At 61.9% G+C, this 57,671-nt stretch carries 54 protein-coding genes and 1 tRNA gene (1 of these 55 running past the window's edge); 37 read left to right on the top strand and 18 right to left on the bottom strand.

What is annotated here, in order from left to right:
- Positions 1-761 carry the 3' portion of a hypothetical protein gene (locus VFO29_07545; GenBank protein ID HET9393353.1) on the top strand. Its footprint begins 13 nt before the window's first position, so the window shows 761 of its 774 coding nt (coding positions 14-774); its start codon lies off the left edge, out of view; the stop codon is at positions 759-761.
- On the opposite strand, the gene VFO29_07540 is transcribed toward VFO29_07545, so the two are convergent.
- From VFO29_07540 to VFO29_07515, 6 genes are read right to left on the bottom strand one after another with little or no spacing between them, the layout of a single operon-like run.
- On the bottom strand, positions 758-2,338 hold the full coding sequence (locus VFO29_07540) for a hydantoinase B/oxoprolinase family protein (protein ID HET9393352.1): 1,581 nt from the start codon (positions 2,336-2,338) through the stop codon (positions 758-760). The genes VFO29_07545 and VFO29_07540 overlap by 4 nt on opposite strands.
- Positions 2,335-3,165 carry a CHAD domain-containing protein gene (locus VFO29_07535; protein HET9393351.1) on the bottom strand — a complete coding sequence of 277 codons (831 nt, stop codon included), beginning with the start codon at positions 3,163-3,165 and terminating at the stop codon, positions 2,335-2,337. Before VFO29_07535 ends, VFO29_07540 begins: the two co-directional genes overlap by 4 nt.
- Positions 3,158-5,302, bottom strand: coding sequence for a hydantoinase/oxoprolinase family protein (locus VFO29_07530; GenBank protein HET9393350.1), 2,145 nt, complete (start codon positions 5,300-5,302; stop codon positions 3,158-3,160). Before VFO29_07530 ends, VFO29_07535 begins: the two co-directional genes overlap by 8 nt.
- Before the next feature lie 51 nt (positions 5,303-5,353).
- A complete protein-coding gene (locus VFO29_07525; GenBank protein HET9393349.1) occupies positions 5,354-5,938 on the bottom strand; it encodes a hypothetical protein in 585 nt (194 codons plus the stop codon).
- A gap of 12 nt (positions 5,939-5,950) precedes the next feature.
- Positions 5,951-6,562 (bottom strand): hypothetical protein, encoded by a 612-nt coding sequence (locus VFO29_07520; protein HET9393348.1) that lies wholly within the window; start codon positions 6,560-6,562, stop codon positions 5,951-5,953.
- 7 nt (positions 6,563-6,569) lie between these two features.
- The gene (locus tag VFO29_07515) at positions 6,570-6,941 is read right to left on the bottom strand and encodes a hypothetical protein (protein HET9393347.1); all 372 of its coding nucleotides are present in this window, start codon (positions 6,939-6,941) and stop codon (positions 6,570-6,572) included.
- Between the two features lie 184 nt (positions 6,942-7,125).
- Here VFO29_07515 and VFO29_07510 point away from each other — a divergent pair, with 184 nt between their 5' ends.
- Genes VFO29_07510 through VFO29_07500 form a run of 3 tightly spaced genes read left to right on the top strand, consistent with a single transcriptional unit; the run spans position 7,126 to position 12,367 of the window.
- Positions 7,126-7,794, top strand: a complete 669-nt coding sequence (locus VFO29_07510; GenBank protein HET9393346.1) for a hypothetical protein — start codon at positions 7,126-7,128, stop codon at positions 7,792-7,794.
- Positions 7,794-9,251, top strand: coding sequence for a DNA polymerase Y family protein (locus VFO29_07505; GenBank protein ID HET9393345.1), 1,458 nt, complete (start codon positions 7,794-7,796; stop codon positions 9,249-9,251). Before VFO29_07510 ends, VFO29_07505 begins: the two co-directional genes overlap by 1 nt.
- Complete coding sequence (locus VFO29_07500; GenBank protein ID HET9393344.1) at positions 9,251-12,367, top strand: error-prone DNA polymerase; 3,117 nt, start codon at positions 9,251-9,253, stop codon at positions 12,365-12,367. The genes VFO29_07505 and VFO29_07500 overlap by 1 nt, the downstream gene beginning before the upstream one ends.
- Here the strand turns inward: VFO29_07500 and VFO29_07495 are convergent, their stop codons facing one another.
- Positions 12,368-13,093 (bottom strand): hypothetical protein, encoded by a 726-nt coding sequence (locus VFO29_07495; GenBank protein HET9393343.1) that lies wholly within the window; start codon positions 13,091-13,093, stop codon positions 12,368-12,370.
- 101 nt (positions 13,094-13,194) lie between these two features.
- Positions 13,195-14,004: a substrate-binding domain-containing protein gene (locus VFO29_07490; GenBank protein ID HET9393342.1), complete on the bottom strand. Its 810-nt coding sequence runs from the start codon at positions 14,002-14,004 to the stop codon at positions 13,195-13,197.
- 77 nt (positions 14,005-14,081) lie between these two features.
- Here VFO29_07490 and VFO29_07485 point away from each other — a divergent pair, with 77 nt between their 5' ends.
- From VFO29_07485 to tyrS, 8 genes are read left to right on the top strand one after another with little or no spacing between them, the layout of a single operon-like run.
- Positions 14,082-14,324: a hypothetical protein gene (locus tag VFO29_07485; GenBank protein HET9393341.1), complete on the top strand. Its 243-nt coding sequence runs from the start codon at positions 14,082-14,084 to the stop codon at positions 14,322-14,324.
- Positions 14,308-15,648, top strand: coding sequence for a 23S rRNA (uracil(1939)-C(5))-methyltransferase RlmD (gene rlmD / locus VFO29_07480; protein HET9393340.1), 1,341 nt, complete (start codon positions 14,308-14,310; stop codon positions 15,646-15,648). The genes VFO29_07485 and rlmD overlap by 17 nt, the downstream gene beginning before the upstream one ends.
- 2 nt (positions 15,649-15,650) lie before the next feature.
- A complete protein-coding gene (gene gatC, locus VFO29_07475) occupies positions 15,651-15,941 on the top strand; it encodes an Asp-tRNA(Asn)/Glu-tRNA(Gln) amidotransferase subunit GatC (GenBank protein HET9393339.1) in 291 nt (96 codons plus the stop codon).
- Entirely contained in the window at positions 15,938-17,398 is a 1,461-nt protein-coding gene (gene gatA, locus VFO29_07470) for an Asp-tRNA(Asn)/Glu-tRNA(Gln) amidotransferase subunit GatA (GenBank protein ID HET9393338.1), read from the top strand. The genes gatC and gatA overlap by 4 nt, the downstream gene beginning before the upstream one ends.
- Entirely contained in the window at positions 17,395-18,855 is a 1,461-nt protein-coding gene (gatB, locus tag VFO29_07465; GenBank protein ID HET9393337.1) for an Asp-tRNA(Asn)/Glu-tRNA(Gln) amidotransferase subunit GatB, read from the top strand. Before gatA ends, gatB begins: the two co-directional genes overlap by 4 nt.
- Before the next feature lie 9 nt (positions 18,856-18,864).
- On the top strand, positions 18,865-19,218 hold the full coding sequence (locus tag VFO29_07460) for a VOC family protein (GenBank protein HET9393336.1): 354 nt from the start codon (positions 18,865-18,867) through the stop codon (positions 19,216-19,218).
- The gene (locus VFO29_07455; GenBank protein HET9393335.1) at positions 19,152-21,569 is read left to right on the top strand and encodes an endonuclease MutS2; all 2,418 of its coding nucleotides are present in this window, start codon (positions 19,152-19,154) and stop codon (positions 21,567-21,569) included. The genes VFO29_07460 and VFO29_07455 overlap by 67 nt, the downstream gene beginning before the upstream one ends.
- 2 nt (positions 21,570-21,571) lie before the next feature.
- Positions 21,572-22,762, top strand: a complete 1,191-nt coding sequence (gene tyrS, locus VFO29_07450; GenBank protein ID HET9393334.1) for a tyrosine--tRNA ligase — start codon at positions 21,572-21,574, stop codon at positions 22,760-22,762.
- A 161-nt stretch (positions 22,763-22,923) separates the two neighbouring features.
- Here tyrS and hslO read toward each other — a convergent pair whose 3' ends face one another.
- The gene (hslO, locus tag VFO29_07445; GenBank protein ID HET9393333.1) at positions 22,924-23,814 is read right to left on the bottom strand and encodes an Hsp33 family molecular chaperone HslO; all 891 of its coding nucleotides are present in this window, start codon (positions 23,812-23,814) and stop codon (positions 22,924-22,926) included.
- A gap of 55 nt (positions 23,815-23,869) precedes the next feature.
- Between hslO and aroQ the strand changes: the two genes are divergently transcribed.
- From aroQ to VFO29_07415, 6 genes are all read left to right on the top strand, one after another.
- Positions 23,870-24,292 carry a type II 3-dehydroquinate dehydratase gene (aroQ, locus tag VFO29_07440; GenBank protein ID HET9393332.1) on the top strand — a complete coding sequence of 141 codons (423 nt, stop codon included), beginning with the start codon at positions 23,870-23,872 and terminating at the stop codon, positions 24,290-24,292.
- 109 nt (positions 24,293-24,401) lie between these two features.
- Positions 24,402-24,725 carry an HU family DNA-binding protein gene (locus VFO29_07435; GenBank protein HET9393331.1) on the top strand — a complete coding sequence of 108 codons (324 nt, stop codon included), beginning with the start codon at positions 24,402-24,404 and terminating at the stop codon, positions 24,723-24,725.
- Between the two features lie 88 nt (positions 24,726-24,813).
- Positions 24,814-24,888 (top strand) — tRNA-Pro (locus VFO29_07430).
- Between the two features lie 9 nt (positions 24,889-24,897).
- The gene (locus tag VFO29_07425; GenBank protein ID HET9393330.1) at positions 24,898-25,341 is read left to right on the top strand and encodes a ribonuclease HI family protein; all 444 of its coding nucleotides are present in this window, start codon (positions 24,898-24,900) and stop codon (positions 25,339-25,341) included.
- Between the two features lie 8 nt (positions 25,342-25,349).
- Positions 25,350-26,000, top strand: a complete 651-nt coding sequence (locus VFO29_07420; protein HET9393329.1) for a hypothetical protein — start codon at positions 25,350-25,352, stop codon at positions 25,998-26,000.
- A complete protein-coding gene (locus VFO29_07415; GenBank protein ID HET9393328.1) occupies positions 25,997-26,776 on the top strand; it encodes a polysaccharide deacetylase family protein in 780 nt (259 codons plus the stop codon). The genes VFO29_07420 and VFO29_07415 overlap by 4 nt, the downstream gene beginning before the upstream one ends.
- Here the strand turns inward: VFO29_07415 and VFO29_07410 are convergent.
- Positions 26,745-27,038: a DUF3465 domain-containing protein gene (locus VFO29_07410; GenBank protein ID HET9393327.1), complete on the bottom strand. Its 294-nt coding sequence runs from the start codon at positions 27,036-27,038 to the stop codon at positions 26,745-26,747. The two genes, VFO29_07415 and VFO29_07410, sit on opposite strands and share 32 nt — an antisense overlap.
- A 71-nt stretch (positions 27,039-27,109) precedes the next feature.
- On the opposite strand from VFO29_07410, the gene VFO29_07405 reads away from it, so the two are divergent.
- Positions 27,110-27,691 (top strand): GNAT family N-acetyltransferase, encoded by a 582-nt coding sequence (locus VFO29_07405; protein ID HET9393326.1) that lies wholly within the window; start codon positions 27,110-27,112, stop codon positions 27,689-27,691.
- Here the strand turns inward: VFO29_07405 and VFO29_07400 are convergent.
- Positions 27,643-28,161, bottom strand: a complete 519-nt coding sequence (locus tag VFO29_07400; protein HET9393325.1) for an NUDIX hydrolase — start codon at positions 28,159-28,161, stop codon at positions 27,643-27,645. The two genes, VFO29_07405 and VFO29_07400, sit on opposite strands and share 49 nt — an antisense overlap.
- The gene (locus VFO29_07395) at positions 28,158-29,156 is read right to left on the bottom strand and encodes a glycosyltransferase family 1 protein (GenBank protein HET9393324.1); all 999 of its coding nucleotides are present in this window, start codon (positions 29,154-29,156) and stop codon (positions 28,158-28,160) included. Before VFO29_07395 ends, VFO29_07400 begins: the two co-directional genes overlap by 4 nt.
- A 56-nt stretch (positions 29,157-29,212) precedes the next feature.
- Between VFO29_07395 and VFO29_07390 the strand changes: the two genes are divergently transcribed.
- Together VFO29_07390 and VFO29_07385 are read left to right on the top strand one after the other, a co-directional pair.
- A complete protein-coding gene (locus VFO29_07390; GenBank protein ID HET9393323.1) occupies positions 29,213-30,226 on the top strand; it encodes a glycosyltransferase family 1 protein in 1,014 nt (337 codons plus the stop codon).
- A complete protein-coding gene (locus VFO29_07385) occupies positions 30,223-31,113 on the top strand; it encodes a hypothetical protein (GenBank protein ID HET9393322.1) in 891 nt (296 codons plus the stop codon). Before VFO29_07390 ends, VFO29_07385 begins: the two co-directional genes overlap by 4 nt.
- Here VFO29_07385 and VFO29_07380 read toward each other — a convergent pair.
- The 3 genes from VFO29_07380 to VFO29_07370 are packed head-to-tail and all read right to left on the bottom strand — an operon-like array spanning position 31,106 to position 35,431.
- Positions 31,106-32,137: an aminotransferase class V-fold PLP-dependent enzyme gene (locus VFO29_07380; protein HET9393321.1), complete on the bottom strand. Its 1,032-nt coding sequence runs from the start codon at positions 32,135-32,137 to the stop codon at positions 31,106-31,108. The two genes, VFO29_07385 and VFO29_07380, sit on opposite strands and share 8 nt — an antisense overlap.
- A 9-nt stretch (positions 32,138-32,146) precedes the next feature.
- Positions 32,147-33,916 (bottom strand): GAF domain-containing protein, encoded by a 1,770-nt coding sequence (locus tag VFO29_07375; protein HET9393320.1) that lies wholly within the window; start codon positions 33,914-33,916, stop codon positions 32,147-32,149.
- Between the two features lie 15 nt (positions 33,917-33,931).
- On the bottom strand, positions 33,932-35,431 hold the full coding sequence (locus VFO29_07370; protein HET9393319.1) for a DHA2 family efflux MFS transporter permease subunit: 1,500 nt from the start codon (positions 35,429-35,431) through the stop codon (positions 33,932-33,934).
- A gap of 36 nt (positions 35,432-35,467) precedes the next feature.
- Here VFO29_07370 and VFO29_07365 point away from each other — a divergent pair, with 36 nt between their 5' ends.
- The 4 genes from VFO29_07365 to VFO29_07350 are packed head-to-tail and all read left to right on the top strand — an operon-like array spanning position 35,468 to position 38,765.
- Complete coding sequence (locus VFO29_07365) at positions 35,468-35,656, top strand: hypothetical protein (protein ID HET9393318.1); 189 nt, start codon at positions 35,468-35,470, stop codon at positions 35,654-35,656.
- Positions 35,657-35,709: 53 nt separating this feature from the next.
- Positions 35,710-37,593: a multicopper oxidase domain-containing protein gene (locus VFO29_07360; protein ID HET9393317.1), complete on the top strand. Its 1,884-nt coding sequence runs from the start codon at positions 35,710-35,712 to the stop codon at positions 37,591-37,593.
- Between the two features lie 4 nt (positions 37,594-37,597).
- Positions 37,598-38,524: a glutathione S-transferase family protein gene (locus tag VFO29_07355; protein ID HET9393316.1), complete on the top strand. Its 927-nt coding sequence runs from the start codon at positions 37,598-37,600 to the stop codon at positions 38,522-38,524.
- Between the two features lie 40 nt (positions 38,525-38,564).
- Positions 38,565-38,765, top strand: coding sequence for a hypothetical protein (locus VFO29_07350; protein HET9393315.1), 201 nt, complete (start codon positions 38,565-38,567; stop codon positions 38,763-38,765).
- Here VFO29_07350 and VFO29_07345 read toward each other — a convergent pair.
- From VFO29_07345 to VFO29_07335, 3 genes are read right to left on the bottom strand one after another with little or no spacing between them, the layout of a single operon-like run.
- On the bottom strand, positions 38,762-39,457 hold the full coding sequence (locus VFO29_07345; GenBank protein ID HET9393314.1) for a hypothetical protein: 696 nt from the start codon (positions 39,455-39,457) through the stop codon (positions 38,762-38,764). The genes VFO29_07350 and VFO29_07345 overlap by 4 nt on opposite strands.
- Before the next feature lies 1 nt (position 39,458).
- Positions 39,459-40,823: a TIGR00366 family protein gene (locus VFO29_07340; protein ID HET9393313.1), complete on the bottom strand. Its 1,365-nt coding sequence runs from the start codon at positions 40,821-40,823 to the stop codon at positions 39,459-39,461.
- A gap of 6 nt (positions 40,824-40,829) precedes the next feature.
- Complete coding sequence (locus VFO29_07335; GenBank protein ID HET9393312.1) at positions 40,830-41,261, bottom strand: hypothetical protein; 432 nt, start codon at positions 41,259-41,261, stop codon at positions 40,830-40,832.
- 597 nt (positions 41,262-41,858) lie between these two features.
- Between VFO29_07335 and rpoB the strand changes: the two genes are divergently transcribed.
- The 12 genes from rpoB to VFO29_07275 form a co-directional block, all read left to right on the top strand.
- Complete coding sequence (gene rpoB, locus VFO29_07330) at positions 41,859-45,629, top strand: DNA-directed RNA polymerase subunit beta (protein ID HET9393311.1); 3,771 nt, start codon at positions 41,859-41,861, stop codon at positions 45,627-45,629.
- 303 nt (positions 45,630-45,932) lie between these two features.
- The gene (locus VFO29_07325) at positions 45,933-46,466 is read left to right on the top strand and encodes a spore coat U domain-containing protein (GenBank protein HET9393310.1); all 534 of its coding nucleotides are present in this window, start codon (positions 45,933-45,935) and stop codon (positions 46,464-46,466) included.
- Positions 46,467-46,563: 97 nt separating this feature from the next.
- Entirely contained in the window at positions 46,564-47,031 is a 468-nt protein-coding gene (locus tag VFO29_07320; protein ID HET9393309.1) for a spore coat U domain-containing protein, read from the top strand.
- Complete coding sequence (locus VFO29_07315) at positions 47,031-47,540, top strand: spore coat U domain-containing protein (protein ID HET9393308.1); 510 nt, start codon at positions 47,031-47,033, stop codon at positions 47,538-47,540. Before VFO29_07320 ends, VFO29_07315 begins: the two co-directional genes overlap by 1 nt.
- Before the next feature lie 58 nt (positions 47,541-47,598).
- A complete protein-coding gene (locus VFO29_07310; GenBank protein ID HET9393307.1) occupies positions 47,599-48,015 on the top strand; it encodes a spore coat protein U domain-containing protein in 417 nt (138 codons plus the stop codon).
- Positions 48,015-48,503 carry a spore coat U domain-containing protein gene (locus tag VFO29_07305; GenBank protein HET9393306.1) on the top strand — a complete coding sequence of 163 codons (489 nt, stop codon included), beginning with the start codon at positions 48,015-48,017 and terminating at the stop codon, positions 48,501-48,503. Before VFO29_07310 ends, VFO29_07305 begins: the two co-directional genes overlap by 1 nt.
- Positions 48,503-48,907: a hypothetical protein gene (locus VFO29_07300; protein HET9393305.1), complete on the top strand. Its 405-nt coding sequence runs from the start codon at positions 48,503-48,505 to the stop codon at positions 48,905-48,907. The genes VFO29_07305 and VFO29_07300 overlap by 1 nt, the downstream gene beginning before the upstream one ends.
- A gap of 52 nt (positions 48,908-48,959) precedes the next feature.
- Positions 48,960-49,673, top strand: a complete 714-nt coding sequence (locus VFO29_07295) for a fimbria/pilus periplasmic chaperone (protein HET9393304.1) — start codon at positions 48,960-48,962, stop codon at positions 49,671-49,673.
- Between the two features lie 68 nt (positions 49,674-49,741).
- The gene (locus tag VFO29_07290; protein HET9393303.1) at positions 49,742-51,931 is read left to right on the top strand and encodes a fimbria/pilus outer membrane usher protein; all 2,190 of its coding nucleotides are present in this window, start codon (positions 49,742-49,744) and stop codon (positions 51,929-51,931) included.
- Positions 51,932-52,109: 178 nt separating this feature from the next.
- Positions 52,110-53,924: a hypothetical protein gene (locus tag VFO29_07285; GenBank protein ID HET9393302.1), complete on the top strand. Its 1,815-nt coding sequence runs from the start codon at positions 52,110-52,112 to the stop codon at positions 53,922-53,924.
- A 4-nt stretch (positions 53,925-53,928) separates the two neighbouring features.
- Positions 53,929-54,459 (top strand): spore coat protein U domain-containing protein, encoded by a 531-nt coding sequence (locus VFO29_07280; GenBank protein ID HET9393301.1) that lies wholly within the window; start codon positions 53,929-53,931, stop codon positions 54,457-54,459.
- Positions 54,460-54,626: 167 nt separating this feature from the next.
- Positions 54,627-57,671, top strand: a 3,045-nt coding sequence (locus VFO29_07275; GenBank protein HET9393300.1) for a carboxypeptidase-like regulatory domain-containing protein, incomplete at its 3' end; no start/stop codon positions are given.

Here is a 57,671-nt window from a genome sequence, read left to right as displayed (position 1 = left end):
TCGCGATGACGGTGGCCCTGGCCACTCCGGCACCGGCTGCTACGCCCCCCAAGACAATCATTCAAATACATGTTTCGCCGCTCTGCACAGGCTTGCGGCAGAACATCGGTCCGGCGATCGGCAAAGTCTTGCAAAACGACAAGACGATCGCCGACAGCCGTCCGCTGCTGCGCGGATATACGAAAGCCGTCGCGGCCGGCAGTATCTCGAAAGACTTGCAGATCTCACGGCTCGAGCGCTCGATAACGCCGCTGGTAAAGAACACCGCGGCGATTGAGAAATTGCTGAACGATCCGTTCATCTTTCCAAAAGTAGCGGTGACGGACGCCGACAGACAACTCTTGCAGATCCGCGCGAATCTCCAACAGGTCGTGGCGCAGCAGAAGGCGGCGCTGGACGTGTTGAGCGGATTCATCGACACCGAGCAACTCGGACAGCTGCAGCTCGCGGGCAAAGAATACCAAAATCTTACGGCCAGCCACGAAATGACGAACGTGCAGGGTTCCGCCGGCGCGCAAAACGCGCGACAGATCGCGCCGACGCCGCCGCCTTCGGGCATCCTGAACGCCGGCGTACAAAACACGCCGGGCCAGACGGCCGATCCGCGTCTTGCCGAGACGGGCAATTCCGTTGGCCACAACCCGCTGGACGTCTTCGACCAAGCCATCGCGCAGTATCAGGCGCAACTGCAAGTCAGCGAAGGACAAGCCGCCGATCTTGTGGTGAAAGCGCTACCGCTCTGCGGCGCGCACGTTCCCTAGCGCTGCTCGCCTAGTCCGCCGCCGCCGGGCGTCTGCACTTCCAGCGTTTCTCCGGGTGCAAAGTCAAAGGTCGTCTTGGCCGGCAGAGTGCTTTCCGCGCCATCGGTACCTTTGAGCCGGTGACGTCCCGGCTTTCCGTCCGATCCACCGAGCCTGCCGCGCGGCGCAACCGCGTGGCGTTCGGCCAAGAGCGAAACTTGCGCGCGGCCGCCCGTCAGCTGCAATGCGCGAATTAATCCGTCGCCGCCGCGAAAGCGGCCGGCGCCGCCGGTTTCTTCGGCGATTTCATAGCGCGTAACGCGCAGCGGATAATCTCGCTCGATGGCTTCGATCGGCGTGTTGAGCGTGTTGGTCATGTGGCACTGGATTGCGTCGATGCCGTCCAAACCGGGCCGCGCGCCCATGCCGCAGCCGTTGGTTTCATAGAAGGCCCACGTCGAGCCGTCTTCGCGTGTGCCGCCGATCATCACGTTGCTCATCGTGCCGCCGCTCTGCGCGGGTACGCGTTCCGGCGCGGCTTGGTAAAGCGCCGCTAAAACGACGTCCGCGTTGCGCGTGCTCGTCTCCACGTTTCCGCCGCCGACCGGCGCCGGACGGATGGGATTGAGCAGCGTTCCTTGCGGCACGTCCACAGTTACCGGGCGGAAGCAGCCTTCGTTCATCGGTATCGTCGGATCGGTGACCGCGCGCAACGCGTAGTACACGCCCGAGAGCGTGACGCCGAACACCGCGTTCATCGGGAACGGCAGCTGTGGCGCCGTTCCGGCGTAATCGAAATGCGCCGTTCCGTTTTGCAGCGTCAGCTGTAAGGCGATGAGGATCGAGGGTTTGCCGTCACGGTCCTCGAGCACATCTGCAACTTGAAACGTTCCGTCGCCGAGGCCACGCAGCGCCGCGCGCATGCGCACCTCACTTTGTTCGAGGATCTGCTCGATGGCGGCGTCGAGGGTTTCCCGGCCGTAGCGCTCGCACAGTTCGATGAAGCGCCGCTCGCCGGTATAGTTTCCGGCCGTCTGCGCGCGTAAGTCTCCGCTGCGCGCCTCGGGCGTTCGCGAGTTGGCGCGAAAGAGTGCGATCGTTGCCTCGACGTTGCGCTCGTCTTCAACCAGCCGCAGCGGCGGCACAACCAGCCCTTCGGCAAAAAGGTCGCGCGCGTCGGCCGACATTGAACCCGGCACCATGCCGCCGACGTCGGTGTGATGGGCTTTATTGGCAGCATAGCCCGCGAGCTTGCCGGATGAGAAGATTGGCCGGATAACGGTGACGTCGTTGAGATGCGTACCCGAGATATACGGATCGTTGACGACCCACATCTCGCCTTCGCGCATCGAGCCGTATTCGCGCTCGATCGTTTCCAGCGTGCGGCGCAGTCCCCAGGGAAGTGAACCCAAATGCACGGGAATGTGTTCGGCTTGCGCGATCAGGCGCGCGCGGCTGTCAAAGAGCGCGCAGGAATGATCCAGCCGTTCTTTGATGTTGGGCGAGTAGGCGCTGTTGCGCACGGCGATGCCCATCTCTTCGCTCGCGTAAATCAGCGAGCTCTTGATGACTTCAACCGTAATCGGATCGATTTTCATACGGCGGCAAATCCGGCGTAGCGGCTCAGCGTTTCGAGCGGCCCACCGTCCTTCATCATTGCTTGCCACATCCGGCGTGCGCTGTCTATCTGCTGTCGTCGTTCGCGCCGGCTCAGCTCGGCGATGGGCGTTGCGCTGCACTCGATTGCACGCCGGGTTAGGACGCTGGAGTCGTGTGCCGCTCCTAGCGTCTTGGCGAATGTATCGAGCGCACGATCCGTTTCCGACAGATGGAGCCGCTCGGCGCCCAAGCGCTGCAACGCATACCGCAGCCGTTTGGCGGTAAGCCGCAGGGCGTGCAGCGCCGTACCGTCCTCGCCGCGCAGCGCCGAAGACGCTGCAAGCAGCTCGGCAAAACGGATCCGCACGATAGTCCGGTTGGCTTCAGCGACGCTCATCGAGTCTGCCAGCGGTACCGCGCGTACCGTGCCGGCAACCGGTTCCTCAGGCTTAAAGCTCGCCGCCGGCTCGCGCAGTATTTTGCAAAACTTCTGCTTGCCGCGCTTGCGCCGGCGCCGCAACGACTTGCGCAGCGTCGCCGCCGGTAAGCCGAAATCGTTGAGCCGCTTGCATAAGACGTCGGCGTCACGAACTTTACCCGCGCGCCGGCGCAGGGCGTGCACGCGGGCTTGCAGCTTGCAGGCGTCAGCCGTGATCGTGCTCAAATCGGCCAGCGCCGCCTCGAGACGAGCCATCGATCGTCGCGCGCGGTGAACGCGCTTGGCCGAGCGCGGCTTACGGCGTACCGCGGCCAACTCGCCGTCCATATCGTGTATCAAAGCGGTGATGACGCCGTGAGCCCACCGGCGTAAGACTCCGTCATTCACCGCGGCGCTCCAAGTGCAGCGTAGTGCCGCGGACGCGCGCATTCCATTCCGGCGCCACAAAAACGCACGAATCATATTGCTCCACGATTGCCGGACCGTCGAAAGCTCGGCCACCGGTAAGCGAACTCCGCGAGTAAACGGGCACGGAAACAAAATCGCCGTTCACCCACATCGGCCGTTGCTCGGGCGCGGAGCGGCCATTACCCGGCGGCGCGGCGCTTGTGGGGAATCGCGGAAGCGTCTTGGTCGCAGTCACGCGCGCGTTCACCAGCTCGACCGGCTCGGTTTCGACCGAGTAGCCATAACGCCGCCGGTGTTCGTCGTGAAAGGCGCCGCTCGCATTATCGCCCGCGGCAATCGAGAGTTCGAAACTCTGACCCGGATATCTCGCGTCAAAGTGCCGCCGCATTGCAATCTCGCCGTCACGAGCGCCTTGCTCGCGAAGCGCGAGACCCGCTTCGCTTTCGAGCTCGGCGAAAAGTGCATCGAGCTCCCACGGTTCGACGCGATCCGCGAGTTGCAGCAGCGGCCGCACGTAGCCGGCCTGGAGCGGCGCTACCAGCAGCCCGTGTGCCGAGAAGACGCCGGGATTCTCAGGGATGATGATGCTCGATATTCCCAGTTCGGCGGCCAACGCGCAGGCGTGCAGCGGACCGTTTCCGCCAAAAGCGACCAAGGAAAACTCGCGCGGGTCGAGTCCGCGCTCGACCGTCACGATGCGCAAGACGCGCGCCATTTGCGAGTCGACGATGCGCACGATTCCAGCGGCTGTTTCCGGAGTTGAGAGGCCGATCTGCTCCGCGAGCGCCGCGATCGCGGCGTGCGACCGCTGCGCGTCGATAGGAAAGGTTCCGCCGACGAGTGCGGTTTGATTCAAGCGTCCGAGCACGACGTTGGCGTCGGTAACGGTAGCGTTATCACTGCGGCCGTAACAGGCCGGGCCGGGATCCGCACCCGCCGAGATCGGACCGACTCGCAGCGCGCGCGCTTCATCGATCCACGCGATCGTGCCGCCGCCCGCGCTGATTTCGGCCAGATCGACAAACGGAAACCGGACCGGATAACCGCTGCCTTTGACGGAGCGGCCGCTGTGTGTCGATCCCGCAGCTTCGAATTCGGCCGCCACGTGCACGACGCCGCCGGCGATCGTGCCCGCCTTGGCGCTCGTGCCGCCCATGTCAAAGGAAAGCACGCGTTCGATCTGCGCGCCGCGCGCGAGCTCGGCCGCCGCGATCACGCCGCTGGCGGGGCCGCTCTCGATGATCGCGGCCGGCATCCTGGCGATGCGATCGGCTGCGGCGATGCCGCCGTTGCTCTGCATGACGTAGAGCGGCGCTGAGATCCCGAGCTCTTTTAAAGCCTGCGCCAGCCGTTCGAGGTAGCCGTGCACGATCGGCATGAGCGCCGCGTTTACGACCGCCGTCGAGAAACGTTCGTACTCACGGTATTCCGGATCGATCTCGCTCGACAGCGTCACCGGTATGCCGGGCAGCGCGGCCGCGATCGCGGATCCGAGCATGCGTTCGTGCACGCTGTTTGCGTACGAGTGAAGAAGCCCGATCGCAATCGACTGAATGGGCCGCTCCGTGTCATCCTGAGGTATCCGGTTGTCATCCTGAGGTATCGAAGGGGCGCGAGCAGATGCGAGCGGCCCTGAGCGAATGCGAAGGGTTTCAATTACCCGATCGATTTCGCTTTGTTCGAGCGGCACGAGAACCTCGCCGCGATAATCGAGCCGCTCGTGAACGGGAATACGATCGTGGCGCGCGACCAGCGGTTTCGGTCGTGTGACGAAGAGATTGTAGACTTCGCTGCGGTTCTGCCGCCCGATTTCTATGACGTCGCGAAAACCTTCCGTCGTTAAGAACGCGACACGCGGCAATTCGAGGTGAATCTGTCCCAGCAGCGCGTTGGTGGCGATCGTCGTGGAATGCGCGAGATACTCAAGACTCGGCGGCTCAGGATAGCCTGCGAGCAGCAGCTGGAGTGCAGTGATGACGCCCTGTTCCGGCGCTCTCGGCGTCGAGGAGACTTTGAGCGATGTACGCTCGCCCGTGGCGACGTCCACCGCCACTAAGTCGGTAAACGTCCCGCCGACGTCGATGCCCACGCGCAACGTGGGAATGGAATGCTCCACGAGTGCGAAGCTCTCTACAGCGAAGCGTTCCCCCTGCCGCCGGCTATCGTTCTAGAAGTGGACCTGGAAGGTTCCGCTTCCTAAAACGACGTGCGCGGGCGGGATCGGCAGACGCCGGTATTTGTAGCGGGTCTCAAACGGAATGTTCGAACCCGGAAATGCCGCTTGGTACTCCGCTGGGCCATCCTCGTGCGTAACGTTATTCGGAATATTGGTTTGAGGGCCGATCGTACCGATGCGGAACAAAGCGTCAGAGACCCCCGTATCCGTGGACGGAGGCGGGTTTTCCAACCAGACGATGTATCGTCCGGGAGCCAATCCGGTACACTCGAATCCGGAGACACCGAAGCGCTTGGCCGGCACGTACGCGGCCTTGTGTGTGTAAGGCTGCATCCGCGGGTCATACGCGGGCGGATTGTCGTCGTTCAGTTTGCCGACATACCAGGTAACGTAAGGAATGTCCGGCGCGCAGAACGCCGTAGCACCCCAAGTCGGTATTGAGATCGCACTCGTGCCCGGCGCGTAGGCTTGTAGTGCAGCCATGTCGATGGGCGGCGGAGTTTGTGCAGCGCTCGCAGCAGTCGCGCACAGTAATGCAGCAAGGAATGCGCTGGAAACCAACCGTGCTATTTTCATAATGACCCTCCGTTAGGGTTTTTGAAAGTCGACTTGAACGGTCGCGCCCGGACCAACCACGATCTCTTGCGGCGCTTTGCGCCAGCGAAACGTTCCGCCGCTTCCCTGCGGAGCCGATCCGATATTCTGGTAGGCTATTTGCCGGCTCGCGCTGAGTGGCGAGATCTCGCCGTTTGTTTCAACGACCGGCGGCGCACCGTTCATATTCTGTGCGCTTGACGGAGCGGAGAAGCTCGGGTTTTGCGTGACCGTATAATCGAGCCAGACAAGATATCGTCCGGCGGCCAGCCCGGTGCATTGAAATGAATTGTGACCGAAGAACGGGCCCGAGTGAACCGTGCGCGTGTACGGCTTCAGGCGCGGATCGTACGTCACCGGCGCCGAGTTCGCAAGTTGGTTGAGATACCACGCAACGTAGGGGATATCCGGAGCGCACGTGACGTCAACCGACGTCTTATAAGATGAACCCTCGCCGTAGCCTACGCTGATCGTACCTGTGCCGGGTGCGTACGCTTGCAGCGCCGCCATGTCTACAGGCGGAGCCGGAGTTTGCGCCGCGCTCGCCGCGGTCACGCAAAGTAAAGTAGCCAGAAATACGCCCGAAACCAATCGCGTTATTTTCATATGACCCTCACAATTGGGTGAATGTGATGGTAACGGTTCCGCCGTCCACGACAACGTGCTGCGGCAAAGAAAACACTTGCGGCGGCTGGCCGGTTGACGATGAAGGCGTTAGGAACGGATCGGCCGGCGTGGCTGTTTCAAGCCAAACGATATATTTTCCAGGCGACAAATTCGTGCACGTGAACGTACCGTCCAGCGCGACTTGCGCGTTCCGCGTGTACGGCTGAAGCAGGTCGTTGTAGCGCGGATGGTTGCCAAGCTGGATCTCGTTGACAAACCACGCTACGTACGGGATGTCGGGCGCGCATAAGGCGCCGCCGTTGCGAAAGAAGGTTGCAGTTCCGGCGATCGCGCCGGGGCCGTGGGTGTATGCCTGCAAGGTTAATGCTTCGATGGGGGGAGGCGGGCTTTGAGGAGGCGCCGCCGTCGCCACGCTGAGGCAGCCTAAAGCAAGGACGAAAAATCCCGGAATCCAGCGCATCTTCATAGCAAAAGTATAACTCCTAAATCCCGGAAAAAGGCCCATTGACAATCGAACATATGTTCGATTAGGATCAGAGCCCATGGTTCCTGCCGCCGCCGTCGCCGAAACGTTCGCGAGCCTGAAGGCCGGGCTGGACGTGCGCGCCGCGGGCCAGATCGTGGCTGCCGACCCGAGCGCTTTTTCGAGCGGCTTCGCCGAACTGGACCGGGCGCTGGCCGGCGGATTCGTCCGGGGAAGCATCGCGACGCTTGAGGGTCCACAGAGCTCCGGACGGACCTCGGTTTTGGCCGGGGCGCTGGCGGCCGCCACCCGCACGGGGTTTGCGGCCGCCATTCACGACGGCTCGCTCTATCCGCCCGATTTGCAGCGCGCGGGCGTCCGCCTGGAACGATTGCTGCTCGTCTGCGCCGCGGCGCCGCTGACAACGGCGCGCTGCGCCGACATCTTGCTGCGGTCGCGCACTTTTGCCCTGGTGACATTGCCCGCCGTGAACATGCGCGGCACGGTGTGGTCGCGTCTTGGTGCGCTCGCGCAAAAATCGGATACGCTCTTGCTGGCGCTCGGAGCGCAAGCCGGCACCGAGCTCGGATATTTTGCTTCCACGCGCGTGCGGTGCGCGATCGAACGCGTGCTGTGGTCGGAAGGCAGCGGTATTTTGCGCGAACTCACCGGTTATGAAGTTTGCACGCAGGTGTTCAAACATCGCCGCGGTGCGCCCGGCGCCGTCGCGCGCTTGCGGATCGCCTGATGCTGCTCTGCATTCACGTCGCGAATTTCGCACTTGCCGTCGCGCGGCAACCGCATGTGGGCGGCATGTGTATTCTGGCCGACAAAGCGGATCGCGGACGGGTGCTCGAGGTTGACGAAGCCGCGCACGCGCTCGGCGCGCGCACGGGTCAGACCGTGTTGCAAGCCTGCGCAGCGGCCGGCGGCGCGCGCGTCCTCGTGCACGATGCAGTTCGTTCGCATGCGCTGTGGGAAGATATGCTCGACGCGCTCGATGCGCTTTCACCGCTGGTCGACGATGCGGCTGAAGGCACCGCTTATGCGGAGATGCGCGGCTGCGGCGGCACACCCGGCGATTGGATCGCGCGTGCACGTCAAACGCTCGCGCCGTTCGATCTGCCGGTGCGCGTCGCCGCCGGGCCAAATAAATTCGTGGCGCGCGCGGCCACCTACGTGCGCGACGGCTGTATCTGCGCGCCCGATGAAGCCGCGCACCTGATGGCGCCGCTGCCGCTTGAAGTGCTCGCGCTGGAGACGCGGGTGCTCGAACGGCTGCACCTGCTGGGCATTCGTACGCTGGGCGAGCTGGCGCGGTTGCCGCACGGGCCATTCGTGCGCCGTTTCGGTTCTCAAGCCGCACGCTGGCACGAGTATGCGCGCGGCATCGACGCGGCGCCGTTCCGGCCGCGTCCGTATACGCTGCAGATCGAAGCCGCAGTTTTCGGCGAGGGCAGCGCCGTGCAAGAAGAGCAGGTCTATTTTGCATTGCGCGTGCTGGCCGAGCGCGTCTGCAGCGACTTGAACCGCGCCGGCAAAGCCGTCGCGCTGCTGAAAACGACCTTCGAATGCGAAAACGGCGATTTGCGGGAATTGGACGCCGGCTTCGCGCAGCCGACGGCCGATCCGCGTACGATTCTCGACATCCTGCGTGCAAAGTTGGAGGGGCAGACGTTCGATGCGCCCATAACCGGCCTGCGCCTGCAAGCCATGCGCTTAGAAGAATGCGGCGTCTTTGCGACGCTCTTTGCGCGCAACGAGCCGGATCCGCAAGCGCTCGCGGTGGCGCTCGAGCGGCTGCTGGCAGCCGGCGACGTGCAGGCGCACCAAGCGCGCGTGCGTCCGGCGCATCTTTTGGAATCACGTTACACTTATTGTCATCCTGAGGTATCGAAGGACCGCGAGGCTTCGCCGAGCGGCCCTGAGCGATGCGAAGCATCGTCGAAGGGGACCTCGGTTATCTCCGCACCGCAACTTCGTATGCTGGCGGTGCGCGAAGTTGCGGTAAAAGTGCGCGGGAATGTGCCGGCGAGCGTGGATGCGCGCGCGGTTATGAATTGCGCGGGGCCGTGGCGCGTGGACGACGGCTGGCACGAAACGCATGTGGTGCGCGACGAGTACGACGTGCTGCTGGAAGACGGCGCGCTGTGCCGCATCTACCGCCAAGGCGAGCAGTGGTATCTGCAAGGCGCGTATGACTGATGCTCGGCTACGCCGAGCTGCACGCGCATAGCAACTTCACGTTTCTCGAAGGCGGATCGCATCCCGAAGAGCTCGTCGAAACGGCAGCCGCACTTGGGCTGCAGGCTCTAGCACTTACCGACCGGGACGGACTCTATGGCGCGGTGCGGTTTGCGAAAGCTGCTGCGGAACGCAAACTGCCCGGCATCATCGGCAGCGAGCTCACCTTCGGCGATGGCCAGCGAATCGTTGCGCTGGTCGAAAGTGAGTCCGGCTACGCCAATCTCTGCGAGTTGATTTCGCTCGCGCAGCTGCGGGGAAGCAAAGGCGAGCCGCGGCTGGAGTTCGAGGATTTTGACAACCGCACGGATGGGCTCACCGTCCTGGCGGGCGGTGCGGCTGCCGCTGCCAAAGCGCGTTCGTTGCGCGATCGCTTCGGCGGACGTCTCTATCTGGAGCTGCAGCATCATCTGCATGCCGCCGACGCCCGGCTCTGCCGGGAGACGCTCGCACTCTCGCGCGAGCTGCAGATTCCGTGCGTGGCGACGAACGGCGTCTTCTACGCGACCAAAGAGGGCGCACGTTTGGCCGACGCGCTTTTTTGCATCAAACAAAAAACCACGCTCGCGCAGGCGCGCGAAACAGCGCTGCTGCGTCCCAACGCCGAGTATCATGTAAAGCCGGCGCGGATGATGGCGCAGATCTTCGCCGGATATCCGGAAGCGATTGCCAACACGCTGGCGATCGCCGAACGCTGCGCCTTCCGGCTCGATCGCCTGACCGGCCAGTTTCCCATCTTTCCGGTACCGGACGGCTACACGCGGCAGAGCTATTTGCGCGAGCTCGTCTATCGCGGCGCGGCGGAACGTTACGGCTCGCCGCTGAGTTCGGCGGTCGAACGGCAACTCGAATACGAGCTCGGGATGATCGCCAAGGCCGATTTGGCCGGCTACTTTTTGATCGTCTGGGACATCGTGCGTGCCGCGGGAGAGCTCGGCGTGCTCTGTCAGGGACGCGGTTCGGCAGCTAATTCCGCGGTCTGTTACGCGCTCGGCATCACGGCGGTCGATCCGATCGGCATGGACTTGCTTTTCGAACGGTTCATGTCCGAAGGGCGGAAAGAGATTCCCGACATCGACGTGGATTTCGCGCATCAAGATCGCGAGAAGGTCATTCAATACGTGTACGACCGCTACGGGCGCACGCACGCGGCGATGGCGGCGGAGGTCGTGACGTATCACACGCGATCGGCCATTCGCGACATCGGTAAAGCATTGGGGCTGACGCTCGCGCAAGTCGACACCGTGGCGCGCGAATACGACGCCAATGAATCGCTCGGCGGCGCGGTCGGGCCGCTCGACGATGTATTCGGCGAACGGCTCCTGGGATTGTGCGAACGTATCGACGGGTTTCCGCGGCACATGGGCATTCACTCCGGCGGCATGGTCATCACGCGCGATCCCCTCGTGCGGGTGGCGCCGGTCGAGTGGGCGACGATGCGCGATCGAACGATCGTGCAGTGGGACAAAGACGACCTGCAAGATCTCGGCCTGATCAAAATCGATCTGCTTGGCCTGGGCATGCTTTCGCTTTTACGGGAGGCGTTTGCTCTGCACGGACGCGTTTTTTGTCATCCTGAGCCTCTCGAAGAGCCTGTCCTGAGCCTGACGAAGGGACCCCGAGCTTGTCGAGGGGAGCATCTACACTTACATACGATCCCGCAAAACGATCCGGCGACGTATGCCATGATGCAGCGCGCCGACACGATCGGCGTCTTTCAAATCGAATCGCGCGCGCAACAGTCCATGCTGCCGCGCATGAAGCCGGCCTGTTTTTACGACATCGTCATGCAGGTCGCGATCATTCGCCCGGGGCCGATTCAAGGGCAGATGATCCATCCGTTTCTGCGGCGGCGGTCGGGACTGGAACCCGTGACGTATCCGCATCCCAAACTCAAACCCGTGCTCGAACGCACGCTGGGCGTGCCGCTTTTTCAGGAGCAAGGCATGCGCATGGCGATCGAGGCCGCGGGCTTTTCGCCGGCTGAAGCCGATCGCTTACGCCGCGCCATGGGGCACAAACGTTCGCACGAACGTATGCTCGAACTCTATCCGAAGATGGTCGAAGGCATGGTCGAGAACGGCATCGATCGTGCCGCCGCCGAGCAGCTCTTCCACATGCTCGAAGGCTTCGCCGACTACGGTTTCCCCGAATCGCATGCGGCCAGTTTCGCATTGCTCGCGTACGAATCGGCGTATCTCAAATGTCACTATCCGGCGGTTTTTGCCGCGGCGATCCTCAACGTGCAGCCGATGGGATTTTACTCGACCGAAGTACTGGTCAACGACGCGCGCCGTCACGGTGTTGCCGTAAAACCTGTGACGGTCAACTCCAGCGAGTTTTGGAGTTTTGTGGATGAAGAAGGCGCGCTGCGGCTGGGCTTTCACGTGATTCGCGGTTTGGGAGAAGCCCAGCGCGAGCGGCTGGAGGCGGCGATCGCGCAAGGCGCCTTTGCCGATCTACGCGATTTTGCGCAGCGCACGCAGCTGGAGAAGGAGGCAATTGAAAACTTGGCCGTCGCGGGCGCATTTGCGCCGTGGTTTGCATCGCGGCGCGAGGCGATGTGGGCTTTACGCGGATTGGACGAACGCGAAACGCGCGGCGAACTCGGACGGCTGATGGAGATCGACGAACCGGCCGCGCGCTTCGCCGCGATCTCGGCGCGTCAGGAAACCGCGTTCGACCTGTGGGCGACCGGTATCTCGCCCAAAGTTCAGCCGATCGCGCACATGCGCGCCGAACTCGACCGGCAAAACGTCGTTACCGCCGGAGGTTTGGCCGGGATGCCGCACAACACGATATGCAAAGTCGGTGGCCTCGTCATCACACGCCAGCGGCCCGGCACCGCCAAAGGCTTTGTCTTTTTAACGCTGGAGGACGAAACCGGCTTGGTGAACGTCATCGTGCGCCCGGACGTTTACGAACGGTACCGCCGCGTCATCCGGCAATCGATGACGGTGATCGTCGAGGGCAAGCTGCAAAAAGAGAGCGGCTGTATCGACGTGCTGGCGCGCAAAGTCTGGGCCTTTGACGCAGACGCAGCCGTCGGCGGCATTCGCTCGCGCAACTTTCAATAGCTACCCGTGCTCCGGCGGGCAATATTGAAAGCGATGCGCGTAGCAGTAGGCCACCAACGGATGGAGATTGGTGCCGGCCGGCAAGACATAATCGGGCATCGGACCCGGCAGCGGAAAGTACCGTATTCCCAACTTGAACGGATCTTGGGCCGGCAAATAGCGAAGCGGCCACGGAACGACGCCGGTTTCGCTGGTGCCGTCAGGATACACGACCCAGTACCGGACGTAGTAGTAATCATACGGGCCCACTTGCCACATCTGAAGCGGGTAGAGAATGCCCTCTCCGATATTCGGCGAGCCGATGCTGCCCGAAAAATCGTACGCGTAGCGTTTTGTCGCCGCCGGAGTTGAAACGGGCTGCGCGGCGCTGATGACCGGATTGTTCTCGCGCCGTAATCGCGCGATCGTCTGCTGGTACTGCACCTGTTGCTGGGCGAGTTGCTCGCTGAAGCTCTGCGCGTGCCGCGCCGCCGCCTTTGGAGCGGTGATCGAGGCGCGCGGATTGATGCGCGCGAGTTCGCGATGCGGCGGCGGTTGACGCTGCGGCTGTTGAGGCTTCGGTGGTTGAGGCTTCGGCACGGGCCTGGGAAGCGGTTGCGGCGCCGGCGGCTGGATCTGGGGGCGTTGCGGCTGCGGCCGGCGCTCCAAGCGGATCGCGCTGCTGCGCATCGTGATCATCTCGATCGGCTGCAGCCGCTGCGCGCCTGTCGTGAAACGCGCGCCCAAAAGCCAAGCGATCAGCGGCAGGATCGTAAAGTGGAAAGCGATCGAGAGAAGAAACGCCCACAGCAGGAATCGCTCGGCGCGTTCGCGCCGTACAAAGGATCTCAGGCTGACTGCTTTCCTTTAAAGACGCGTGGATGCGCGAAGTACCGGACGCCGGCCGCCTCGAGGACGGTCTTGCCGTCGCCGTTCAGCAGAAAATTCATGAACGCGGCGGCGGCCGCCGGATGAGCGGCGTGCGGCAGCACGGCAACGGCATACGTGATCTCGTCAGAAAGATTCGCGGCGCCGGGCAGCTCGATCGTGTGCAGTTTGAGGGGCCCCGTTTCGGTCGAATAAAAGAAGGCCGCGTCGAGTTCGCCGGTCTCGACGCGCACGGCTAAGTCTTCCTCGGGAAACACTTGCGCGTTGGCGAGCAGTGTGTTCGCGAGCGCAGCGCGCCCTTCGTGCTTTCCGAGCAGGCCGATCGCTCGAATCGTCCGCGCGCCTTTTGGATCGAGCTGCGGATCCGTCCGGCCGACGCGCACGCCGGGTGCGGTAAGCAGGGCAAGCAGCGACGCATTTCCCTTGCCTGCAGCGGCGAAAAGGCTCGCCTGCGGCGATTTGTCCGAATAGGCGATGACCATGCGCGCGGAGCCGAAAACCACGTACGTGGGTGCCAGGCCTTTCAGCAGTGCGGGGTCTGCGCTGATGAAGACGTCCGGATGGCGCAGACCCGCGCGGATAAGGTTCGCCAGCGCGCGGCTGCCTTTCGCTTCGCCCGAAAAGTGGATGCCCGTCCGCTCCAGCAACGCGTGAGCCACGGGCCCCTCCATCGTGGCGACGAGCGAACCGGCATAGGCGACCGAGACGGTGGAAGCAGAACTGGGTACGAACGCAACGGCCGCGGCAAGAAGCACGGCGTTCATTTTCATACGTGCGATCTTCCGTGGTGCAAAAAGACATTCCTCATGACGACGCCGAAGCAATCCAAGGGAGCAGACCTAAGTTGATGCACGCGCAGCCTATGGACGATATCGACACGAACGGAAACGACGGCTCACGAGAAAATCGCGACGGCAACATTGCCCGTACGCTCGTTTGGGTTGGCGTCGCGGGGCTCTCTGCCGCACTCGCGTTCGCGCTGATCCGCGCGGCGCTCTCGCGCCGGCCTGCCGACCCGACGAGCCGGCGGATACAACAACTGATAGACGAGGCCAACCAACTTCTCAAGACGCTTGACGATCAGCGTTAATCCCGGCGTAGAACTCGATCTCGTTTTCACCGATCTGCTCGCCAACGGCCAGGCCGTCGGCCGGGCGGACGGCATTGTTGTGTTTTGCTCCGGCCCGCTGCCGCGGGAACACGCTCGCGTTCGCATCACAGAAGTTAAACCAAAGTATGCTGTGGCGGACCTGATAGAGCTCACGCAGACTTCGGCCGAGCGGGTCGAGCCGTTCTGCCGGGTCTTCGGAACGTGCGGCGGGTGCCAGCTGCAGCATCTCGCGTATCCGGCGCAACTCGCGTGGAAGACCAACGTCGTGCGCAACGCTCTCGCCCGCATCGGCGGTTTCGGAGACGCCGTTGTCGCAGAGGCGATCGGGATGGAGTCTCCGCGCGGCTACCGCAATAAGATGTCGCTCGTCGTCGAGCGTTCGTGCGAGCGGGTCGGCTTCTACAAGCAGCGTTCGCACGACGTCGTACAGATCGACGCGTGCCCGATTGTCGAACCGCGTCTCGACGCGCAGATCGATCGCTTGAACCGCGCAAAGGCCGCCCCCGGCACCGCAGACGCGGTGAACGAAGCGCGGCACGTCGTCGCGCGCTCCGCGAGGAACGGCCAGGTGGTTGTGACGCTTACGACCGATCGGCTGTCGGAAAAATTGAAAGATCGCGCGGACGCGATTGTCCGCACTTTAGACAACGTAGCAGGTTTGACGAACTCCTACGATCCGCCGGGCGCGAACGCGATTCTCGGCCGCAAACAACAGGCGCTCGCGGGCTCGGCTCAGATCGAGGAATCGATTGCCGGCGTGCGCTACCGCGTATCGGCGAGTTCGTTCTTTCAGGTGAACGTGGCTATCGTCGAGCGGATCTTCGCGCACGTGGAACCGCGGCTGGGAGAGCCGCGCAAAATACTCGATCTCTATTGCGGCGCCGGCACGTTTTCGTTATTCTTCGCCAAGCACGGCAGCACGGTGCTTGGAATCGAAGAGCACCCGCAGGCCGTCGCCGAGGCGCGCGACAACGCCAAACTCAACGGACTCGAACAGGCCGCGGGCTTTCATCAAGGCACCGTTCAGTCCGCGCTGCGGCGCCCGGACGTTGCCAAGGAACTGGCGGCCGCCGATCTCGTCTTCCTCGACCCGCCTCGCAAGGGGAGCGATGAGGCCACGCTCGGAGCGATTGCGGCTCGCCGGATTCCCGCGATTTGGTACCTGTCCTGCGATCCGGCGACACTCGCCCGGGATTTGAAGTTTCTCGGCGCTAAAGGGTACGGAATCAAGGAAGTGCAGCCGTTCGACATGTTTCCGCAGACCGGTCACGTCGAAGCGCTGGCAATTCTGGAATTGGTTTGAAGTTGGCTGAAAAAATTGACATCCGTCACGTCGCCAAACTCGCGCGCATTGCGCTCAGCGAGGAAGAGGTCGCGCGCTTCGGCGAGCAGTTGGGCGATCTGCTGGAGCACGTGAACGTGCTCTCCGAATTGGACACTGCTTCGGTTCCGGCCACCGCGCAAGTAGTCGAATCGCGAAATGTCGAGCGCGCCGACGAGATTAGCGCGTGCCTCGATCGTGAAACGGTGCTCTCAATGGCTCCGCAGCGCCAAGGCGGGTTCTTCCGCGTGCCGCGGATCATCGCCGAGCCATGAACGAGCTGGTTCGCCGCTCCGCCGCGGAGATCGCGCGGGAAGTCGGCGCAAAACGTCTCTCGGCATCCGAGGTGACCGAAGCGGTCCTGGCGCGCGTCGATGAAGTTGACGATCGCGTCGGCAGCTATCTGACGCGCCTGCACGAGCTGGCCCGCCGCAGCGCGCAGCGCGTGGACGAACGCGTTGCGGCCGGAGAAAAGCTTCCGTTGGCCGGCGTTCCGGTCGCCATCAAAGACAACATGTGCTTGACCGGCACGCGCACGACTGCCGGGTCGAAGATCTTGGAAAACTGGATCGCACCGTACACGGCCACGGCGGTACAGCGAATCCTGGACGCGGGCGGCATTCCCATCGGCAAAGCCAACCTGGACGAATTTGCGATGGGCAGCTCCTGTGAAAACAGCGCTCTCGGCGTGACGCGCAATCCTTACGATTTAGCGCGCGTTCCCGGCGGCAGCTCGGGCGGACCGGCGGCAGCCGTCGGCGGATTCGAAGCGGCGATCGGATTGGGGAGCGATACCGGCGGATCGATTCGGGAGCCGGGCGCGTTTTGCAACATCGTCGGATTCAAGCCGACCTACGGACGTGTTTCACGCTACGGCTTGATCGCTTTTGCCTCGAGCTTGGATCAAATCGGTCCGCTCACGCGCACGGTTGAAGACGCCGCGCTGGCGTACGACGCGATGGCCGGACACGACCCGATGGATTCGACAAGCATCGACCGTCCGGTCGAACCGGCTGCTGCCGGGCTGCGAACGGATTTGAAAGGCCTGAAGATCGGCGTCGTCAAGGAGTTTGTAACGGAAAAGCTGGGGCCGGAGATCGATGCGCTCTACCGGCGTGCGTATTCGGAACTCACGGACCTGGGCGCTGAAATCGTCGAAGTCTCGCTGCCGTCGGCCGATTATGGACTGGCGACCTACTATTTAATAGCACCGGCGGAATGCAGCAGCAATTTGGCGCGGTTCGACGGCGTGCGGTACGGTCTGCGAGTCGAAGGCGACGACGTCGGGCAGATGTACGAGAAGACGCGGTCGGCGGGCTTCGGCGCGGAGGTGAAGCGGCGCATTCTCATCGGCACCTATGCGCTGTCGAGCGGCTACTACGACGCCTATTACGTCAAGGCGCAAAAAGCGCGCACGATGTTCGCGCAGGATTTCCGCAAAGCGTTCGAACGCTGCGACCTTATCGCAGCCCCCGCGACCAGCGGCCCGCCGTTTGAGTTCAACGCAAAGAGCGATCCCTACAGCATGTACATGATGGATTATTACACGATTCCCATGTCGCTGGCGGGTTTGCCGGCGCTCTCGGTGCCGTGCGGCTATGCCGGAAAGCCGCAGCTGCCGATGGGACTGCAGCTCTGCGCGCCGCTGTTCGAGGAAGCAAAGCTGCTGGCCGCCGCGCACGCTTACGAGCAGGCGACTCACTACGCTTCGCAGCTTGCGGTGGCGTTATGATCGCGCCAACGAAGTACGAAGCCGTTATCGGCATCGAATGTCACGTCGAACTGACGACGCGCAGCAAAATGTTTTGCGGCTGCGCCAACGAGTTCGGCGGCGAGCCCAATACGAAGGTGTGTCCGGTTTGCCTGGCGCTGCCCGGGGCGCTTCCAGTTGCGAACAAAGCTGCAATCGAGCACATGATTCGCGCCGGGCTGGCGTTCGGCGCCGAGATTCCGGCATTTTCAAAGTTCGATCGCAAGAACTACTTTTATCCGGACATGCCCAAAGACTATCAGATCTCGCAGTACGACATGCCGCTGACCCTGGGCGGCTCGGTGCGCTACTGGCTCGATGACGGCACCATAAAAGAATGCCGGCTCACGCGCATCCATTTAGAGGAAGATACGGGAAAGTCCATGCACGCGGGCGGCGACGGACGCATTGCCGGCAGCGCCTACTCGCTGATCGACTTTAACCGCGCGGGCGTCCCGCTGATGGAGTGCGTCTCCGAGCCCGACTTGCGCAGCGCGCAGGAAGCTGTCGGATATCTGGAAGCGCTTAAGCGCACCTTCGTGCTGCTGGGAGTCAGCGACGTGAAGATGGAGGAAGGCTCGCTGCGGTGCGATGCCAACGTCTCGATTCGCCCCGTTGGCTCGACCGCGCTCGGCACGAAGACCGAGATCAAGAACATGAACTCGTTTCGCTCCGTTTTGCGTGCGATCGACAGTGAGATCGCGCGCCAGACTGAAATCTTGGAGTCAGGCGGGCGGATCGTTCAGGAGACGCGCGGCTGGGACGAGAGCCAGGGCGTCACGCACTCGATGCGCAGCAAAGAAGAGGCCCACGACTACCGCTATTTCCCGGATCCGGACCTGGTGCCGATCGAGATCGACGCCGCACTTATCGAAAATTTGCGAAAGACGATTCCACCGCTGCCGGCGCAGAGGTTCGAGCGCTACCTGAGCGAGTACAAACTCGATCCGAAGCAGGCGACGCAGTTGATAGACAACGTGCCGCTGGCGCAATACTTTGATGAAGCCGTTGCGGCGAGCGGCAACGCGCAGCAAAGCACGAATTTCGTCTTGGGCGATCTTTCGCGGCTGGCCAACGAAACGGGCGTCGCCGTCCAGGCGTCGCCGGTCACGCCCGCGCAGCTGGCGGAGTTGATCGAACTCGTCGAGGCCAAGACAATCAATTCGAAGATCGCCAAAGAACTTTTGGAGCGCATGTGGGCCGGTGAAGGCTCGCCCAAGGCAATGGTTGAGAAGGACGGCTTGGCGCAGACCAGCGACGCCGGCGAGATCGGACGTTTCGTTGCCGCCGTGCTGGCGGAAAATCCAAAAGCCGTGGCCGACTACAAGAGTGGAAAAACGAATATCTTGGGCTTCCTCACGGGCCAAGTGATGAAGGCCTCACGCGGCAAAGCGAATCCGGCGCTCGTCAACGAGCTCTTGCGCAAAGAACTCGACTAAGGAGAGAAGATGGCTGTCATAGCTACGGATGCAAATTATTATACGGTCGTTGACCTGGCAAAGATGACCGCGTTTTACAGCAAGATCCTCGGTGCGCCCACGGTCGAAATGCCACGCTTAGCGGAATGGACGCTCGCCGACGATTCGGCGTTCGGAATTTACAATGCGGGCGGCAAGACGGGCGGCCGTAGCGGCAGCGTGATGTTCGGCGTCGACGACCTGACGGCGACGGCACAAATCGCCCGCGAGGCGGGTGCTAAGGTCGACAGCGACGACGATTTGACCGACACCCCCGTCTGCCAGATGATGTTTGCCTACGACCCGGAGGGCAATCAATTCATCCTTCACAAGCGCAAGACGTAACGCTCGCCGATACCCGGACGCTCGACGCGCTGGATTTTGCAGCCGTGCGCGAGCGCGTGGTCGGGCAATCCGTCACCGCGCGCGGCCGGCAGCGCGCGCAGGCGCTGGAGCCATTCAACGATTTCGAGCGCGTGCGCCGCGAACAAGCGGCGACGAGCCTCGTGCGCGATCTCGTCGCTGCAGTGGATATGCACGTGCTGCCGGCAGTTGACACGAGCGATCTGACGCAACGCGCGTCTATCGGCACGTCGCTTTCACCGGCGGAACTGCGTGGGGTTGCCGATGCGATCGGCGCTGCGGCCGCGGCCTACAATAAGACGCGCGAGGCGCCGGGAGAAGCCCTGGCCGCGATAACCGCCGCTTACCGGCCGCTCAAAGATCTGCAGCGGGCGATCGGCGACGCAATCGAGGAGCGGGGGACGGTTGCGGACCGCGCCTCTCCCGCGCTGGCGCGCATCCGAAAGAATCTTTCCCAAGCGCAAAGCGAAGCGCGCGATCGCGTGCACGCGCTGCTTCGTTCACCCAAATACGCGCGCGCTATTCAAGACAGCGTCGTGACGATCCGCGAGGGGCGCTTCGTCGTTCCCGTCAAGTCCGAGTTCAGCGCGGACGTGCCCGGCATCGTGCACGACACCAGCTCCAGCGGCCAGACACTGTTCGTGGAGCCGCTCGCCGCGCTGGACGCCAACAACCGCGTGCGTACGCTGCGCATCGAGGAAGAGCGTGAAGTTCAACGCATCCTCGATCAGCTCTCGCGACAGGTTGGCGCGGAAGCCGCGCAGATAGAGGCCAACGTCGAAATGCTCGCGGAGCTCGACGTGCTGGTCGCCAAAGCCAAGATTGCCGACGCGATGGATGCGCGCGCGCCCGAACTGATCGAGGCGGCCGGCGTGACCGTGATCGGCGGGCGCCATCCGCTGCTCGGCGGCCGCGCGGTGCCGCAATCGCTTACCTTGGACGATAGCACGCGACTGCTCGTGATCAGCGGCCCGAACATGGGTGGAAAAACCGTTGCGCTCAAAATGGTCGGCCTGTTCGTGCTCATGACGTATTCGGGAATGCACGTTCCCGCCGCGGACGGAACGCGCATCGGACAGTTCACACGCGTCTTTGCGGACATCGGCGACGAGCAGTCGATCGCGGCCAACACCTCGACGTTTTCGGCGCACCTTGCGAGAATGCGGGATATATTCGCGCAGGCCGGGCCGGCGTCGCTCGTGCTGGTCGACGAGATCGGCGGCGGCACGGAGCCGACCAGCGGCGCGGCGCTGGCGATTGCGATGCTCGAAAGACTCCTAGCTGTGCGCGCCTGCGCGATCGTGACGACGCACAGCACCGAACTCAAACTCTTCGCGCATGAAACGCCCGGAGTCATCAACGCGAGCGTGCGGTTCGATCCGCAAAGTTTTGCGCCGACTTTTCATTTGGACGTCGGGACGCCCGGACAATCGCTGGCGTTTCCGCTAGCCCGCTCGCTGGGCATCAGCTCCGAGGTCATCGCGCGAGCCGAGGAACTCTTGAGCACGCGCGACCGGGACTACGAGCGCGCGCTGGCCCAGCTCTCCGACTTAAACGCGAAGCTGCAGAAAGAACGCGAAGCCGTCGAACGCGAGCGCGGACACGTCGGAACGCTGCAAACGAACCTGCGCGCGCGCACGGAAGCGCTGGAGCGTGAGCGCCGCGCCTTTGCCGAAAGCGCGGATGCGCGCTTGCAGAAGACGCTGAAAGAGTTTGCGGAACGCCTGGCCGCCTCGCGAGCCGGCGAGCCGCGCGCGCAGCCGAAGATCACGCGCGGACAGGCCGAGCTGTTGCAGCGCACGCTCGAGGACATGCATCAGGATCTGGGCCTATCTAGTCATCCTGAGGTATCGAAGGACCCTGAGCGCAGTCGAAGGGGCAGTGAAGTGCTCGCCGATGGCGACACCGTGCGCATCATATCGTTGGCGCAAGACGGAACCGTGATTGCGGATAACGGCGAGACGGTGCTGGTCGCGATCGGTCCCATGAAAACGGTCGTGCAAAAGAACGATGTGCGCCGGACCGGTGCGGCGCTGCAGCGCGGATCGGGATCGCAGGCCGCCGATACGAAACTCGAGGCCGCCTCAAAGACCGTCTCGCAGCTCGACGTCCGCGGGAAACGGTACGCGGAGGCCGAGCCGCTGGTGGACCAATGGATCGACGAGGCCGTCCTCGCGGGCAATTCGCCGCTGCGTTTGATTCACGGCAAAGGAACCGGCATGCTGGGCCGCGGCCTGCAAGAATTCTTGAGCGCACACCCGCAGGTGAAGAACGTTCGGTACGGCGACGAAAACGAGGGAGGCGGCGGCGTTACCGTCTTTGAATTGCGCTGACGATGCCCGATCTCGATGAACTGCTTGACGGTTTCGATCATGTCGAAACCAAACGTGAACTCCAAGAGCGGCTTTCCGAAGGCAAGCCGCTTACCGTAAAGCTCGGCCTCGATCCGACCTCGCCCGATCTGCATCTGGGCCACGCGGTGGTCCTGCGAAAGTTGCAGCAATTCGTCGAAGGCGGACACAGCGTCGTCCTGGTGATCGGATCGTTCACGGCGCGAATTGGAGACCCGTCCGGCCGCAACGAGCTCCGTCCTCCGCTAACGACCGCCGAGATCACGACGAACATGCGCACGTACGCCGAGCAAGCCGGCAAGGTGCTCGACATGGAGCGCGTGCGTTTGGAGTACAACTCTACCTGGCTGGACCGGCTCACATCGGCGGACCTGCTGCGGCTGCTCTCACAAGTGACGGTCGCACAGATGCTCGAGCGTGAAGACTTTCGCGACCGCTACACCGAGGGCACGCCGATCGCGCTGCACGAGTTTTTATATCCTATCGCGCAAGCTTATGACAGCATCGCGCTGCACGCCGACGTCGAGCTCGGCGGAAACGATCAACTCTTCAATCTCTTGATGGGCCGGCAGTACCAGCGCGAAGCGGGGCAGCGCGAGCAAGTTTGCTTGACCGTGCCGCTGCTCGAAGGGCTGGACGGTCAGAAGAAGATGTCGAAAACTGCCGGCAATTACGTCGGTCTGATCGAGCCGCCCGAGCAGCAGTTCGGCAAGCTCATGCGGATCGCGGACGAGATGATTTCGCGCTACGCACGCCTCGCGGCATTCCGTCCCGAGGCCGAGTGCGCGCAGCTGTCACACGCGTTACAAAACGGCAAAGCTCATCCCATGGATGAAAAGAAGAAGGTCGCCGAAGAGGTCGTCGCCCGTTATCACGGTGCCGAGGCCGCGAAGACGGCGCGCGAATACTTCGAACGGACGGTCCAGAAGCGCGAGCTGCCGACCGAAAACGTGCCTGAAGTCAAGCGAGGTAACGCGCTCCGTGTTATCGACGTCATGGTCTCGGTCGGGCTAGCGGAAAGCAAGAGGGCAGCCGAACGGCTTGTGGCCGGGAATGGCGTGCGCATCAATGGTTTAGTTGTCGAAGACCCGAAGGCGTCCTGGCCGTCGTTGGATGCGCCCGCGATGATCTCCGTCGGCTCGCGAAAATTTGTGAAAGTACTGCCAAATGAGTGATGAAAAACGATTTGTCTGCAAGCGCTGTAAGCGTGACTACCCATATCCCGTACCGGGCGGTCCGCCAATCAAGTGCGAGTGCGGCTGGTGGTACGAAAACGTCTCCGGAAAAATTCGCGAGGCATTCTGGGAGCGCATCGATCCCTATCGCGACCCGCCGCCTACGCTTTTTTCAAGAGGCTAACCAGTTCGTTTAACTCCGCGGAGGTGAATACGTAGAGCTTTTTGCAGAACTCACACGTCGCTTCGGTTTCGGGACGTTCACGCGCCATCTTTTGAAGTTCGTCCGCTCCTAGGCCGGCCAATGCCGTCTCGACTTTTTCGCGCGTGCACCGGCACAAAAACGTGACGTCGAGCGTGCGGTGCGATCGCAACGCGGCGCCTCCCGCTATTGCGTGCAGGAGTGCATGTGCGTCGGCGCCTTCAGAGATGAGTTGGGTGATCGGCGGCATCGCCAGCGCGCGTTCTTCGAGTGCGGCGATCGTGCGCTCGTTCGCGCCCGGCAAGAGTTGCGCGATCGCGCCGCCGGCCGCTACGACGCCGGTCGGACCGGCGAGAACGCCGAGCGCGACGACGCTCGGAATTTGCTCGGACTTGAGCAAGTATGCGGCGAGATCTTCGGCGATCTCCCCGCTTTGCAGCGGAACGACGCCGGAATACGGCTGGCCTTCCTCGGACGCTTTGGTTACGTGCAGTGTGCCGCTTCCGAGTGCTCCGGCGACGTCGAACTTGCCCGCTTGATTTAACGGAAGCTCGACGCGCGAAACCTTTGTGTAGCCGCGTGCGCCGATGCGATCCTCGCCCGCGAGCCACGCGTCCGCGACGACGCCGCGCAGCGGGCCATCGCCCGCTATCTGCAGTGAGATCCGCAGTTCGTCCTTGAGCCCGGCTCCCAGCAGCGCGGCGCCCGTAATCAGACGGCCGGCCGCGGCCGTCGCCGTGGGGCTCAAACCGTGGCGCCGCTGCGTTTCGCGAACGAGTTCCGTCGTCACCCCGACCACAACCGCGAAACCGTCGTCGGGCGCCGACGCGCTGATGATGAGATCGCGCATGACCCGGGCCGCAATGCCCCGAGGTTCGCCCTGTTTCCTCCCCGAAAGGCGCGGCATGCGAGTCCTGGTTATTCACGGGCCGAATCTGAATTTGCTCGGCGAACGCAAGCCTGAGGTGTACGGCACGCAGACGCTCGAGCAGATCGACGCGCAGATCGCTAAGCTCGCCGGCGAGTTAAAGATCGAGGTGCGCAGCGCGCAGCACAACTCGGAAGGCGCGATCGTGGACGAGCTGCACGCGGCTCGCGGAAAATACGACGCAATTATCATCAACCCCGGCGCGTACACGCACTACGCGTACGCGATCGCCGACGCCATCGAAGCGATCGGTATTCCGGTGATCGAAGTTCATCTCTCGAATATCTTTGCGCGCGAATCTTTTCGCCGCGTCAGCGTCGTTTCGGCCGTCTGCACCGGAACGATCAGCGGCTTCGGCGCCGATTCCTATCTGTTGGCGTTGCGCGCCGCGACCCGATAAAATATGGGTTTGTCAGTCAAAATCGGGAAGGAGGCCGCAGGGTACCTGCGTATAAGACCCAGGCGGCCAGAAAAAAACTCGTACTAGTGCCGTTGGAGGAGATTCTCACTTGACGAAAGCCGAAATCGTAGATTCCGTTGCCACCGAATCCGAACTCACAAAGCGGCAAGCGACGGAAATTGTCGACCTGATCCTCGACGAGATCACGTCGGCGCTGCAAAAGGGTGATGACGTCGCTCTCACGCCATTTGGACGATTCAAAGTGCGTAACCGGAAAGCGCGCGAGGGCCGGAACCCCAAAACCGGAGCGAAGATTAAGATCCCGGCACGCAAAGTGCCGGCTTTTGTCGCCGGTAAAGCGCTGAAGGAAGCCGTAAGCGGCGGTCGCGGCGGTTCCAGAAAATCCGGCGCTAAGAAGAGGCGTAAGCGCTAAGCATCCGTCCGCTGACTACCGCGGAATTCGCGGGCGGGCACGTTTCGTCGAGTCGGCGAAGGTGCTCGTCCGTTTGCTTTTCCGGCGTCGGGCTGTAGCGAAGCTTGGTTATCGCGCCTGACTGGGGGTCAGGAGATCGTGGGTTCGAATCCCGCCAGCCCGAGATTCCTTAATGGACAGGCTGATCGCGCCCCCACCCGTTGAAGCGACACTTTTTGCCGACGGCGGCTCGCGCGGAAATCCGGGGCCGGCTGCATCAGGCGCGGTGCTCGTCGCGCCCGACGGCCGCATCCTCCACGAAGTCGGACATTTTTTAGGCGTGGCTACCAATAACGTCGCCGAGTGGACGGCGCTGAAGCTGGGGCTGGAAGCGGCAATCGAACACGGCGTCGCCAGCTTGGCGGTGCGCCTCGACAGTGAACTCGTGGTACGTCAGATCTCCGGCGAGTATCGCGTCAAGCACCCCGACCTGCAGCCGCTGCACGTGCGTGTAAAGAGCCTTCTCCGCAAGTTCGCGCATGTTGACGTGCGTCATATTCCGCGCAAAGAAAACGCGCTGGCCGACGCGGTCGTCAATCGCGTCCTCGACCAGGAGGCCTCCCGGCCCGGTCCGTAACCCGAGGGATGCGCCGCCCCTGGCTGCCCACCGCACTCTTCATTTTTTGCATCGTCTTCCTGGTCGCGGGAACGATTTTCATCAAATGGCCGGACTTTCAAAATAAACCGGAGGTCTCCAAGGTGCTGCAGGCGCCGACGGTGCTCGACCTGCGGCTGACCATCGCCTATAGCAATCCGCCGATCTACCAAGAGCAGTACACCATCCACAACAACAACGGCATCTCAAGCGCGCAGTACAAGATTACCGGCTACTCGGGCAAAGTGGTGACGGTCACGATGCTGCCGGCCAAACGGTACGAGATGACGTTCTTCTTCGAAGAGGTCGTCCAAGACGGCGTCTGGCAGCTGACGAACCGGCCGCCTCGCGGCAACACGGACGTCAACTACACCATCTACGTCCACGAGATCGCCAACCGGCAAGAAGGCTCGCGCACCATTACGTTCACCGACCCGCATTATTGGGCCGTCACGGCGGGCCGGCAGTACGAGATCCGGCTCAGCAAGAACAGCCCGACGCCCGATCTCTTGAAACTCCAGAGCACGTCGCTGGCCGATCCGCGCTTTGAAAAGATCGTTCGAGCGTTTCGGGCATTTGGACCGCCCTCGTTCCGGCAAAAGATTCAAAGGGCGCAGGCTCTGGTTCGAAACTCCCATTGATCGCGCTCCGCATACTGGCCGTGGTGGCCGCACTGGGACTGCTTGGCTTCGCTTCTTACGAAGTTTCAGAACAGCCCGGCAATCAGCTCTTCGGCCGCACGCTGACGCAGGGGCCGACGAACGAACGCGTCGTCGCGCTGACCTTTGATGACGGTCCCAACCCCCCGTACACGGATCGCATCCTCGAGGTGCTCGAGCGGGAGCACGTGCATGCGACGTTCTTCCTGGTCGGCCGGGCCGTGCAGGCATATCCGCACGTTGTTCGGCGCGAAGTGCGCGACGGTGACGCGGTCGGCAATCACAGTTGGGATCACAGCCATCTGGTCGTGCTCTCACCAGGCCAGGTCGTGCAGTCCATCGAGCGCACCGACGCGGCCATCCGCGCCGCGGCCGGGGTTCGGACCCGTTTGCTGCGGCCGCCGTTCGGCTCGCGCGACTGGAGCGTCATGCAGACCGCGCAGCGTCTCGGATACACCGTGGTGATGTGGTCGGCGCCGCTGGCGCGCGACTGGGAATATCCCTCGGCGGAGCTCATCGCGCAGCGGGTCGTCGCCGGCGTCGAGGACGGGTCGATCGTCGTGCTGCACGACGGCAACCGCGGCATGCTCTGCGGCGCGCAGCACCTTAGCCCGCACATCTGCGACCGGAGCGCGGACATCGCCGCCACGCGCATGATCGTCGAGGAGCTAAAGAAGCGCGGCTACCGCTTCGTCACGATCCCCGAGCTAATTTCGGCCGGCCGCACTATGCGTACACACGCCCGCGGAGGCGAATAAAGCCGTCCACGTGACGGCCCTGGGGATCGTGATGGGTCCAGTGCACGATGGGCAGAGACCCTCGATCGTGTACCATCTCGCCCCGAACCTCGACGCGATCGCCGGGACGAACGGGAACCGGCGGAGCGATGTCCACATTGTCGATGACCCTGATGGGGCCGGAGGCCGTCTGCACGTCGAAGGTCTCATGCTCGCAGCGCGTCCGCGTCCCGAAAAAATAGGTGGGCATGCTGCTGACCGTGCCGGCGAACGTAACTTCCATGCCCGTCAATCACGACGAGCGGCCGGTTCCGCAACATCGGGGGCGGGGAATTGGTAAACTCTTAAAAGGCCATGCGAGCGATTCAAACCGACCGTCTGCGGCTGGTTCCGGTGACTCCCCGGAACTTTGCGCAGCTCTGGCATCTGCTGCAGCAGCCGGATCTGCGCACCTATCAAGATCTGCCGAAGGTCGGTCTGAAGATGTTCGGCGAGATGGTCGCGGCGCGTCCGCGGAGACTCATCCCCGGCGCCAACGGCCGGTTCGAGTGGCTGATAAGGCCGGCCGGTTCGCGGAATGCGGCGGGCTGGGTATCGCTGCGAATCGCCGAGCGGGAACCTGGCGCGGGTGAGATCGGCTACAGCGTTTTGCGCGAGCACCGGCAGCGCGGCTTTGCGACGGAAGCGGTACGCGCGTTGCTGGCGGAAGCGTTCGAGAGCGCCAAACTCTCGCGCGTGCAGGCATTTTGTGTTCCGGAGAATCTGGCGTCACGCCGTTTGCTCGATCGTTTGAACTTTCACTCCGACGGCGTCGTGCCGCGCGGCGCCACCGTCAGCGGACGGCCGGTCGATGTGCTGATCCACCGGCTCGAGCGCAGCCGCTGGCTTCAATCGGGAAAAACGATCGAGATGCCGGCCTCGGCATATCCGGCATAGCCTTTTAGCTCGCCCCGCAGATATGCGAGCAGCGGCTCGCGCACGACCGCCACGGCGATCCGTTCGGCTAACGCTGCGATCGGCACCCACTCCACGCCGACAACGTGGTCTTTCGTGTCATGGTGAGTGCTATTGTCATCCTGAGGTATCGAAGGACCGCGAGCGGAGCGAGCGGCCCTGAGCGGAAGCGAAGGGTCGTTTGGAGAGACATTCACCGCGAAAGTGAAATTCGCGAAGTGCGTATCGCCGTCGTAGGATTCGCTCACGTAGCAGAGCTCGCCGAGCGTTCCTTGGAAGCCCGTCTCCTCATGCAGCTCGCGTAGCGCCGTTTCCGACAGAAGTTCGCCGTCGAGTTGGCGGCCGCCGGGAAGATTCCACAACGGCTGCGGCTGATTCGGGTACGTTGACGCCACGAGCAGAATCGTATCGCCGCGGCGCACCAGCGCCGTCGCCAAGTGTATACGATTCATCGGGCGGCAGATTCGAGTACTTCGAGCGTGCGCTGCGCCGTCCGGCGCCACGACATCTCTCGAACGCGCGCAAACCCGCGTTCGCGCATTTGCGACGCCAGCTCGGGATCGTTCCAAACGCGCCGGAGGGCGCCGGCAAGCGCTGCCGCGTCGCCGGGTGGAACGTAAAGTGGCGCGTCGCCGCCGGCTTCCGGGATCGAAGCGGCGGACGATGCGATGACCGGAGCTCCGTAATTCATCGCCTCCAAAACCGGCAACCCGAAACCTTCATAGCGCGACGGATACACAAAGACTGCGCAAGCGCGATAAAGCGCGGCTAAGGTAGCATCGTCCACGTGTCCCAACTCCGAGCTCTTACCGGCAACGACGAGCGGTATCGTGAGGCCGTCAGCGGCTAACATTTTCAGAGCCTCGCGCAGCGTATCCAAACCTTTGCGCGGGTCGTTTTCGCCGACGAAAAGTGCAAACCGCCCGGTTGCGCCGGCGGGAAGCTGCACCGGTTTCTCCGGCAACGGTGCGCCGATGCCGAGCGGGATGGCGGTAATGACCGACTCGGGCAGGTGCAGCTCGCGCATCAATTCAGTCTTCGAAAACTCCGAATCGGTGACGATTTGCCGGCAACGCTCCGCGGCCAAACGAAACGTCGCGCGCGCCGCGTCGTCAAATCCGGGCAGAACAAACGTCGACGCATCGTGCAGCGTCGCGACGGCGGGAAGGGTAAACTGCGACCAGCTCGGACCGTTGAACGGAAACCACAGCGCGTCCAGTTTGGAACGCCCGTGGTGCCGCCGCGAACGAACCGCAAACCTGTGATCTCCTGTTTCAGCTCGATAAAGCCGTGCGACCGTCCAGGTGTGCCACTCGGGCACGACCAGCACCGGCTCGATGCGATCGGCGAAACCGCGCTGCCACTCGTCCAAGAGCGCGCGCACGTAGCGTCCGATACCGCGGTAATCTCCGGTCAGGTTCCACGCGTCGACGCCGACTCGAATCATCGAGCAAACGCTACCAGGTACAGGGTGATGGGACGCATTCAGCATACTCCAACTGCGTGCACGTCGCGGTAGACGCTCATAACCTGTTAGCCGATCGCCGGGGAATCGGCGTCTATCTGCGAGCCGTTTTATCGCGGATGCTCAAGAACGGCGCTTGCGAGCTGACTTTGCTCGTTCGCCATCCGCTTCCTACTCTGAAGAAACGCGCGCTTGCGGCGGAGCTGGGTTCGACCGCGTTTCACGTCGCATCGCGCATTCCGCGCACGGCGGACGTCGCGTGGCATCCTTGGAACGGAACGTTTTTCACGGGCGCAACGCGCAACGTCGTGACGATGCACGACGTCGTACCGTTCGCGTTCCCGGATCCGGACGTGCGCGCGCGTCGATCGCAACAAGAGCCGTTCGAACTATCCGCGCGCACGGCGGATCGAATTCTGGCGGATTCCGGATTCACGAAGGGCGAGATTGAGAAACACTTGCGGGTCGCGGCGCATCGCATCGAGGTCGTGCCGCTGGCGGCGGACTCACTGTTCTCGCCGGGCGAACCGAAGGCGCTGCCGCCTGCGCTGCGCGGTCAACAGTATGTTCTGTACGTGGGTACGCTCGAAGCGCACAAAAACGTCGAGGTTCTCATTGAAGCTTGGCGCGAATCGCTTGTGCCGCGAGGCATTGCGCTGGTAATGGTTGGACCGGACAAAGCCCTCGACGACGTCGTCGCCCTGCGCAACGTGCCCGCTCTCGAATTGCGCGATCTCTATCGCGGCGCTTTGTGTCTTGCGCTTCCCTCATTGTATGAAGGCTTTGGACTGCCCGCGCTTGAGGCGCTAGCGTGCGGTACGCCGGCGATCGTTTCGCGAGCCTCGTCACTGCCCGAAGTCTGCGGCGACGCCGCGCAGTACGTTGACTCGCCGCAAGATTCAGCTGCTTGGGGGTCTGCACTCGGGCGAATTGCGGTCGACGAGAATTTACGCGCCGATCTGGCAAGGCGCGGTCCCGTCCAAGCCGCGAAATTTTCTTGGGATGGGGCAACTGCGCAAACGCTGGCAGCGCTTGAGGTGGCGGCCCAATGAGCGCGGAACGCGTAGCGGCGCATCTGATCCTCGGTGCGCGCGAGGAGCCTTTCTTAGCGGCTCTGTTGGAATCGCTCAGCGGCGCCGTCGATTCGCTGATCGTCAACGACAACGGCTCGGATCCGTCCCCGCACGACGCCACCCTGCGCGAGAGTTGGTTTGGCGACCACGATCGGCTCTTTGTCGATCGCGCACCGTTCGTAGATTTTTCGACGGCTCGCAACCGGTGTTTGGACGTTCATGCCCGCACGGGCGCGGGAACGTGGATCGCATTCGTCGATGCCGACGAAGTTCACGGTGAAACCGTCCGCTGCATCACCCGTAATCTCGGCGAGGTTCCCGCCGCGTATGATTTCGTGGACGGATACACGTGGCATTTCTTCCAATCGTTCGATCTGTATACATCGATCGAAAGACGCATGGCGTTTTTCCGGTTCAACCCGGGCGCGCGATGGGTGGGCAACGTCCACGAACAGCTCGTGGGATTAAACGGCAAACGTCTCGCGCTGCCGTACGTCTACGCGCACTACGGGCACGTGCTGCCGGCGCGCCGCCACGCCGAAAAAGGACGGCACTACTCGAGTTTGGGGCAAAGGGGCGAAACCGTTCCGGAAGAAGCGCTCGATTCGTTGGATCCGGCGGTCTACTTCAAACGAATATGGCCCGACGTCTTGCGTTTTACGGGCGAGCACCCGCCGGCCGCGCAATCGGCGATCGCTCGACTGCGCGCGGAGTACGCGGCCGATCAAGCCCGGGCGCTCGAGCTGGCGCGCGCTGCGCAACCGCCGCTTGTGCGGGCGCGAAACGTCCTATTGAAGGCAAATTACGAACTCCGGTGGCGCTCCCGCGAACTCAATGCTTTGAGCCGCAAACTCGTCTCTACTTAACCGCCTCTTCGACCAGAGCGGCAAATGCGTTGACGTCTTCCTCGCGCGTCGCGTGGTGCGTCATCCAGCGCACCTCGGGAACCGATTCGTCGAAGACGAAGAAGAAGCAGCGTTCCTGGATGCGTTTGATGGCTTCGCGATCGAGCGTTGCGAAGATGGCGTTACAGCGCACCGGCCGGGTGATGCGCACAGCTGCGATTTTGAGAATGCGCTGCTCGAGCCGTTTGGTCATCGCATTGGCGTGCGAGGCATACTTCAGCCAGCGATCGTTTTCGAGCAGTGCGAGAAACTGCGCGGCGATGAACCGCATTTTCGAGGCGAGTTGCATGGCTTGCTTGTGCGCAAACGGCGCCGCGCCCTTATGGATTTTCTTGTCGAAAAAGACGACCGCCTCGCCGCCGAGCAGTCCGTTCTTCGTTCCGCCGAACGAGAGGACGTCAACGCCCAAGTCTCGGGTCGCTTCGCGCAGGCCTAGTCCCAGTGCGGCGGCCGCATTTGAAATTCGCGCTCCGTCCATATGCACGTACCACCCTTGCTTGTGCGCGAAGTCGCAGAGTTCCCGAATCTCAGCCGGTTCGTAGAGCGTTCCAAATTCCGTGGATTGCGAGATCGATAGAACGCGCGGCTGCACGTAATGCTCCTCGCGCGACATATGCGCGAACGGCGCGAGCGCTTCGATTGAAATCTTTCCATCCGCCGTCGCAACCGGAAGAATCTTGCACCCGGTAAACCGTTCGAAAGCGCCGCATTCATCCGTTTGCAAATGCGCCGTCGCGGGGCAGATGACAGCTTCATACGGCTGCGTCAGGCAACTTAATGCGACGACATTGGCGCCCGTGCCATTGAACGTGAAATATGTCTCGCTCGACGCTCCGAAAATCTCGGCAAATCTCGCGCGAGCCCGTTCGGTATAATCGTCGTGTCCGTAGCCGACCGCATCGCCGTCGTTGGCGTCAGCGATCGCCTTCAGAATTTCGGCGGCAATCGGCGCGTTGTTGTCGCTGGCGAACGTGCGTGCGGGCATCGCCGCCTCTTATGTCGGCGCAGCGCTCAACGCCTGCAGTTCGGCGCGAATGAGTTCGCGTAGTACGCTGACGTCGATGCCCGCGGCACCGGTTTTGGGGCCTTCGCGAACGAGTAGTTCGTATGTAGTCCCGGCGCGGTGAGCTACCAGCGCCAGCGCATCGATCTCTTCCGCTAAATAATGCGTGCGTTCACGCTTGGGACCACACACGATCGCTCCGAGCAACGCGCCGCGCACGGTCATGGGTAGCAAGAGCGCCTCACTTAATCCGTGTTCGCCGAGCTCGACTTCGAACGGCTCGTTCCAGCGGCGCAGCCGCACGACCACCGGATCGTTCATATCGAGGTGCGGGGGGAGACCGTCGTCCGAGGATCGCGTGCGCTCGTACTCCGTGCCGGTCAAGAGGTAGATTGCGGCGTAGCGGCCCTCGATGTTGTCGCGAACCGATTCGTATGTTAAATCGAGCAGCGACTGTTTGTTGGTTACGACGTCGGCTTCGAGCGCCAAACGGCGCAGCGCGGCGAGCGACCTCTCGCGCCGCGCAAAAAAGAAGACGTTCAGCCGCTTCTCGACGGCGCCGTGAATCGAGCGCGCGGAAAGGCCGACGGCCAGCGCGATCGCGAGCGGGACGATCTTGCCGAGCCACCCGTTGGCCGCATCGGCGCCAAGGCCCCGCTCCAGAATCTGCGCAGCCACCCATTCGCCGGCGATAAAAAGCGCGACCAGCGTAATCGAAACAAAACCGAAGACCGCGGCGCGGCTGAAGACGATGCTGATGTCGACGAGCCGGTGGCGTAAGATGGCGTATGCGATCGCCAACAGCGGCACGTCCTGAAAGAGCGACATGACCGGAAACCACGATTGCGGATTCGGATTGATCAGCAACGAAAAATTCATGATCAGCCAGCTCGACTCCGACAGGATGACCGCGCCCCCGACCCAGCGCATCTGCGCGCGGTGCTCTTCGTCGACGCGCAACATGCCTTCGATGGCGGCCGCCACCGTCAGGAACGAGATGAAGGCCCAGACAAGCTGCTGAAACCATGCGGGGCTCGACGATCCCGCAATTTCAAACAACTGCGTGCGCGGATAAACATCGACGAGATAGATCCACATTTGTACGAGTGCAGCCACCGAGACAGCCGGGAGCATAATCTTGCGCAGTACGGTGCGGAAGCGGGAGTTGAATGGCGGAAAGTGCGCGACTAAGAGCAGAATCAGATATGCGTTCGCCCAACTCACGGCATTGCCGAGCAGGCTGCCTGCGAACGAAAGGCCGGGCGACGGCGCCACGTCCGAAAACCAAAAGAAGGCCATCTGCATCGCGTAGCCCGCTAAGAAAAACGCGAGCCAGTGCGCGGTCTTGCGATCCGCGCCGCGCAGAATAACCAGGACGCCGGTCGCGGCAAAGATGATCAGAATGGCGAGCGCCAGCGGCCCCTCTTCGATCGGCTTAATGCTCGTATACTCTGCCGCAACGATGCTCATCTCCGCGGTCTTTCCGTCCCGAACGACCGGAAAGGCTATCGTTTGGCCGGTTCGCCTGAACGAGGAGTCAAAACTCGTTCGCGCCGATACCTTACTCCACGGAATAACGTCCCCCGGGCGCAACCCGGCTCGTTCGACGGGCGACCCGGGATAGATCTTCGTGACGACTTGATCGCCGTTGTTCGACGTATGAAAATCAAAGCCGAACATTCCGGCGCGGTACGGGTTCGCGATGTCATAACAGCCGAGCGCGATTGCGGCGGCGGCAAGCAAAATCACGGCTACTCTCATAGCCGGAGTCTTCGACTATTCGGCCGCCAAAGCCGCCGCCGCGGCAGCCGCCGCGCGGCGTGAGGGCCGCATGAAGATCACCAGCGGCGCGGAGACGAAGAAGACGATGGCCGAGAGCCTGAACAGGTAGTCGTAACTGTTCACCGCCGACTGCTGCGCGACAATACTCGTGAGCGTGCCGAGCGAATAGCCGTGCGCGTTGGTCACGCCGGAGGCCAATTCGCTCCACGCGATCGCGGCCTGACGCGCGAGCAGCGTGGTGAGTATCGCGATGCCGAAGCTGCCGCCCAGCTGACGGATGAGCGCGGAGACACCGGTCGCGCCGGCGAGTTCTTCCTTTGGAACCGCGCCAAGCGTCACGGTAGTCAGCGGAACGAACATAAAACCGAGCGCGAGTCCTTGCCAGACGCGCGGCCAGAAGACGTCCCAGTAGCCGGCATCTTGCGTCAGGCCGCCCATCCACCAGGTTGAGAGCCCGAAGAGCAGCATGCCGAAGATGACCATCGCGCGGGCATCCAAGTAACGAGTGAGCGCGCCGACCATGAGCATGCTGATCGCAGTTGCAACGGCACCGGGCAGCAGCGCCATTCCGGTTTGAAATGCCGTAAAGCCCAAGACCGTTTGGAAGTACAACGGCAAGATCAAACTCGTTCCAAATAAACCGAATCCCAGCACGACGCCGATGATGTTGCCGATCGTAAACGTTCGAAAACGAAAGACACGAATATCCACCAGCGGATATTTGTCGCGCATGGTCTTATAGATGAACCACGTGAGCGTGACGATCGCGACGATCGACAGCGTCCAGATCGTGCCGGAGTCGAACCAATCGTCATGCTGGCCGCGCTCCAGGACGTACTGGAGCGAAGCGAGGCCCGCCGTGAGCAGCCCCAAGCCAATCCAGTCCACGCCCCCTTTTGGTTTCTCCAAGAAATGCGGATTCGGAATGAACATGAGCGTCATCAAGAATGCCACGATGCCGATCGGGATGTTGATGTAGAAGATCAGCGGCCAGGTGTAGTTGTCGATGATGTAGCCGCCCAGCGTGGGTCCGATCGCCGGCCCGACCATCGCGCCCAAACCGAAGATAGCCATGGCGGCGCCGCGCTTGGCGGGCGGGTAGGTTTCAAAAAGAATCGCTTGCGCGGTCGGCTGCAGCGCGCCGCCGCCGAAGCCCTGAATCACGCGATAGAAGACGAGCTGCCAAATGCTGTGCGCTGTCCCGCAGAGCAGCGAAGAGATCGTGAAGATCGCCAAACAGCCGGCGTAAAAATTCTTGCGGCCCAGATATGCGGTGAGCCAACCGTTGAGCGGCATGACCACGACGCTGGCGAGAATGTAGCCGGTGGCGACCCACGCGACCTCGTCGATCGATGCGCCGAGGTTGCCGGCGATGTCGTTGAGCGCGACGTTGACGATCGTCGCGTCGATGATCGCCATAATCAGCCCGAGCATCACGGTGATGGTAATCAGCGCCACCGGCGCGTTGGCGCGGGCGCGGAACGGGTTAGACACTAGGGCGTTGGCCGCCGTTTGGCATAGACTACGGTCATGAAGTTGCTGCTGGAGATCTTAATCTCGATATTCCTCCATCCGGTTGCGTGGATTCTGGTGCTCATCAACCTCGCCGGACGAGATGACCTGACGACCGCGCAAAAAATCATCTGGGGAGTTGTTTCCATAATTTGGGGCATCGGCCCGATTCTGTACGTCCTGGTCGGCGGCGGCGAGCTCTGGTAACCTAACGGCGCCCTAAATGAGGCGACGCCCTAACTCCCGAAGAAAAGTTAGGCGTGCCAAACTTTGTAATCAGGAGAGGCTTACTTGCCCTGGGCCTGCTTCTTGCGCTGGCGGCTCCGGCCGCGCTGGCGGACACCGACGAAACCACCACCGGCGTAAATCCGGCCAGCATCGGAATGCAGCCCTTGCAAGGGGCAATTCCGGCAGCGACGCCCGCTCCCGGCGAGTCGAAACTGGTGCGGCGCGAAGACGGCACCTTCGCCGCGATTCCCGACGTACGCGGACGCACCCGGACCTTTCATCTCGTCGAGCGCGATGCGCCGTGGTCGCTTCAGCCGAGTTTGACCGTACTCGCGAAAACCTATAATGGCGTCGTTCCCGGTCCGACACTCGTCGCGCATCAAGGCGATCGTGTGGTGATCGATTACCGCAACGAGCAGAGCGTTCCCGACACGCTGCACATGCACGGCATTCACGAGATTCCGGTAAGCATGGACGGCGTCGCGGGAATCTCGCAGCCCCTCGTCATGCAGGGGCAGTCATACCGGTACGTCTTCACGGCCGATACGCCCGGCACGTTCATCTATCACTCGCACGACAACGAAGAGATGCTCAACAGCGGTCTATACGGCGCGATCGTCGTGCTGCCCGCACACGCACCGGCGGCGGAGCGCGCAGATCGCGACTACGTCGAAATGTTGTCGTCGTGGCCGATTCAGAGCCTGAGCGAAAATCATTTCACGATTAACGGCAAAGAATATCCCTACACAACGCCGATCGAAGTACGCAAAGGTCAGCGGGTGCGCATCCGCTGGATCAACATCTCCGGCGAAAACATGCACACGATGCACACGCACGGCCATTATCAGTTGATCGTGGCGCGCGACGCGCAGCCGGTCACCTACCGCGACGTCGAAGACACGGTGCTGCTCGGGCCCGGACAGCGCGTCGACGTGATGGTTGATGCGAATCAAAAGCCCGGCACTTGGATCGTCCACTGTCACGTGATCGACCATACCGAAGATGGAACCGGCATGCCGGACGGCCTGATCACAGCTATTCATTATGAAGGCACGCCAAATACGCTGGCCGCGATGAACACAGAGATGCGGAAGATGTTGCCCGCATTCGGCCATGGCCCGCTGGCAGCGTTGTCCTTTGGATGGACCGTCGCGCTTGGCGCAATTGCAGGTCTCACGATCTTCTTGGGACTGCCAATCGCGCGCATGCGCAACGTCTCGCAGACGACAATCGCCGCTCTGAACGCGCTCGCAATCGGGATTCTCGTCTATCTCGTCGTTGAAATTGCCGGCAGCGCGACCGCGCCGTTGGTCCAAGCCGCACGCTATTGGCACGGCGGAGGTCCGCCTTGGAGTGTCATCGAGCTCGCAATTGCGTATGTGGGCGGGCTATTTATCGGCTTGGTCGGCCTGGGTCTGCTTGCGAACCGCTTGAGCAGCCGCGCCGCGTCAACCGTGCATCAGCCGCTCGTGCTGGCCGCAATCATCGCGATCGGCATCGGCGCGCACAACTTCGCTGAGGGTTTGGCGATCGGCGCTTCGGCGGCGAGCGGCGCGACGGCGATTGCCGTCGGCTTGATCATCGGCTTTGCGCTCCATAACGCAACCGAAGGTTTCGGAATCGCCGCGCCGCTTTCCGGACGCGTCGTTCCGACGTGGGGACAACTCGGGCTGGCCGGTTTAATCGCGGGCGGCCCGACCTTTCTTGGCACGGTTGTCGGGTATACGTTCCAATCGCCGATTCTGTCGGTCTTGTTTCTGGCGACTGCAATCGGCGCGCTCGTTTTCGTCATCGGGGAGATCTGGGCCGTGCTCCGGCGCAGCATGGGCATCACGCCGCTCGTAACCACAATGCTGGCCTGCGGGTTTTTGGTCGCGCTGACAACGGAAATCGTTTTGGCGCTCAACGGCGGCTGAGCACGTGAGCACCGGGATCAAGCCGCAATTTCCGGACGAGCAGAGCAGCGACGGAAACTTCAAGCGGCAGGACGACGCATTTCGGGAACCGTTTGCTGCCGAGGCCGGGCGTTACCACTTATATGTATCGTGGGCCTGTCCGTGGGCATCGCGAACGATCATCGTCCGCAAGATCAAAGGGCTCGAAGATGCGATTGGCATGACGGCGGTGGATCCGATCCGCGACGAACGTGGGTGGGCATTCCGCGACGGACCCGGCTACTCGCGCGATCCAATCAACGGCTTTCACTTTCTGAGCGAAGCGTATATCGCGACGGACCCGCATTATCGCGGCCGCGTGACGGTGCCGGTGCTGTGGGACAAGCGGGCCAAACGGATCGTCAACAACTCGGATGACGACATCATGCGCATCTTTGAAACCGGATTTGAGTCGCTCGCGAAAGACCACATCGATCTGTACCCGAGCGGGCACCGCGTGGAGATCGACGCGCTCAACGAGCTGATTTATGAAACCGTGAACAACGGCGTCTACCGCGCCGGGTTTGCGACGTCGCAGCGAGCGTATGAAGAAGCTGCATATCGCGTCTTCGAGACGCTCGACGAGTTGGAGCAGCGCCTAGCTACGCGCCGGTATTTAATCGCCGCGCATCCGGTCGAGACCGATTGGAAGCTCTTCGTCACGCTGATCCGCTTTGACGCGGTCTATTACGGCCATTTCAAGTGCAATCTGCGCCGCATCGTGGACTATCCCAACCTCTGGGGTTACTTGCGCGATCTGTATCAGATCCCCGGCATTGCGGAAACTGTGAACTTCGATCACATCAAGCGCCACTATTACGTGACGCACACCGAGATTAACCCGACGCGCATCGTCCCGATCGGTCCGGTACTCGATCTGACCTCGCCGCACGGCCGGGAACGGCTCTCATAAGGCCGCCTCTTGGGCTGCCCTGCTATAATAGCTGTCCCAGATGACCATGCTGCTTGCGCCAAAACCGATGGCACGGACCCGCAAGGGACGCTCGGTCTTGGGCAGCGCACCGCGTTTTCGCAAAGTCAAAGCCGTCAAGGTGGCCGCGCACATTCCGGCGCTGCGCCATCCGGCGCTCAGTCTGTCGCTGCACGCTTCTTGGCACTGCACGCGCAACACGACGTCCTGGAGCCGCCTCTAAACCGAAGGAAAACTCACATTGTGCAAAACGAGCGTGCTTGTAAAAGCAGGCTCGTTTAAATGTTGCCCCGGCTGCCAGCTTGCATCGATCTGTGAGATCCACCAAATGCCTTGCGGTCCGTACGGCTTGAACGAATAGTCGATCGAAGCGCTCCAGCCGCTCGGGTTTTCCGCGTAGGTTAATCTGCGAACTTGGAAATCGCTCTCATCAACCCAGAGCGCTCGCAGCGGGTAATGTTCGGGCGAACCGAGCGGCCGCAGCAGTAAATGGTACGCGAGCGCACCGTCGATGGTTTGTTCGTCCGCGAACGTCACGTCGTAGTGGATGGCGCGAACGTGCGCGATTACGGGAAGCTGCGACGGAACGAACGGGTCCGGCTGGGTGCTGGCCGGATAGACCGATGAAATATTGAATCCGAGCGGCGAATACGCCGGCCCTAAGCAGTTCAAGCCGCGGCTGGTCTTCGGTTCGGCTGCACCTTGATCGACCTCGATCGTCGAACACCAATGATCGAAGGTGCGCAAGATCACGTGCTCGCTGCCCTGCGTAATCGCGCCGCCGGCCGTGCGATGCGTGATCGCGGTATCGAACGCTACAAAAGGCGGCAGCTTCCGCGCCTCCCACGTGTCCTCGGCGTGGAAGAAGATCTGCAGCGGCGTCAACGCCGCGGCTAGGACGACCGCGGAAAACATCCTAGCGCGGAATCAGCAGCAACAGCGCTAACGCAAATACGACAAACGCAATAGCAAAACTCACCACCGTGAACGCCATCACGCGGCGCAGTCCGACGCCCGCGATTGCCAGCACGGGCAACGCCCAGAACGGCTGGATCATGTTGGCAACTTGTTCTCCGATGGCCACGCCCATCGCTGTCGCCGGCAGCGAAGCGTGCATTTTGACGGCGGCCGGAACTGCGAAAGGTCCCTGCACTGCCCAGTGTCCGCCGCCGCTCGGTACGAAGAGGCTGATCACGATCGAGCTGACGTAACTCCAAAACGGCAACGTCGCGGCGCTGGAAAATGCAACGAACCACTGCGCGATTACGCCGGCTAAACCCGTTGCCGTCATCATGCCCATGATTCCGCCGTACAGCGGATACTGCAAGATTAGCGGCCCGGTGATGCGCGCGGCGTCGTTCACCGCCGCAACGTATGCAATCGGCCGCCAATGCAGCAGCAGCCCCAAGCAAAAGAAGATGAAGATCACCGAGTTTATGTCGAGTGAAAAGCCCGCCGTTGCCCAAGTCCAGCCGATATATCCCAGCCCAGCCGCCGCGATGACGACGTTCAAAATCCACGCATTTTCCAGCGCGGAGGCGAGGGTGTGCTTGACCTCGTCACCTGCCTGCGGCAGTGCTCGGTCGTGGTTCGACGGGCTCACCATGACACTAGTGTTGCCGAGTGCGGCGCGCGCCTCCACCACGTCGCTCGGTTCAAGTGCGCGCAAAACAAACGGTAGGATAACAAGCAGCGCAAGCACCGGAACAAGATTGAAGGCCGTGAAAATCGTCGCGCTGAGCGGCAAGACCTGGCCCGTGACGGACTGCACGATGTTGAGTTTGCTTCCGGGGGTGGCTTGCGCGAGCGCGATCGAACTGGACAAGCCGCTCGCCCAAATCAGAAATCCGCTATACGCGGCCGCGACGAGCCAGCCGAAATCGATGCGCATGCGCTTGGCAATCTCGCGCGACAGCAATCCGGCGACGACCAGCCCGAAGCCCCAGTTCAGCCAGCACGCGCAGGCCGAGACCAGAAACGTCAGCGTAACGGCGCCCTTCCCCGAGCGCGGCTGCGCCGCCAGCCACTGCAAAGCGCGCGCGACCGGCGCACTGCTCGCCAGCGCATAACCGGTGACGAGAATCAGGATCATCTCCAGCGCGAAAGCGAGGATGTCGAAGATGCCTTTGTACCAGGAGCTCAAGAGCTCGACCGGCGCGTGGTGCGGCGCAAAGATAAAAGCCAGCAGCGCGGTCAACAGCGTTAACGCGACCGCGTAGATATACGGATCGGGAACGGCGTATTCGAAGACCCGCGTGAAAAAGGCCGCGACGCGGTTCATGGCGGCCTAGTAGGTATAGCGGCGGCTAATCTCCTGCGCGCGGTGATATGTCTCGGACGAGCGCGAACGGAAGAGGGCGTCGGCCGACGCCTCCGGCGGCATGCGCAGCGTCATGTGCGTCCCTTGCGCGCTCGCTTCGATCGTAAGCGGAACGCGCGTGTTCAACAGAATGGCGCGGCGGAACTCGTTGTTGTCTTTGCTGATGGCGGGCGGCCCTTGCGCATAAATATGAACGGCGGGGCCGGCTTCGTTGCTTTCGAGGGAGACCGCCAGGGCGAGGTGCCCGCGCTCCATCTCAGCGGCGAGCAGCTCGCCGAGGACGACTTCAAGTGTGAACAGATCCGCGGCCGGGCCGGCACCCTGCTGCAGTTCGTCGATCACGCTTCTCCGGACGCTTGCGACCGAATAGGCGTCTGCTGAGTCAATGGACCACTGCATGGGGTGGTGGGCCGCCCTTCCGTACAACTCCCTACTTAACGTTCATACCACACTTTCTGCCTTGTCACGCCGGGCAAGCGTGTGATAAACTCCCCCTGACATGTCGCGGCACCACCAACCCTTTGTGGTTGAGGAAATTTCCTTTTTTGCAGCCTTGCTGCCGATCGCTTGGCTGTTCGTCCTGCTCTTGGGCGGACATCTCTTCGATCGCGTCCGCCGCCTCAGGAAGCCGCCCAGCCGCCACCGCCTGGCCCCGGCCCCCGAATAACTCCCCTCCCGGAGGGTTGTAGGAGCTTTGGGCGGGTGTTATACTATTCGCCTGTGCCCTGGCCGCTAGGCATATAAAAGAAAGAACGAGTCACCACGAGCGGGGTGGTCGGCGTCGTTCTTTTTCGCGTGCTCAGGTCTCAGGCCCAACCGGTTCCTTCCTTATATAACACCCGAAGAGAGAGATAACGAATGGCGAAAGCGACGGCTCCTAAGTCCCCTTCTAAGCCGAGGCGCAGCCGCAGCCCAGAGCCTTTAGAAGGAAGGTCGAAGCGCAGGGCCGGCCAGGTCGACGGCGCTCCCGGAACCGTACAATCCAGCACCTTCCCGATGCCGACGGGCGCGTTCACGGTCGAACAGCAGCCCGACACGGGACCCAAACGCGAGCGCGTAAGCTTCGCGAAGATTCCGCACGTCCTGGAAGTGCCCAATCTCATCGAGCTGCAGATGGCCAGCTTCGAGTGGTTCAAGACCGAAGGCTTGGCCGAGGCGTTTGCTTCGATCTCGCCGATCAAAGATTTCACCGGCAACCTGGTGCTCGAGTTCGGCGAACACAGCCTGGGTGAGCCCAAGTATTCCGTTGAGGAGTGCCGCGAACGCGACATGACCTACAGCGCGCCGCTGCGCGTGCGCGTGCGCCTGATCACCGCCGAGTCGGGCGAAATTAAAGGCATTCCCGACCAAGAGATTTTCATGGGCGACTTTCCGCTCATGACCAACAAGGGCACGTTCATGATCAACGGCGCGGAGCGCGTGATCGTGAGCCAACTCGTGCGTTCGCCGGGCGTGTACTACAATCAGGACACCGACACCAACGGCCGCCCGACGTACAACGCCACGATCATTCCGAACCGCGGTGCGTGGATCGAGTTCGAAACCGACAACGGCACCAAGAACGACGAGACCGAGGGTACGATCGGCGTTCGCATCGACAAGAACCGCAAGATTTACGTCTCGACATTCGTGCGCGCGCTGTCGCGTCCCGACCTCGGCTTCGAGTGGGAGAGCGACGAAGCGATTCTGAAGCTGTTCGACGACTCGCCGCTGGTGCGCAACTCGATCGAAAAAGACAAGGACGTCAAGACGCGCGAAGACGCGCTCAAGGAGATCTACAAGAAGCTGCGTCCCGGCGAGCCTGAGAATGCGGAAAACGCCGAGAAGCTGCTCGAGTCGCTGTTCTTCGACGACAAGCGCTACGATCTCGCAGGCGTCGGCCGCTATAAACTCAACGGCAAGTTCCAGTACCGCATCGACAATCCGAATCCGGAGACGCGCGGCGAGACGCCCAGCGTATTCGTCGACGAGTACAAGGACGCGGGTCTGCAGATGCCGCCGATCGGCAAGCGCAGCCTGACGCGCGAAGACATGATCGCGGTCATCCGCCGTTTGATCAAAGTCGGCACCGGCCAAGTGGGCAAGGACGACATCGATCATCTGGGCAACCGCCGCATCCGCTCGGTCGGCGAACTGCTGCAGAATCAATTCCGCGTCGGTTTGCTCCGCTTGGAGCGCGTCGTGCGCGAGCGCATGACGGTGCAAGACATTGAAACCGTCACCCCGCAGGCGCTGATCAACATCCGGCCCGTGGTGGCTGCGATTAAGGAGTTCTTCGGATCGTCGCAGCTCTCGCAGTTCATGGACCAAACCAACTCGCTGGCGGAGCTGACGCACAAGCGGCGCCTCTCGGCGCTCGGCCCGGGCGGCCTGTCGCGCGAACGCGCCGGCTTCGAAGTCCGCGACGTCCATCACTCGCATTACGGCCGCATCTGCCCGATCGAAACGCCGGAAGGCCCGAACATCGGCTTGATCGGCTCGCTGGCGACCTACGGACGCGTCAACAAGTTCGGCTTCATCGAAACGCCTTACCGCGTCGCGCGCGACGGCAACGTGACCGATGAGATCGTGTACCTGACCGCGGATCGCGAAGACGAATACATCATCGCGCAAGCCAACACGCCGCTCGACGAGAAGGGCCGCATCACCTCGGAATCCGTCGTCTGCCGCTACGCGGAAGAGTACATCGAAGAGCCCGCGCTGCGCGTGCAGTTGATGGACGTTTCGCCGAAACAGATCGTCTCGGTGGCGACCGCATTGATTCCGTTCCTGGAACACGACGACGCAAACCGCGCGCTCATGGGCGCCAACATGCAGCGTCAGGCGGTTCCGCTCTTGCAGCCGCAAGCGCCGATCGTCGGCACCGGCATGGAGTACCGCGCCGCCAAGGATTCGGGTTCGCTGATCGTGGCGGACGAGCCGGGCGAAGTGATGGCGGTCGATTCCAAGTCGGTCGTCGTGAAGAACGGCGACGGCATCGAGAAAACCTACGACTTGCTGAAGTTTACGCGCAGCAACGCCGGCACGTGCATCAACCAGCGGCCGATCGTGTTGCCGGGCGAACGCGTGACCAGCGGGCAGATTCTCGCGGACGGACCATCGTCGGACGACGGCGAGCTGGCGCTAGGACAAAACGTCCTGGTCGGTTTCATGCCGTGGGAAGGCTACAACTACGAAGACGCGATCCTGATCAGCGAGCGCATGGTCAAGGACGATCGCTTCACCTCGATTCACATCGAGGAGTACGAGTGCGAGGCCCGCGACACCAAGCTGGGCCCCGAAGAGATCACGCGCGACATTCCCAACGTCGGCGAGGATTCGCTCAAGGATCTCGACGAGCGCGGCATCGTGCGCATCGGCGCTGAAGTGCGTCCGGAAGACATCCTGGTCGGTAAAGTCACGCCCAAGGGCGAGACCGAGTTGACCGCGGAAGAGCGTTTGCTGCGCGCGATCTTCGGCGAGAAATCGCGCGAAGTGCGCGACACCTCGCTGAAAGTTCCGCACGGCGAGAAGGGCAAGATCATCGACGTCAAGGTCTTCTCGCGCGAGAACGGCGACGAACTCTCGCCCGGCGTCAATCATTTGGTGCGCGTCTACGTGGCGCAGAAGCGTAAGATTCTGCAAGGCGACAAGATGGCCGGACGCCACGGCAACAAGGGCGTGATCGCCAAAGTGCTGCCCGAGGAAGACATGCCGTACCTGGAAGACGGTACGCCGGTCGACATCGTGCTCAACCCGCTGGGCGTTCCGTCGCGCATGAATCTGGGACAGATCATGGAGACGCATCTGGGCTGGGCGGCGCGCATGCTGGGCATGTACGTTTCGACGCCCGTCTTCGACGGCGCGCACGCCGAAGACATTACCGAGTGGCTGCAGGACGCGGGCTTGCCCGAAGACGGCAAGACGTGGCTACGCGACGGCCGCACGGGCGATCGTTTCAGCCGGCCGATTACCGTGGGCTACATTTATATGTTGAAGCTCGCGCACTTGGTCGACGACAAGATCCACGCGCGCTCGACCGGTCCGTACTCGATGATCACCCAGCAGCCGCTGGGCGGCAAGGCGCAGTTCGGCGGCCAGCGGTTCGGTGAAATGGAAGTCTGGGCGCTCGAAGCGTACGGCGCAGCCTACACGCTGCAAGAGCTGCTCACGGTCAAGTCCGACGACGTGGTCGGCCGCGTAAAAACGTACGAGGCGATCGTCAAGGGCGAGAACGTCATGGAGCCGGGCGTGCCGGAGTCGTTTAAGGTGCTGATCAAAGAGCTGCAATCGCTGGCGCTCGACGTCAAAGTGTTGACGGAGAACCGCGAAGAGGTCGAGATCAAGATCTCCGACGATGACGTCGGCGAACGCGCGCAAGAGATCGGGTTGCTGATGGGCGACGAAGATCCGCGCATGACGCAGACTGCGGCCGCGCAACGCGAAGCCGAGGCGCAGCGCGCATCGGCGGTGACGGGCGAAGCCGAAATTCCGGAAGAGGAAGAGGAAGAGGAAGAGATCGACGACTCCAAACCGATTGTCAGCGGACCCGTGGGTGGCGCCATGGCGACCGCCGACGCCGACACGCAAGTGCCGGGCGCGCGAGCGATCGACGTCATCGAAGAACTCGAGCCTGACGCCGAGCCGGCTGATGAAGCCGACGAAGAAGAGCAGGGCTACGTCCTCGAGGAGGAAGAGGAGCCGGCGGTCGAGCCTCCCACGTTTCCAATAGGTGAAGGCGAAGAACCCGAGCCCTTCCGGGAACAGCAGCCGGAGGAAGAGTTCTAATCTAGCCGTCCGCTAGGTCGCTTAGCTCTCCAGACGTCGTTTTAGACCCATTTAAGCACAGTGTCATTCCGAGCTTTGTCGCAGGGATGGCACTGTTGTTTAAGGACCTTTGGGTCTCGCTAACACAGAGCTTACAGAGCGTTTATCCGCGAGGTAGTGGCTGACAATTAAGGAGCCGTAAAATATTCGGCGCTTGCCTGCTTAAGGCGTTTGTAGGACGCACCTCTTATGCTATAAACTATCGAAGAGCCGTTCGGGGGTTCGGCCGTTACGTCACTCAATTTCTCTTACGGAGATTTTTTAATGCGTTTCAGTTCCACCCGCCGGATGCTCATGGCAGCCGGCTCAGCGCTTGCCCTAACGATTGCATTTAGCGGAACATATGCGTTCGCCGGATCTTCGACGGGCAACCTCAGCGTTTCAGCGACCGTCGCATCGACCTGCACGATCTCGCAGACCAGCGCACTCACCTTTACCGGTTACGATCGCGCCGACGCGAACCCGAACGATGGCACGGGCTCGATGACGATCGCCTGCACGAACGGCGGAAGCCCGGCTTCGGTCAGCTTCAGCACCGGTGCGAACTCGGGCAGCTCGTGCGATACCGCTTCGGGCGGTGCCGACGCGAACAATCGCTGCTTGAAGACCGGCTCGAATTATCTGGCGTACAACGTGTACTCGGATTCAGCACGCACGACGCTGTTCGGCTTGACCGGCACGTCGACGACTGCCGAAACGAGCACCGGCGCGTTCACGATCTACGGTAGAATTCCGGCCGGCCAAGCGGTGCCGACGGGCTCCTACTCAGATACCCTCGTCGCAACCGTAAACTACTAAGCGTCCTCGCAGAAGAACTGAGACGCATTCCGTGAGAGCACGCCGGTTTTTCCGGATCGCTAATGTTACAGCTGCTGCGGTTTTCGCAGCAGCTGTAATGGTGATCCCACGCACCGTCGACGCCGGTTCTTCAACCGGTACGCTCACCGTCACGGCCAGCGTAGCTCAGAAATGCATTCTCTCGAGCCCGACTCTAGCTTTCGGCTCCTACGATCCCGTCGTTACGAATAACTCCGCAAATCTCGACGCAACGACGACGATTACGGTGACGTGCACCAAGGGTGCGACCGGCATCACGCTCGGTTTTGGAAACTCGGCTAACGCGCCTACAGGCTGCGCCGCTCCGCAACGCTGCTTGGTCGGCGCCGTGCACAGCAACTATTTGAACTATCAGCTCTACAGCGATAGCGGCCACAGTTCGGTCTGGACCACGGCCATCTCCGAAAGCGTCACCGGCGGCATTACGACGCCGACCAGCGTGACGATTTATGGACGCGTTCCACCCACCCAGGACGTGAACGTCGACACCTACTCCGACACAGTAGTCGCGACCGTTAATTACTAATGCGCGAGCGCGCGATTGCCGCGCTGTTCGGCGCCCTTGCGATCCTCATTCCCGTACTCACCGAAGCCTCGGGTTCAGCCACGGGAAATCTCAGCGTCAATGCGACGGTCAACCAGAACTGCACGGCCAGCAGTCCCACGCTGGACTTCGGAACGTACAACCCGATCACCACAAACGCAACTGCGAGTTTGGACTCGTCGACAACGATTACTGTGAACTGCGCAATCGACAGTAACGTAAGGCTGGGTTTCGATTTGGGAACCAACGCATCGGGCGGCCACTGCGGGCCCTCGCCGCAGCGCTGCATGGTCAACGGGAGCAGCTACTTGAACTACAACATCTATGCTTCCGGCAGCGATCGCTCGGCCGATACGCCCTGGACCTCCCCGGTCACGGAAACGGTCACGGGCGGCAGGGCCACGATCAGCATTTACGGCAGGGTGCCGGGCGGGCAGGACGCGGTCGTCGGCGTCTACACGGATTCCGTCGTTGCCACGGTCTATTACTAGCCGGCTGGTCCTTGCCGTCGTTCTTCTGGGGAGCGGGGCCAGTCCTCAAAGCACGAACATGGCGATCTCCACAACGGTGATTGCGAAGTGCACGGTGACCAGCCCGACGCCATTGAACTTCGGCTCGTACGACCCGGTCGTGACGAACAACACGGCGGCTCTCGACGTTGCTCCGAACGCGCTCGCCGTGGCATGCACGCGCGGCGCGCCGGGTGTGACGGTCACATTGAATCTGGGCCTGCACGCCGTCGGTTCCACGCGGTTTATGGTCGACGGAGCGTCGCACACGCTCCAGTATGAAATCTACACAACCTCCGGCCGAACGACGGTATGGAATACGACGAACTCCGTCAGCTATACGTCAACCAGCATGGCTACCGTAAACCTGCCGGTATACGGGCGCATACCCGGCGGTCAAGATGCTTACACGGCGGCGAGCTATACCGATTCGGTAACGGCGACGGTGAATTTCTAATGAAGCAGCTTGCGCCGATCTTGATTGCAAGCATGTTCGCCGTGGCGTTGATGGGCGCCGACAGCACGTCGAAGTCTACCCTTACGGTGAAGACGGCCGTGGCCGCGAATTGCGCGTTGCAATCACCGCAAGGAATAGACTTTGGAACGTACGATCCGAGTTCGAACGGAACGGTTGACGCGCAGGTCGATGCGCTGCAGATCCAGTGCACAAAAGGATCGGCCGGCGTTTCGATAGCGCTCGACAACGGCCAGTACTACAACGGCACGCACCGGACCATGCGAACGGCCGGCGGAAACGGCGCGGTGTTCTACGAGATCTACACGGCCGCCGCGCGTTCGGTTGTGTGGAACCGCACGCAGACCGTTACCTACGTGGCGGCCACCAGTCAACCTGTGAAGATCACACTCTACGGACGCGTCTTAGGCGCCACTGCGGCAACGCCGGGCGACTATAGCGACACGCTGACAGCACTGGTGAATTTCTGATGCAATCCGTGGCTGTCGCCGCACTTGTTATCGCCACCGTGCTTACGGTCCCTATACGCGTGGGCGTGCGCGTCCCGAACAGCGTGACGATTTCGATCCCGTCCACCATCACCGTTCCGACACCGTCTCCGACGCTCGCGCCCGTCGGACCCACGCCGGTGCCCGCTTCCGGGTCCTCACCACGGCCGGGCGCCTCGCCGGCCGCAACGCCTGCCCCTATGACCACGACGGAGATAGCGAATGGACTGGCGGACCAGATATCGAACATGCTAGCCCAGACGATGTCACCGAACCAGACGAAGCCTTTGGTGACCGTCCAGTACGTGCAGCTTCCGCTGACGGGCGGAGGCGCAACCCCAGCGCCGAATTCCAGTGGAGATTATGTCGCAACGATTAACTTTTAGCGCGCGAGCGCTTGCATTATTCCTCGGAGCATGTTTGGCATTGGGCGGAGCCGTGAAGGCCGCGACCTTCTCCGTCGATCCGATCATCATCACGCTCGAGAAGACCAACTCCAGTGCATCAATTGCCGTGACCAACCAGACGACGCAAAAACTGCGCCTTCAGGTGACCGGGTTCTCCTGGTCGCAAAGCCGGTCGGGGCAGGTAGAGCTGGCCAAGACGGACCAGCTGGTGTATTTCCCGCAACTGCTCTCGCTCGATCCGGGCGAGACCAAGCGCGTCCGCGTAGGCGTGACCATGCCTCAAGGTCCGACCGAAAAAACGTACCGCGTTTTCATGGAAGAACTGCCGTCGCTGCAAAGCGTTCTGGGACCCAAAGGCCGGGCACAAGTGACGCTGCTGTTGAAAGTCGGAGTCCCGGTCTTCCTGCGGCCGGCCGGGTCGCCGGTTGTTTCCGGAGCCGTTCGCAGCGGATCGGTTCAAAAGGGCGCCGTGAACTTCGACGTTGTCAATACGGGCAACACGCACTTCTCGATTCAGAGCGTGGTCATCAGCGGGAAAAGCGGCGCGGGTGCGCAGTTGTTCTCGCAAAACATCACCGGATGGTATGTGCTGGCCGGCGGCACGCGCCATTTTGTCGTTCCGATCTCAGCGGCGCGCTGCGCGGCGCTGTCATCGCTCTCGGTTCAGGTACGCACCGATGCGGGGCGTTTCGGAGAAACGTTCGCAGGAGTGCGTAAGCAGTGCGGTACCACCTCGGCGCGCTAAGCCTCCTCTTCGCGTTTCTCTGCCTTGTTTGTCCGCCGCCCGTTAGGGCGGCGGATTTGCGAGCGTTCGTGACCTTGCACGTCAACACGCTCGATCAAGGGGAAACCGTTGCGATTCTGCGCGACAAGGACGTGCTCGTTCCGATCGACGCATTGGAGCAAGGCGGCATCCACGGATTGGGCGGTAAGCGCGAAACGATTCGCGGCCAGGTTTTTGTGTCGTTGGCCTCACTTGCGCCCGCTGTCGTTTACAATTTAAATGAAGATTCGCTCTCGCTCGACGTCACGGTGCAGCCGAAGTTCTTGCCGTCGATCCAACTCGACCTCGTTCGCGCCCGCCCCGCGAACGTTGAGTACACCGGTTCTCGCAGCGCGTATGTGAACTACTCGGCGAGCCGGACCAGCGCCGGTGACGCCAACGCATTTCTGGAAACGGGAATAAACCGGGGTTCACACGTGCTGTACGATTCTTTCAACTTCGCGACCGGCGCATCGGCGCATCGCGGCTTGACGTACTTCGAGAACGATGACCGGCTGCGCTCCGTGCGCCAAGTGTACGGCGATTTCGTGGAGTCGACCGGCGACTTAGGCGGCTCGACTTTTATAGGCGGCATTGCCAGCGCGCGCGCTTTCGATCTCGATCCGTACGCCATTCATTACCCGTTGCCTGGATTCAGCGGCGCGGTTACATCGCCGTCCACCGCGGACATCTACGTTAACGGCGTCTTGACGAGCCGCATCGATCTCTCGCCGGGCAACTTCGATCTCACGCGGTTGCCCGTAGCCAGCGGAAGCGCGACGACGCAAGTGGTCGTCACCGACGCTTTCGGTCACACGCAGACCTATACGCAGTCATCGTATATCAGCTCCGATCTTCTGATTCGCGGAACGAGCGACTTTGAATACGCGGCCGGTTTGGTGCGCAACAACGCGTTTCAAGACGGCGACAGGTATGGGCCGGGTGCGGTCATGGGGCATTACCGGCTCGGCGTGAGCAATCTTTTCACCGCGGGCGGACGATTCGAAGCGTCCAGCGGTCTCGTAAGTTTCGGCCCGGTTTTCGATCTGCGGTTGAAGCCCGGGTTGCTGCATCTTGCACTCGGCGCAAGTCATGCGGCCGGCTTGACGGGCGGCGCGCTCTCGCTCGGCTATAGCTACGCCGCGCCGCGCTTCGGCGGCGGCGTGACGCTGCTTACGCAGTCGAGCAGCTACGCCAACATCAGCCAGTCGCCGTCGGCGGACCGTGCGACCAGCGCGATTACCGGATTCCTGACGGCGCAGCTCGGGCGGCAGTCAGTCGGTTTGCAGATCTTTCGCCGGGGCGACAGAGACGGCGGAGCCTCGTCGCAGATCGCGCTGACAGCTTCGAGCACGATCGCGAAAACATTTAGTCTTGCGGTTACGGTCGAGCGGGATACGAATTCAACGTCCGGACCGCATAGTTCGGTGGTCGCGATGCTCACTCGGCCATTCGGCCGCTTGGGCGCGTCACTGACGGAGAAGATCGATCCGCTCAATGGCAGTACGAACCTGCAAGTGCAGGCTTCCCCCAAGAATCTTTTTGGGCTTGGGTATATCGCTTCCGTTGATTCGGCGCATACGATTAACGGCTCGTTTTTGTATCGCAGCCAATACGGCGATGCCGGTATCGACTACTCGAAAGGCCGGGGTTCGGTCTTTACCGACACGCTGCGTCTTTCGGGCGGGCTTGCCTTGATCGGTCACGGGATCTATCCGACCCGTGCGGTCACCGGCTCATTTGCTTTGGTCGATATCCCGGACACGCCCGGGGTCCACATCTATCTGGAAAATCAAGACGTCGGCAAGACCAACAAGCACGGGAAGATCCTCGTCACCGGCTTGCTGCCTAATTACGGCAATTCCATCCGGTTAGAGGACGCGGATGCCCCGCTCAACACCAGCCTGCAGACGGAGCAGAAGCTAATCGCTCCGCCGCCCAAAGGCGGCGCCGTGGTTACTTTTCCGGCCGTTCGTCTGCAGGCGCTCGTCGGAACGTTGCAGGTGCTCGACAACGGGAAGGTCGTGATTCCGGCCGACGGCGAGGTTCTCGTGTCGGGGAACGGGTTCGATACCCGCTCGGATATCGGCACGGGCGGCGAGTTTTACTTGGAAAACATCCCACCCGGAAAGTACAAGGCGCTGATCCGTTACGCCCAAGGCGAGTGCACTTTCGACCTGGTCGCCCCGTCCTCGACCCAGATGCTGCTGAACCTTGGGACGCTCCAGTGCCGCAAGTGATTAAGAAGGTAAAAAAGGGGTCCTTCCTACCTTAAGGGCCCCAAAAGTCCTTGCCCGGCCCGAGCGGCCACGGTACGATGAGCGTGGTTCAAAGGACCTTGTCGCGCGGCTTGCTGCGCGGCTTTTTATGAAAGAGGACGTTATCGCGCCGTCCCTGATGCGAAACCTTACGAGAGTCGTGGCTACGCTTTGCGTAGCAGCGATCGTTTCGGCGTGTTCGCACGGAGGCAGCAGTGTCGTTCCGGGCATAGCCGGCCAAGGTGCATCTTCCGGGATGAGCGCACTCGGCAAAGCGCGCCAGATCGATCCGACGCTTTGCACGTTCTCCGCTCCCGGAAATCTCGACGGCGATATTCTCAAGGCGGGAACGACCGCGTGGTTCAACAGCTCGATGACCGCCTCGGGCAATGGTTTTAACCTCGTCAACATCTATATGACGAGCGTCAAGGTAACGTTCACTACCCCGGGTGCGCCGCCGCCAAAAGATCAGAAGGATTCGGATAAGCCGCAGCCCGTTACCTCGACGGTGAATTTACCGGACAGCGTCATCACGATCTCGCCGTCCGCGATTGCGGGAAGCGTGCTGTTCCACGACGACGCGCAAGCATGGCACGAGATCGTGCCGACAGGCATTCCGGGATATTTCTTTGCGGATGGCGGACGCTATGCCGTATCGGACGGGCTAAAAGATGCCAAGAATGCGACGTGGTCTGCCGTCATCAGCACCGACACGCCCGGCATTTCGTTGAACTGGCGCTGGGCCGCCGCATCGTACACGACGCTCGGCGCGGATTACAACGGTATGGGCGTCAAGCCGATGGACGACAAGAGCGCGACCGCATATCCCAACGACGATTTCGCCGGCACGCCGGAAAACTTCAAAGCTTCACTCGCGCACGGCGGCGGTAACGGGACGCAGGACGGTCCGGACGATCGCTGGACCGGTCACTTCTCGAAAGTGTATACGCTGACGCCGTGCAGCCTGGGCGACAACGGCACCGGCCCGACGCCAACGCCGGCGCCGACGCCGATTCCGCCCGGCTCAACTCCGGGGCCGACACCGACACCGAATCCAAGCCCGACGCCGACGCCGACTCCGGCTCCGCAGCCGTTGCACGCGGCGTACATTCCGAACGAAGGCGACAACAACGTTTCGGTGATCGATACGAGCACGCACCGGGTTGCCGGAACAATTCCGGTCGGCAATAATCCGTACGGCGTGAGCGTTGCCGGTAACTCCGTGTATGTCGGCAATCAGTTCGATGCATCGGTCTCGGTCATTAATGCGGCTACCGGGCAAGTGCCGGCGACGATTAGCGTTGGACAAACCCCGTACGGTGTCGCGTCCAATCGCTCCGGTTCACGCGTCTATGTGGCAACCAATGACGGCAACTCGCTCGGGTCGATCGCCGTTATCGACACGAGCACAAATACCGTCACGTCGCAAATCGCCGCCCCGTTCGGCGCCTTGCCGTTCATGCCGGCTGTCAGTCCCGACGGCTCCACGCTCTATGTCGGGGATTTGGGAACGGCGGATGTCGGCATGTATGACACGGGCACGGGCGCCTATCTTGGAAGCATCGCTTTGAGCGGCTCCGCCAACGGGACTGCGTTGAGCCCTGACGGTTCGACGTTATACGTTTGCGACAACGGCGGCTTGTCGTACGTGAATACTGTTACGCGAACGGAAGCAGCCTTCCAGCCGTTCAGCGGCGGCTGCGCCGGCGTGGCCCTCAACGCAGCCGGAACGACTGCCTACATCAGCAACAACGGCGGCAATACGTTAACGGTATTGAACACCGCAACGCACGCCGTCGTCGCGACGGTTCGAGTCGGCCTGCTTCCGGAAGGGGTTTCCGTCAGCAGCACCGAGGTTTACGTGGCCAATGCAAACAGTGGGACAGTGTCGGTTATTTCGACTTTGACCAACGCCGTGACCAACACGATCGCGGTTGGCGCGCAGCCGTTCGCTTTCGGAAACTTTCTGAAGTAAGCGCATGCGCCGGCATGTCCTTTGGATCGTCGCGTTCGCATGTTTGGCGATCGTGCTGTGGCCTCACAGAGTCCAGGCCGCGCCGCTTTGCGGCTTCACGAGTTCTCCGAGCGTTTTGTTCGGGAACTATGATGTTTACGGCGCCGCTGTTTCGTCGACGGGAACGATTAACGGATTGTGCACCGCCGGAAGCAGCAGCACGGTCAGACCGATCATTACGCTCAGCAAGGGCGGCTCTACGACCTATCATCCCCGCAAGATGGCCTGCACGTCCGGAGCCTGCCTGACCAACGGCGACTCGGCCGACGTCGTTACCTACAACCTTTACACGACGGCCGCTCACGCCACGATCTGGGGAAACCCCACCCTCGACGCGACGACGGCCAGCGTCCAGTTGGCCTCGGGCTGCTGCGCGAACAACGTGGCCTTTTCCGCCACCGTCTTTGGGTTCATACCCGCCGCCATCTCGGGCGGAGCCAACGACGTCTCGGTCGGGGGCTATACCGACACCATCGTCGTCACCATGACCTTTTAGGCCCTTAATGTACTGTGACAAAATCATGACACAGGGGCGGGGCATATAGAGCCTAGGGCCCATTCCTTAAAAAGGGATTAAAGTCGCCTGGGGGAATCGGCTTCAACAGGTAGACCGGGGTCTGCCCATTTTAGCGGCGCTATTTGCATCTCTTGAAAGGGAAGCTAATGAGCTCTTTTCATGGCAAGCAAAGTGCGCGGACGATTTTACGTTTGTCCGTTGCACTTTTAATCTCGGGCTTTTTGCTCGTTCAGTCATGTGCGCCGGCGTTTGCGGGAACGACGGGGATCCTAGCCGGAACCGTTACGGATTCCGCGACATCGGCACCACTGGCTAACGTGCAAGTCACGGCTGTCGCGCCTACCGGGCGCGCTACGGCCACGACGAATAGCCGCGGGTTCTTTTCTATGGCGGGTTTATCACCCGACACCTATTCGGTTTCGTTCACCATTGCGGGATACGAGCCGGTCTCCGTTCCGGGTCAAAACGTTTTCGCCGATTTGACGACCACCGTCAGTACGACGCTGGTCAAGTCACTGAAGACGATCGTTCACGTGACCTCGCGGAGCATGGGTGGTGCGTTTCAACCGAATCAAACGGTGAATACGTACAACGTTACCCAGCACCAAGTTCAAACGATTCTCGGCACGTCGCTGAACCTCGCGGAATCGACGCTTATTACGTCGCTGCCCGGCGGTTCACTCGACAGCAGCGGTTATCCGGTTATCCGGGGCGGCCGCGAGAACGAAGAGAACTTTGAATTCGAAGGCATTCCGTTTACGGATGCGTTCACGAACCAGTTTACGAACTCGCTGAGCGTTCCGGGTCTCGGACTGCAAAGCGCCCAGCTGACGCCGGGCCTTGGCAACGCGTCCCAGGACAACTACGGCACCGGTACCTTCAACCTGATTGCCAAGCGCGGAGCATATCCGGGCTTTGCGACGGGGCTGTTCGGCATCGGCTCGCCGGCATTCCAACACATCGCCAACGCAGAGTGGGGATTTGCATCGCCGAACGGCCGCATCTCCGCCTACATGGCGCTCTCGGACAACAACCAAAACAGCGCGTTCAATACGCTCTCGATGAACTGCTTGCTGATCGGCACCTGTTTCTCGCGCTACTATCAAACGAAGCGTGAGTTCCTGGGCAACCTGGTCTACAAGTTCGGTCACAACAACAACCAAGCGTTGCAGTTCTTCACCGACATCGGCCAGAGCAATTTCTACACGGGCTTCAACTTCGGCCAAGGCAACAATCTGCTGTGCTACGCGACGTGCGATCCGTTCACGCTGCAACAGATGGTCGGCCTCGCCGGATTAGCGGCTCCGTCACTGACCGGCGCCCCGGGCCTTTGCCCGACGGCACTGACGTGCACGGGCTACACGCTGAATCCGACGCTCAACGTCACCACGATCCAAAGCCTGATTCAGCTCTATCCGCAGCAAAGCCAGCTGAACCAGACGCTGGGATCGACCAACGAGCGGCCGCAGATCAACTACCAGCCTAACGCCGCATTCAAGCTCGGCTACATCTGGAACATCAACAGCTCAAGCGTCCTCGAAGCCATGGCGTATCACCTGGATGCCGTGACGACGTTCGACCTCCCGCTTGCGGGCGGCTACGCGTCGTTCAACTCGGCACGCCGGCAGCTCCAAGGCGGCAGAACCTCGGGCTACAAACTCGACTACACGCGGCAATTGAGCGACAAGAACCTGTTCAAAGCCGGCGGTGAGTACAAGTACCTCGTGCCCGTATTCGACGCTCCGGCGAACGACTTGGGCGTCATCGACCTCGAGTTCGAACACGGCGAACAGAAGGACTTCCTGACAGCCGCGCAATGCACGGCCGTTGGGCTCTCCGGCTGCGGTTACATCTACACCAACGGCGTTTCGAACGTGACGTCGCCGCAAACGGTTCCGCGGGCGTATGAGAATACGTCGGTGGAGCGTCACGATTGGGCAGCCTACATCGACGACACGTGGTCGCCGAACGACAAACTGAAGATCGAAGGCGGTCTACGTTTCGACGGAGCGAGCTTCGGCTATCCGAATGCTGCCATCGATCCGTACACCTGCACGTCGGTCTTTCTACCGACGTACTCGACCAACGCAAACGGAGTGCTCTTGACCACGCCGAGCACGAATCCGAATGCGAACACGATCTACACGAATCCGATCACAGGCCTCACTTCGACGACTGCGACGGATCCTGGCGGTCACTTGGGATTGTGCCCGGTAGCGACGTTCCCGCAACTGACGAATCAGTCGCGGCGTCCGGTCGTTCCGGAACCGATCTTCTCAGCGACCTACCGGCTTGGCGCCAACGACTCGATCCGCGCGTCCTATGGACGTTCGATCAACCTCCCGACGCTCGGCCTGGTCGACTTCTCTGCCAACATGGACTACTTTGGTGGTCCGAACCGGCAGTTCTTCGCGATACCGTCAAATCTGGGAGCTGGTGGCTTCGCTTGCGGAGCGCTCGGGGACCAGATCTGCGCGAACTACGCGGAGCAACTCTATTGGGACAACGCCCGGGAATTCGCCGGCGGCGTGCCGCTGATGCCCGTGCGTCCCACGGTCTTCACCAACATCGACTTCTCGTGGGAACACCAGTTCACGCGCGGTTGGCTGAACGGAATCTCGTTCAAACTGACGCCCTGGTATCGCAAGGCGTTTGACGAGACGGCCCTGGTCTCTACGCCGAAGTTCGTCGGCGGCGTGCCGCTGCTCAACCCGATTACGGGCGCGCAGCTGTTCAACCCGTCGACGGCCAACAACCTCGGCAAGAACCAGGCTGACGGCATCGAGCTGCAGTTCACCAAGGAGCAGACCTACGGGCTTTCGGGCCAGGTCAGCTTCACGTATCAGAACGAGCTTTCGTCCGTCATCCCCGGCTCGAGCAGCGAGGACTTCTATCCGTCCATTCCGGCGCAGTCGGTGTTGCTGGGCAACATCTACCGCGTGGGCTTCCTCTCGCCGTTCGTCGCTTCGTTCGACTTCTCGTACGAGACGCACAACGGCTGGCGGATCTCCCCGCAGACCCAGTGGAACATCGGCTATCCGATTGGACCGGGTTTCATTACGTCGGCGTTCATCAACGGCCAACCGTTTAACATTCCGTTCACGAATGCGTGCCCGGCATGCTCGACGACCGGCACGGGCCAGTACGTCGATCCCATGAACCCGGGCTCGTTCTTCAAACCGAATGTGGCG

This window comes from Candidatus Rubrimentiphilum sp. (assembly GCA_035710515.1).
Classification (GTDB): Bacteria; Vulcanimicrobiota; Vulcanimicrobiia; order Vulcanimicrobiales; family Vulcanimicrobiaceae; genus Rubrimentiphilum.
Note: the sequence above shows the minus strand (reverse complement) of the source record. Positions and strands in the feature narration are given on the sequence as shown.

Excerpts from the sequence above, each read along its gene's own strand:
- aroQ (HET9393332.1), top strand. The coding sequence starts at position 23,870 with ATGCGAGTCCTGGTTATTCACGGGCCGAATCTGAATTTGCTCGGCGAA.
- VFO29_07315 (HET9393308.1), top strand. The coding sequence starts at position 47,031 with ATGCGCGAGCGCGCGATTGCCGCGCTGTTCGGCGCCCTTGCGATCCTC.
- VFO29_07520 (HET9393348.1), bottom strand. The coding sequence starts at position 6,562 with ATGAAAATAACGCGATTGGTTTCGGGCGTATTTCTGGCTACTTTACTT.
- VFO29_07310 (HET9393307.1), top strand. The coding sequence starts at position 47,599 with ATGGCGATCTCCACAACGGTGATTGCGAAGTGCACGGTGACCAGCCCG.
- VFO29_07335 (HET9393312.1), bottom strand. The coding sequence starts at position 41,261 with ATGCAGTGGTCCATTGACTCAGCAGACGCCTATTCGGTCGCAAGCGTC.
- VFO29_07305 (HET9393306.1), top strand. The coding sequence starts at position 48,015 with ATGAAGCAGCTTGCGCCGATCTTGATTGCAAGCATGTTCGCCGTGGCG.
- rpoB (HET9393311.1), top strand. The coding sequence starts at position 41,859 with ATGCCGACGGGCGCGTTCACGGTCGAACAGCAGCCCGACACGGGACCC.
- VFO29_07400 (HET9393325.1), bottom strand. The coding sequence starts at position 28,161 with ATGAATCGTATACACTTGGCGACGGCGCTGGTGCGCCGCGGCGATACG.
- VFO29_07385 (HET9393322.1), top strand. The coding sequence starts at position 30,223 with ATGAGCGCGGAACGCGTAGCGGCGCATCTGATCCTCGGTGCGCGCGAG.
- VFO29_07490 (HET9393342.1), bottom strand. The coding sequence starts at position 14,004 with ATGAAAATGAACGCCGTGCTTCTTGCCGCGGCCGTTGCGTTCGTACCC.
- VFO29_07425 (HET9393330.1), top strand. The coding sequence starts at position 24,898 with ATGGACAGGCTGATCGCGCCCCCACCCGTTGAAGCGACACTTTTTGCC.
- gatA (HET9393338.1), top strand. The coding sequence starts at position 15,938 with ATGAACGAGCTGGTTCGCCGCTCCGCCGCGGAGATCGCGCGGGAAGTC.
- VFO29_07500 (HET9393344.1), top strand. The coding sequence starts at position 9,251 with ATGCTCGGCTACGCCGAGCTGCACGCGCATAGCAACTTCACGTTTCTC.
- VFO29_07485 (HET9393341.1), top strand. The coding sequence starts at position 14,082 with ATGCACGCGCAGCCTATGGACGATATCGACACGAACGGAAACGACGGC.
- VFO29_07375 (HET9393320.1), bottom strand. The coding sequence starts at position 33,916 with ATGAGAGTAGCCGTGATTTTGCTTGCCGCCGCCGCAATCGCGCTCGGC.
- VFO29_07395 (HET9393324.1), bottom strand. The coding sequence starts at position 29,156 with ATGATTCGAGTCGGCGTCGACGCGTGGAACCTGACCGGAGATTACCGC.
- VFO29_07280 (HET9393301.1), top strand. The coding sequence starts at position 53,929 with ATGCGCCGGCATGTCCTTTGGATCGTCGCGTTCGCATGTTTGGCGATC.
- tyrS (HET9393334.1), top strand. The coding sequence starts at position 21,572 with ATGCCCGATCTCGATGAACTGCTTGACGGTTTCGATCATGTCGAAACC.
- VFO29_07325 (HET9393310.1), top strand. The coding sequence starts at position 45,933 with ATGCGTTTCAGTTCCACCCGCCGGATGCTCATGGCAGCCGGCTCAGCG.
- VFO29_07510 (HET9393346.1), top strand. The coding sequence starts at position 7,126 with ATGGTTCCTGCCGCCGCCGTCGCCGAAACGTTCGCGAGCCTGAAGGCC.
- VFO29_07350 (HET9393315.1), top strand. The coding sequence starts at position 38,565 with ATGACCATGCTGCTTGCGCCAAAACCGATGGCACGGACCCGCAAGGGA.
- VFO29_07460 (HET9393336.1), top strand. The coding sequence starts at position 18,865 with ATGGCTGTCATAGCTACGGATGCAAATTATTATACGGTCGTTGACCTG.
- VFO29_07340 (HET9393313.1), bottom strand. The coding sequence starts at position 40,823 with ATGAACCGCGTCGCGGCCTTTTTCACGCGGGTCTTCGAATACGCCGTT.
- VFO29_07410 (HET9393327.1), bottom strand. The coding sequence starts at position 27,038 with ATGGAAGTTACGTTCGCCGGCACGGTCAGCAGCATGCCCACCTATTTT.
- VFO29_07420 (HET9393329.1), top strand. The coding sequence starts at position 25,350 with ATGCGCCGCCCCTGGCTGCCCACCGCACTCTTCATTTTTTGCATCGTC.
- VFO29_07320 (HET9393309.1), top strand. The coding sequence starts at position 46,564 with ATGGTGATCCCACGCACCGTCGACGCCGGTTCTTCAACCGGTACGCTC.
- gatB (HET9393337.1), top strand. The coding sequence starts at position 17,395 with ATGATCGCGCCAACGAAGTACGAAGCCGTTATCGGCATCGAATGTCAC.
- VFO29_07380 (HET9393321.1), bottom strand. The coding sequence starts at position 32,137 with ATGCCCGCACGCACGTTCGCCAGCGACAACAACGCGCCGATTGCCGCC.
- VFO29_07405 (HET9393326.1), top strand. The coding sequence starts at position 27,110 with ATGCGAGCGATTCAAACCGACCGTCTGCGGCTGGTTCCGGTGACTCCC.
- VFO29_07345 (HET9393314.1), bottom strand. The coding sequence starts at position 39,457 with ATGTTTTCCGCGGTCGTCCTAGCCGCGGCGTTGACGCCGCTGCAGATC.
- VFO29_07505 (HET9393345.1), top strand. The coding sequence starts at position 7,794 with ATGCTGCTCTGCATTCACGTCGCGAATTTCGCACTTGCCGTCGCGCGG.
- VFO29_07365 (HET9393318.1), top strand. The coding sequence starts at position 35,468 with ATGAAGTTGCTGCTGGAGATCTTAATCTCGATATTCCTCCATCCGGTT.
- VFO29_07300 (HET9393305.1), top strand. The coding sequence starts at position 48,503 with ATGCAATCCGTGGCTGTCGCCGCACTTGTTATCGCCACCGTGCTTACG.
- VFO29_07525 (HET9393349.1), bottom strand. The coding sequence starts at position 5,938 with ATGAAAATAGCACGGTTGGTTTCCAGCGCATTCCTTGCTGCATTACTG.
- VFO29_07540 (HET9393352.1), bottom strand. The coding sequence starts at position 2,338 with ATGAAAATCGATCCGATTACGGTTGAAGTCATCAAGAGCTCGCTGATT.
- hslO (HET9393333.1), bottom strand. The coding sequence starts at position 23,814 with ATGCGCGATCTCATCATCAGCGCGTCGGCGCCCGACGACGGTTTCGCG.